Annotated in this window: 57 protein-coding genes, 1 tRNA gene and 1 pseudogene (1 of these 59 running past the window's edge); 16 read left to right on the top strand and 43 right to left on the bottom strand. The window is 71.8% G+C overall.

Going from position 1 to position 55,508, the window contains the following annotated elements; translation table 11 throughout:
- From ACIBSV_RS44380 to ACIBSV_RS44320, 13 genes are all read right to left on the bottom strand, one after another.
- Positions 1–221, bottom strand: the 5' portion of a protein-coding gene (locus ACIBSV_RS44380; RefSeq protein ID WP_395873188.1) for a HypC/HybG/HupF family hydrogenase formation chaperone. 127 nt of this gene lie to the left of the window's left edge; only the first 221 of its 348 coding nucleotides appear in the window; its start codon is at positions 219–221; its stop codon lies beyond the left edge, outside the window.
- A 70-nt stretch (positions 222–291) separates the two neighbouring features.
- Entirely contained in the window at positions 292–2,652 is a 2,361-nt protein-coding gene (gene hypF, locus ACIBSV_RS44375) for a carbamoyltransferase HypF (RefSeq protein ID WP_395873187.1), read from the bottom strand.
- Positions 2,649–3,539: a hydrogenase nickel incorporation protein HypB gene (hypB, locus tag ACIBSV_RS44370; RefSeq protein WP_395873186.1), complete on the bottom strand. Its 891-nt coding sequence runs from the start codon at positions 3,537–3,539 to the stop codon at positions 2,649–2,651. Before hypB ends, hypF begins: the two co-directional genes overlap by 4 nt.
- Before the next feature lie 6 nt (positions 3,540–3,545).
- Positions 3,546–3,935: a hydrogenase maturation nickel metallochaperone HypA gene (locus ACIBSV_RS44365; protein ID WP_395873185.1), complete on the bottom strand. Its 390-nt coding sequence runs from the start codon at positions 3,933–3,935 to the stop codon at positions 3,546–3,548.
- A gap of 175 nt (positions 3,936–4,110) precedes the next feature.
- On the bottom strand, positions 4,111–4,209 hold the full coding sequence (locus ACIBSV_RS44360; protein WP_395873184.1) for a DUF6893 family small protein: 99 nt from the start codon (positions 4,207–4,209) through the stop codon (positions 4,111–4,113).
- The gene (locus ACIBSV_RS44355; protein ID WP_395873183.1) at positions 4,194–4,823 is read right to left on the bottom strand and encodes a hydrogenase maturation protease; all 630 of its coding nucleotides are present in this window, start codon (positions 4,821–4,823) and stop codon (positions 4,194–4,196) included. The genes ACIBSV_RS44360 and ACIBSV_RS44355 overlap by 16 nt, the downstream gene beginning before the upstream one ends.
- The gene (locus tag ACIBSV_RS44350; RefSeq protein ID WP_395873182.1) at positions 4,820–6,250 is read right to left on the bottom strand and encodes a hypothetical protein; all 1,431 of its coding nucleotides are present in this window, start codon (positions 6,248–6,250) and stop codon (positions 4,820–4,822) included. The genes ACIBSV_RS44355 and ACIBSV_RS44350 overlap by 4 nt, the downstream gene beginning before the upstream one ends.
- Positions 6,247–6,963 (bottom strand): DUF6084 family protein, encoded by a 717-nt coding sequence (locus tag ACIBSV_RS44345; RefSeq protein WP_395873181.1) that lies wholly within the window; start codon positions 6,961–6,963, stop codon positions 6,247–6,249. Before ACIBSV_RS44345 ends, ACIBSV_RS44350 begins: the two co-directional genes overlap by 4 nt.
- Entirely contained in the window at positions 6,960–7,610 is a 651-nt protein-coding gene (locus tag ACIBSV_RS44340; RefSeq protein WP_395873180.1) for a DUF5947 family protein, read from the bottom strand. Before ACIBSV_RS44340 ends, ACIBSV_RS44345 begins: the two co-directional genes overlap by 4 nt.
- On the bottom strand, positions 7,607–8,140 hold the full coding sequence (locus tag ACIBSV_RS44335; protein ID WP_395873179.1) for a hypothetical protein: 534 nt from the start codon (positions 8,138–8,140) through the stop codon (positions 7,607–7,609). Before ACIBSV_RS44335 ends, ACIBSV_RS44340 begins: the two co-directional genes overlap by 4 nt.
- Positions 8,137–9,921, bottom strand: a complete 1,785-nt coding sequence (locus tag ACIBSV_RS44330; RefSeq protein ID WP_395873177.1) for a nickel-dependent hydrogenase large subunit — start codon at positions 9,919–9,921, stop codon at positions 8,137–8,139. Before ACIBSV_RS44330 ends, ACIBSV_RS44335 begins: the two co-directional genes overlap by 4 nt.
- An 83-nt stretch (positions 9,922–10,004) precedes the next feature.
- Positions 10,005–11,090: a hydrogenase expression protein HypE gene (locus tag ACIBSV_RS44325; RefSeq protein ID WP_395873176.1), complete on the bottom strand. Its 1,086-nt coding sequence runs from the start codon at positions 11,088–11,090 to the stop codon at positions 10,005–10,007.
- Between the two features lie 235 nt (positions 11,091–11,325).
- Positions 11,326–12,054 carry a TetR/AcrR family transcriptional regulator gene (locus ACIBSV_RS44320; protein WP_395873175.1) on the bottom strand — a complete coding sequence of 243 codons (729 nt, stop codon included), beginning with the start codon at positions 12,052–12,054 and terminating at the stop codon, positions 11,326–11,328.
- 182 nt (positions 12,055–12,236) lie between these two features.
- Here ACIBSV_RS44320 and ACIBSV_RS44315 point away from each other — a divergent pair, with 182 nt between their 5' ends.
- Complete coding sequence (locus tag ACIBSV_RS44315; protein WP_395873173.1) at positions 12,237–13,673, top strand: MFS transporter; 1,437 nt, start codon at positions 12,237–12,239, stop codon at positions 13,671–13,673.
- A 222-nt stretch (positions 13,674–13,895) separates the two neighbouring features.
- Here ACIBSV_RS44315 and ACIBSV_RS44310 read toward each other — a convergent pair whose 3' ends face one another.
- From ACIBSV_RS44310 to ACIBSV_RS44300, 3 genes are all read right to left on the bottom strand, one after another.
- Positions 13,896–14,729 carry a hypothetical protein gene (locus ACIBSV_RS44310; protein ID WP_395873172.1) on the bottom strand — a complete coding sequence of 278 codons (834 nt, stop codon included), beginning with the start codon at positions 14,727–14,729 and terminating at the stop codon, positions 13,896–13,898.
- Positions 14,730–14,854: 125 nt separating this feature from the next.
- Positions 14,855–15,832 carry a hypothetical protein gene (locus ACIBSV_RS44305; protein WP_331771601.1) on the bottom strand — a complete coding sequence of 326 codons (978 nt, stop codon included), beginning with the start codon at positions 15,830–15,832 and terminating at the stop codon, positions 14,855–14,857.
- A complete protein-coding gene (locus ACIBSV_RS44300) occupies positions 15,825–16,016 on the bottom strand; it encodes a hypothetical protein (RefSeq protein ID WP_355541728.1) in 192 nt (63 codons plus the stop codon). The genes ACIBSV_RS44305 and ACIBSV_RS44300 overlap by 8 nt, the downstream gene beginning before the upstream one ends.
- 166 nt (positions 16,017–16,182) lie before the next feature.
- Between ACIBSV_RS44300 and ACIBSV_RS44295 the strand changes: the two genes are divergently transcribed.
- Complete coding sequence (locus tag ACIBSV_RS44295) at positions 16,183–16,692, top strand: type II toxin-antitoxin system RatA family toxin (RefSeq protein WP_395873171.1); 510 nt, start codon at positions 16,183–16,185, stop codon at positions 16,690–16,692.
- A gap of 24 nt (positions 16,693–16,716) precedes the next feature.
- On the opposite strand, the gene ACIBSV_RS44290 is transcribed toward ACIBSV_RS44295, so the two are convergent.
- On the bottom strand, positions 16,717–18,915 hold the full coding sequence (locus tag ACIBSV_RS44290) for an MMPL family transporter (RefSeq protein WP_395873170.1): 2,199 nt from the start codon (positions 18,913–18,915) through the stop codon (positions 16,717–16,719).
- A 295-nt stretch (positions 18,916–19,210) separates the two neighbouring features.
- Between ACIBSV_RS44290 and glgX the strand changes: the two genes are divergently transcribed.
- On the top strand, positions 19,211–21,325 hold the full coding sequence (gene glgX / locus ACIBSV_RS44285) for a glycogen debranching protein GlgX (RefSeq protein WP_395873169.1): 2,115 nt from the start codon (positions 19,211–19,213) through the stop codon (positions 21,323–21,325).
- 88 nt (positions 21,326–21,413) lie between these two features.
- Here the strand turns inward: glgX and ACIBSV_RS44280 are convergent, their stop codons facing one another.
- Positions 21,414–21,920, bottom strand: a complete 507-nt coding sequence (locus tag ACIBSV_RS44280) for a phospholipase domain-containing protein (RefSeq protein ID WP_395873168.1) — start codon at positions 21,918–21,920, stop codon at positions 21,414–21,416.
- Positions 21,917–22,063 carry a hypothetical protein gene (locus ACIBSV_RS44275; protein WP_395873167.1) on the bottom strand — a complete coding sequence of 49 codons (147 nt, stop codon included), beginning with the start codon at positions 22,061–22,063 and terminating at the stop codon, positions 21,917–21,919. Before ACIBSV_RS44275 ends, ACIBSV_RS44280 begins: the two co-directional genes overlap by 4 nt.
- 738 nt (positions 22,064–22,801) lie before the next feature.
- Between ACIBSV_RS44275 and ACIBSV_RS44270 the strand changes: the two genes are divergently transcribed.
- Positions 22,802–23,194 (top strand): DUF2267 domain-containing protein, encoded by a 393-nt coding sequence (locus tag ACIBSV_RS44270; protein ID WP_395873166.1) that lies wholly within the window; start codon positions 22,802–22,804, stop codon positions 23,192–23,194.
- Positions 23,195–23,318: 124 nt separating this feature from the next.
- Here the strand turns inward: ACIBSV_RS44270 and ACIBSV_RS44265 are convergent, their stop codons facing one another.
- Together ACIBSV_RS44265 and ACIBSV_RS44260 are read right to left on the bottom strand one after the other, a co-directional pair.
- Complete coding sequence (locus tag ACIBSV_RS44265) at positions 23,319–23,921, bottom strand: TetR/AcrR family transcriptional regulator (RefSeq protein ID WP_395873165.1); 603 nt, start codon at positions 23,919–23,921, stop codon at positions 23,319–23,321.
- A gap of 429 nt (positions 23,922–24,350) precedes the next feature.
- Positions 24,351–25,031 (bottom strand): class I SAM-dependent methyltransferase, encoded by a 681-nt coding sequence (locus ACIBSV_RS44260; protein ID WP_395873244.1) that lies wholly within the window; start codon positions 25,029–25,031, stop codon positions 24,351–24,353.
- 469 nt (positions 25,032–25,500) lie between these two features.
- Here ACIBSV_RS44260 and ACIBSV_RS44255 point away from each other — a divergent pair, with 469 nt between their 5' ends.
- On the top strand, positions 25,501–26,367 hold the full coding sequence (locus ACIBSV_RS44255) for an SAM-dependent methyltransferase (RefSeq protein WP_395873164.1): 867 nt from the start codon (positions 25,501–25,503) through the stop codon (positions 26,365–26,367).
- 137 nt (positions 26,368–26,504) lie between these two features.
- Here the strand turns inward: ACIBSV_RS44255 and ACIBSV_RS44250 are convergent, their stop codons facing one another.
- On the bottom strand, positions 26,505–27,950 hold the full coding sequence (locus ACIBSV_RS44250) for an amidase (RefSeq protein WP_395873163.1): 1,446 nt from the start codon (positions 27,948–27,950) through the stop codon (positions 26,505–26,507).
- Positions 27,951–28,126: 176 nt separating this feature from the next.
- Between ACIBSV_RS44250 and ACIBSV_RS44245 the strand changes: the two genes are divergently transcribed.
- The 3 genes from ACIBSV_RS44245 (at position 28,127) to ACIBSV_RS44235 (ending at position 32,134) form a co-directional block, all read left to right on the top strand.
- Complete coding sequence (locus tag ACIBSV_RS44245) at positions 28,127–29,245, top strand: MBL fold metallo-hydrolase (protein ID WP_395873162.1); 1,119 nt, start codon at positions 28,127–28,129, stop codon at positions 29,243–29,245.
- A 258-nt stretch (positions 29,246–29,503) separates the two neighbouring features.
- Positions 29,504–30,091 carry a hypothetical protein gene (locus ACIBSV_RS44240; protein ID WP_395873161.1) on the top strand — a complete coding sequence of 196 codons (588 nt, stop codon included), beginning with the start codon at positions 29,504–29,506 and terminating at the stop codon, positions 30,089–30,091.
- A gap of 72 nt (positions 30,092–30,163) precedes the next feature.
- Positions 30,164–32,134: a hypothetical protein gene (locus ACIBSV_RS44235; protein WP_395873160.1), complete on the top strand. Its 1,971-nt coding sequence runs from the start codon at positions 30,164–30,166 to the stop codon at positions 32,132–32,134.
- 79 nt (positions 32,135–32,213) lie between these two features.
- On the opposite strand, the gene ACIBSV_RS44230 is transcribed toward ACIBSV_RS44235, so the two are convergent.
- Positions 32,214–33,659 carry an MFS transporter gene (locus ACIBSV_RS44230; protein ID WP_395873159.1) on the bottom strand — a complete coding sequence of 482 codons (1,446 nt, stop codon included), beginning with the start codon at positions 33,657–33,659 and terminating at the stop codon, positions 32,214–32,216.
- 128 nt (positions 33,660–33,787) lie between these two features.
- A complete protein-coding gene (locus ACIBSV_RS44225; RefSeq protein ID WP_395873158.1) occupies positions 33,788–34,708 on the bottom strand; it encodes a class I SAM-dependent methyltransferase in 921 nt (306 codons plus the stop codon).
- 77 nt (positions 34,709–34,785) lie between these two features.
- Here ACIBSV_RS44225 and ACIBSV_RS44220 point away from each other — a divergent pair, with 77 nt between their 5' ends.
- Positions 34,786–35,370, top strand: coding sequence for a helix-turn-helix domain-containing protein (locus tag ACIBSV_RS44220; protein ID WP_331771582.1), 585 nt, complete (start codon positions 34,786–34,788; stop codon positions 35,368–35,370).
- Between the two features lie 47 nt (positions 35,371–35,417).
- Here the strand turns inward: ACIBSV_RS44220 and ACIBSV_RS44215 are convergent.
- Positions 35,418–35,537 (bottom strand) — tRNA-OTHER (locus tag ACIBSV_RS44215).
- A 153-nt stretch (positions 35,538–35,690) separates the two neighbouring features.
- On the bottom strand, positions 35,691–36,359 hold the full coding sequence (locus ACIBSV_RS44210; RefSeq protein ID WP_395873157.1) for a TetR/AcrR family transcriptional regulator: 669 nt from the start codon (positions 36,357–36,359) through the stop codon (positions 35,691–35,693).
- A 56-nt stretch (positions 36,360–36,415) separates the two neighbouring features.
- On the opposite strand from ACIBSV_RS44210, the gene ACIBSV_RS44205 reads away from it, so the two are divergent.
- Complete coding sequence (locus ACIBSV_RS44205) at positions 36,416–37,096, top strand: SGNH/GDSL hydrolase family protein (RefSeq protein ID WP_395873156.1); 681 nt, start codon at positions 36,416–36,418, stop codon at positions 37,094–37,096.
- Positions 37,097–37,216: 120 nt separating this feature from the next.
- Here the strand turns inward: ACIBSV_RS44205 and ACIBSV_RS44200 are convergent, their stop codons facing one another.
- The 8 genes from ACIBSV_RS44200 to ACIBSV_RS44165 all read right to left on the bottom strand — a co-directional run bounded on the left by ACIBSV_RS44200 (position 37,217) and on the right by ACIBSV_RS44165 (position 44,432).
- The gene (locus ACIBSV_RS44200; protein WP_395873155.1) at positions 37,217–37,696 is read right to left on the bottom strand and encodes a carboxymuconolactone decarboxylase family protein; all 480 of its coding nucleotides are present in this window, start codon (positions 37,694–37,696) and stop codon (positions 37,217–37,219) included.
- A 2-nt stretch (positions 37,697–37,698) separates the two neighbouring features.
- Positions 37,699–38,772, bottom strand: a complete 1,074-nt coding sequence (locus tag ACIBSV_RS44195; RefSeq protein WP_395873154.1) for a dihydrodipicolinate reductase — start codon at positions 38,770–38,772, stop codon at positions 37,699–37,701.
- 262 nt (positions 38,773–39,034) lie between these two features.
- Complete coding sequence (locus ACIBSV_RS44190) at positions 39,035–41,440, bottom strand: ATP-binding cassette domain-containing protein (protein WP_395873153.1); 2,406 nt, start codon at positions 41,438–41,440, stop codon at positions 39,035–39,037.
- Between the two features lie 266 nt (positions 41,441–41,706).
- A complete protein-coding gene (locus tag ACIBSV_RS44185) occupies positions 41,707–42,141 on the bottom strand; it encodes a GNAT family N-acetyltransferase (RefSeq protein ID WP_395873152.1) in 435 nt (144 codons plus the stop codon).
- An 80-nt stretch (positions 42,142–42,221) separates the two neighbouring features.
- Positions 42,222–42,680 carry a hypothetical protein gene (locus tag ACIBSV_RS44180; RefSeq protein ID WP_395873151.1) on the bottom strand — a complete coding sequence of 153 codons (459 nt, stop codon included), beginning with the start codon at positions 42,678–42,680 and terminating at the stop codon, positions 42,222–42,224.
- A gap of 50 nt (positions 42,681–42,730) precedes the next feature.
- Entirely contained in the window at positions 42,731–43,387 is a 657-nt protein-coding gene (locus tag ACIBSV_RS44175) for a methylated-DNA--[protein]-cysteine S-methyltransferase (RefSeq protein ID WP_395873150.1), read from the bottom strand.
- On the bottom strand, positions 43,384–43,872 hold the full coding sequence (locus ACIBSV_RS44170; protein ID WP_395873149.1) for an RNA polymerase sigma factor: 489 nt from the start codon (positions 43,870–43,872) through the stop codon (positions 43,384–43,386). Before ACIBSV_RS44170 ends, ACIBSV_RS44175 begins: the two co-directional genes overlap by 4 nt.
- Positions 43,873–43,919: 47 nt before the next feature.
- Positions 43,920–44,432: a methylated-DNA--[protein]-cysteine S-methyltransferase gene (locus ACIBSV_RS44165; RefSeq protein WP_395873148.1), complete on the bottom strand. Its 513-nt coding sequence runs from the start codon at positions 44,430–44,432 to the stop codon at positions 43,920–43,922.
- Positions 44,433–44,634: 202 nt separating this feature from the next.
- Between ACIBSV_RS44165 and ACIBSV_RS44160 the strand changes: the two genes are divergently transcribed.
- Positions 44,635–45,501, top strand: a complete 867-nt coding sequence (locus ACIBSV_RS44160; RefSeq protein WP_395873147.1) for a universal stress protein — start codon at positions 44,635–44,637, stop codon at positions 45,499–45,501.
- Positions 45,502–45,654: 153 nt separating this feature from the next.
- On the opposite strand, the gene ACIBSV_RS44155 is transcribed toward ACIBSV_RS44160, so the two are convergent.
- The 7 genes from ACIBSV_RS44155 to ACIBSV_RS44125 all read right to left on the bottom strand — a co-directional run bounded on the left by ACIBSV_RS44155 (position 45,655) and on the right by ACIBSV_RS44125 (position 51,009).
- The gene (locus ACIBSV_RS44155) at positions 45,655–46,074 is read right to left on the bottom strand and encodes a CBS domain-containing protein (RefSeq protein WP_331771572.1); all 420 of its coding nucleotides are present in this window, start codon (positions 46,072–46,074) and stop codon (positions 45,655–45,657) included.
- 270 nt (positions 46,075–46,344) lie between these two features.
- Entirely contained in the window at positions 46,345–47,202 is an 858-nt protein-coding gene (locus ACIBSV_RS44150; RefSeq protein WP_395873146.1) for a metal ABC transporter permease, read from the bottom strand.
- A complete protein-coding gene (locus ACIBSV_RS44145) occupies positions 47,199–48,179 on the bottom strand; it encodes a metal ABC transporter permease (protein ID WP_395873145.1) in 981 nt (326 codons plus the stop codon). The genes ACIBSV_RS44150 and ACIBSV_RS44145 overlap by 4 nt, the downstream gene beginning before the upstream one ends.
- 8 nt (positions 48,180–48,187) lie before the next feature.
- Complete coding sequence (locus ACIBSV_RS44140; protein WP_395873144.1) at positions 48,188–48,961, bottom strand: metal ABC transporter ATP-binding protein; 774 nt, start codon at positions 48,959–48,961, stop codon at positions 48,188–48,190.
- Between the two features lie 3 nt (positions 48,962–48,964).
- On the bottom strand, positions 48,965–49,999 hold the full coding sequence (locus ACIBSV_RS44135) for a metal ABC transporter substrate-binding protein (protein ID WP_395873143.1): 1,035 nt from the start codon (positions 49,997–49,999) through the stop codon (positions 48,965–48,967).
- 208 nt (positions 50,000–50,207) lie between these two features.
- Positions 50,208–50,435, bottom strand: a complete 228-nt coding sequence (locus ACIBSV_RS44130; RefSeq protein WP_395873142.1) for a hypothetical protein — start codon at positions 50,433–50,435, stop codon at positions 50,208–50,210.
- A 97-nt stretch (positions 50,436–50,532) separates the two neighbouring features.
- On the bottom strand, positions 50,533–51,009 hold the full coding sequence (locus ACIBSV_RS44125; RefSeq protein ID WP_395873141.1) for a hypothetical protein: 477 nt from the start codon (positions 51,007–51,009) through the stop codon (positions 50,533–50,535).
- A 167-nt stretch (positions 51,010–51,176) separates the two neighbouring features.
- On the opposite strand from ACIBSV_RS44125, the gene ACIBSV_RS44120 reads away from it, so the two are divergent.
- The 3 genes from ACIBSV_RS44120 to ACIBSV_RS44110 all read left to right on the top strand — a co-directional run bounded on the left by ACIBSV_RS44120 (position 51,177) and on the right by ACIBSV_RS44110 (position 53,515).
- On the top strand, positions 51,177–51,830 hold the full coding sequence (locus ACIBSV_RS44120) for a TetR/AcrR family transcriptional regulator (RefSeq protein ID WP_395873140.1): 654 nt from the start codon (positions 51,177–51,179) through the stop codon (positions 51,828–51,830).
- Positions 51,831–51,891: 61 nt separating this feature from the next.
- Entirely contained in the window at positions 51,892–52,908 is a 1,017-nt protein-coding gene (locus ACIBSV_RS44115) for a hypothetical protein (protein WP_395873139.1), read from the top strand.
- A 373-nt stretch (positions 52,909–53,281) separates the two neighbouring features.
- Entirely contained in the window at positions 53,282–53,515 is a 234-nt protein-coding gene (locus ACIBSV_RS44110) for a DUF2795 domain-containing protein (RefSeq protein WP_331771563.1), read from the top strand.
- Between the two features lie 167 nt (positions 53,516–53,682).
- Here the strand turns inward: ACIBSV_RS44110 and ACIBSV_RS44105 are convergent, their stop codons facing one another.
- Both ACIBSV_RS44105 and ACIBSV_RS44100 read right to left on the bottom strand, forming a co-directional pair.
- Positions 53,683–54,198, bottom strand: a complete 516-nt coding sequence (locus tag ACIBSV_RS44105) for a hypothetical protein (protein WP_395873138.1) — start codon at positions 54,196–54,198, stop codon at positions 53,683–53,685.
- 30 nt (positions 54,199–54,228) lie between these two features.
- A complete protein-coding gene (locus tag ACIBSV_RS44100; RefSeq protein ID WP_395873137.1) occupies positions 54,229–54,363 on the bottom strand; it encodes a hypothetical protein in 135 nt (44 codons plus the stop codon).
- Between the two features lie 63 nt (positions 54,364–54,426).
- Between ACIBSV_RS44100 and ACIBSV_RS44095 the strand changes: the two genes are divergently transcribed.
- Positions 54,427–54,627, top strand: a complete 201-nt coding sequence (locus ACIBSV_RS44095) for a hypothetical protein (protein WP_395873136.1) — start codon at positions 54,427–54,429, stop codon at positions 54,625–54,627.
- 252 nt (positions 54,628–54,879) lie between these two features.
- Positions 54,880–55,508, top strand: a pseudogene (locus ACIBSV_RS44090) (peptidase M28); the annotation flags it as partial.

The following is a 55,508-nucleotide window of genomic DNA, read 5'->3' as shown; positions in this document are numbered from 1 at the left end:
AGCCCCATCTCGTCGAACAGGGCAAGCGTGCGCAGGGCCGACTCCTCGTCCAGCCGTTGCAGCGCGAAGCCCACGTGCACAATGGCGTACTCGCCCACCCTCAGGTCGGGCACGTACTCCAGGCACACCTCCTTGACCACACCGCCGAAATCGACGAGGCCCATCCGGGTTCCGTCCCGTTCCTCGATCTTCGTCACCCTGCCGGGCACCGCCAGGCACATCGGTCTCTCCTCGTCATCCGACAACGACCGCGGCCCGCGGGCCGTCCACTCGTGGGTCTGCGGGCGCCCGTCACGGGCCGCCCGTCCCGCTCGGCACCCGCCGACCCGCCCCGACCAGGACTTGGCCCAACGCCAGCCCGCCGTCGTTCGGCGGCACCAGGCGATGCCGCAGCACGGTGAAGTCCCGTGCGCGCAGCGCCCGTCCGCAGGCCGAGGACAGGATCGCGTTGGTGAACACGCCGCCGGTGAGCGCGACCGGCGTCGGCCCGTGCCGCTCACGCGTGTGCTCGGCCACCGCGACCACCAGGTCGACGACCGCGTGGTGAAAGCGCGCCGCGAGCAGTTCCGGGTCGCAACCGGCGCGGAGGTCGGCGATCGCCGCCGCGAACACCGGGCCCGGGTCGGCGATCAGCGGATCACCCTCACCGTCCCCAGGGAGCAGCGCGAACGTGTACCCGGGGACCGGGCCGGGCCGCCGAACGGCCGCGCCCTCCAACTCGATCGCCGCCTGCGCCTCGTAGCCGGCCAGGTGACAGACGCCGATCAGCGACGCGAACGCGTCGAAGAGCCGGCCCATGCTGGACGTGGGCACGCAGTTCAGGTCGCGTTCGAGTTGGCGCGCCAGCACCCGGCGTTCCTCGTCGGATCCGGCCCGCACACAGGGCAGATCGTCCGCCCACTCGATCCCGGCGCCGTGCAGGTGCGCCAGCGCCATCCGATACGGCCGGGCCACCGCGGCGTCGCCGCCGGCCAGCGGCGCGTAGCGCAGGTGCGCCACCCGGTGGAAGCCGGCGTAGTCCGCGAGCAGGAACTCGCCGCCCCACACCGCGCCGTCTTCCCCGTAGCCGGTCCCGTCGAAGGCGACGCCCAACACCGGCGCGGCGCCGTCCGCGCCGTGTTCGGCCATCGCGGCGGCGATGTGCGCGTGATGGTGCTGGACCAGCCGCACCGGCCGCCGGGCTGCGGTGCGCCGGGCCCAGCCGGTGGACCGATAGCCCGGATGGCGATCGGCGACCAGCACGTCGGGACGCACGCCGGTGATCGCGCCCAGGTGCCCGACCGCGTGCTCGAACGCACGTTGCGTGCCCAGGTCGTCCATGTCGCCGACATGCCCGGACAACCACGCCTCGCGGCCCTCGGCCAGCGCGAACGTGTTCTTCAGGTCCCCGCCGACCGCGAGCGTCGCGGGCACCGCCAGCGGCAGCCGAATCGGCAGCGGGGCCCAGCCCCGAGAGCGCCGGACGAACAGGGGTTCGCCGTCCACGACCCGCACCACCGAGTCGTCCAGCGGCACCCGGATCGGTCGGTCGTGGGTGAGCCAGCCGTCCGCCAGCGGCGCGAGCCGGGTCAGCGCCTCGGCGTCCTCGGTCACGATCGGCTCGCCGGCCGCGTTGCCGCTGGTGAGCACGAGCAGGCGCGGCCCGAGCCGGTCGTCGAGCAGTCCCAGGAGCAGGTGGTGCACAGGCGTGTACGGCAACATGAAGCCCAGGTCGGGGCAGCGCGGGGCGATCGCCTCCGGCAGCGCGGCCCGGGCCGCCCTACGGCGCCGGAGCAGCACGATCGGCCGGGCGGCGCCGGTGAGCAACTCCCGTTCCGCGTCCGTGATCTCGGCGTACGGCTCGATCTCGGCGAGGGTGCGGGCCAGCAACGCGAAGGGTTTGTCGCCGCGTCCCTTGCGCTCGCGCAGCCGCGACACCGCGTCCTGGTCGGCCGCGTCGCAGGCCAGGTGGTACCCGCCGATGCCCTTGACCGCCAGGATCGCCCCTTCGGCGAGCATCCGGCGGGCCTCGTCCAGGGTGCCGAAGCCGATCGGCGCCCCGTCGGCGTCGACCAGGGACAACCGGGGGCCGCAGGCGTGGCACGCGATGGGTTGCGCGTGGAAGCGCCGATCGCCGGGATCGCCGTACTCCCGGGCGCAGTCCGGGCACATCGGGAAGTCGGCCATCGTGGTGTGCGCCCGGTCGTAGGGCAGCGCGGTGACGATGGTGAAGCGTGGACCGCAGTCGGTGCACGTGATGAACGGGTGCAGGTGCCGGCGATCCGCGGGGTCCTCGAGTTCGGCCAGGCAGCGATCACACGTGGCGACATCCGGCGGGATCCGGGTACGGTGCGCGGCGCCCGGCTCGGGTGGCACGGACGCCACGATCGTGAACCCGGTGTCGCCGCCGATCGCGAGTTCCTCGTGGGTGATCGACTCGACCGAGGCCAGCGCCGGTGCGTCCGTGTCGATCCGCCGGCAGAACGCGGCCACCTCGGCGGACCCGCCCTCGACCTCGACGAGCACGCCCGCACCGGTGTTGGTGACATGTCCGGCCAGGCCCAACTCGGTGGCCAGCGTGTAGACGAACGGCCGAAAGCCCACGCCCTGTACGGTGCCGCGCACGATGATCCGGCGCCGCTGCGCGACCTCGGGCGGTCGGCCGGTGGTCAAGACGACTCCCGCACCGGAGCCGACCGCGGGTCGATCCCGTGCGTGTGGACATGGGCGCGTACGCCCTCGGGCGAGTGGGCATGGGAATGCCCGGGCTCGTGCGGGTGGGCGTGCCGGTGCCCGTGACCGGACTCGTTCTCCGACTCGCTCCCGGGCGATCCGTGCGCGTGGGTGTGCGCGTGGGTGTGCCCGTCGACCGCGTGCCGCGCCATCACCGGCGTGTGCACCGCCGCACCGTCGAGCACCGCGACCGCGCGCGTCAACAGATCCCCCACCCCGCGACCGGTCCTGGCCGAGGTGAACAACACCTCGACCCCGGGGTTCACCTGCCGGACGTTGGCCAGGAAGGCGCCCTCGTCGAACTCCACCGCCTCGGCGAGGTCGATCTTGGTCACCACCACCAGGTTCGCCAGACCGAACGCGGACGGATACTTGAGCGGCTTGTCCTCCCCCTCGGTGACCGACGCGAGCGCGACCCGCAGGCTCTCGCCCAGGTCGTAGGAGGCCGGGCAAACCAGATTGCCGACGTTCTCGACGAACAGCAGCCGCGTCCTCGCCGGCAACCAGCCGGCGAGTTGTCGACGCAACATCGCCGCCTCCAGGTGGCACAACCCGTCCGTGAGGATCTGCTTGACCGGCGCGCCGGCCCGGGCCAACCGGGTCGCGTCGTTGTCGGTGGCCAGGTCGGCGGTCAACGCCGCCACCGACACCCCGCGTTCGCCGGCCAGCCGCAGTTCGGCCTCCAGCAGGGCGGTCTTGCCGCTGCCGGGACTGGAAAGCAGGTTGACCGCGATCACCCCGCGCGCGGCCAGTTCGGCGCGCAGGTCGCTCGCGCCGCGATCGTTGTGAGCGAGTACGGCCTGCCGCAACTCGTCGACTCGGCACATGACGGTTCAACCCTTCTGAGTGGCCTCGGCGTATCCGACGTCCTCGACCGGATCGGCCCAGCACACGTCGACGATCTGCAACTCCCGTCCACACAACAGCTCGGCGGTCGCGCCCGCACACGTGGGGCAGCACAGGTCCGGCGGCATGCCCACCGCCCACTCCACGGCGCACCCCGCGCAGCGGGCCCGGCCCGGGACGCTCTCGACCACCAACTCCGCGTCGCGCAGCACCGTCTCGACCCGCGCGACCTCGAAGGCGAAGGCCAGCGCGTCGGGAACCACCCCGGCGAGTTCGCCGACCCGCAGCCGGACGGTCAGCGCGGCGCGCTCACCGCCGCGCGCCGTCGCCGCCTCGACCTGCTCGATGACGGCCAGCGCAATCGACATCTCGTGCATCGGCCCTCTCCCGGGTTCGACGTCCACCACTGGGAGCCCACCGACTCGACGAGCCCACGCTCCATTACAGGCACCACCGGCGACGCGTCCCGGCACCCACGCCGTGTACGACGCCGCGCGTACGCCATTCGCCCTAGCGCGCCGGGCTCCGCCCCGGGACCCGTCGCGGAACGGGCTACATGGAACGCATCCGCACGTAGCGCAGGATGTCCGCTCGATTCGCGAGCACGACAAGCCCGAACAGGGCCACTCCGCCGATCAGAATCCTTCGCATGCCGGCACCTCTCCAGGCTCGGGACCGCGCGCCGCGTCCACGGCGGCGGGTCGGACATCGACCGCATCCGGCGCGTTCGGCGCGCCGGTCGGTGGTTCCAGGGGCGTCTGCCCACGCAGCACCCGCAGGATCAGCGCGACCGCCTCGTCCACTGCGGCCGCGACCGGTGGACTCAGGCCCAGGCGCTCGTCCAGGTCGGCGGGTTCGCAGCCCACCACCAGCACCCGGCGCGGCGGCGTCCCGCCGGTACCCGCGCTCAGCGTGCCCAGCAGCGCGAGCACCGCGTCGGGCCCCATCCGGTGGCCGTCCAGCAGGGCCGCCCCGGGTTCGACCGATCCCGGTACGGCGGCCTCGATCAGGTACACCGTGCCCGGTGCGCCGCCGCGCGCGGTGGCGTCCACCAGAATCAACGTCTCGTAGCCTTCCAGGAGTTGGTAGGCCAGATGCACGCCGCGTACGCCGAAGTCGACCACCTCGGCGCCGGCCGGCAGCGGGTGCCCGGCCAGCCTGGCGACGGTCTCCACCCCGAAGCCGTCGTCGCCGAGGAAGATGTTGCCGACTCCGGCGACGAGCACCCGTTCGACGCGGTCGGCCGGCGGGCCCTGGCCGGTCACGCGTCCTCCAGGAGGGTGAGTTCGTCCGGTTGGAAGTACAGGAACCGGCCCTGGGCCCGCCGGATGTCCGCGCCGGGGTCGCCGTCCACGATCACCGCGAGATGCACCGCGCCGTCCACGTCGTGCAGCACCGCCTCGACCAGCGCGTCCCGACCGTGCAGGAACAGGTCCTGGGCGTCGGTACGGCGCGGCCCCGGTCGCAGCCGCACCCGACTGCCGGCACCGATCGAGCGCCCGTCCACCAGCACCCGATCCGCGGCGGGATCGAACCCGGCGTCGCTCGCCGGATCCCACCAGGGCCGGTCGGTACCCGGCTCGCCCGACTCGCCCTGTTCACCCGGCACCCCCGGTTCGATCAGGGTCGTCGGCCCGCTCGCCCCGCTCGGCCCGGTGTTCTCCCGCAGCGCCCGCACCGTGCCGTGCAGCCGATCCCACACCTCCGGGGGCAGCGAGTCGACCAGGTCCACGGCGGCGCCCGCGCGGGCGTCGGTGCCACGGGCCTCGCGCTTCTCCCGCTCGGTCAGTGCCGAGGTGCGCAGCGCGAGGATCTCGTCGATCTCGGTCGCGTCGTAGAGCGCGCCCGGGCTCTCCGGGGCCACCTGCGGGTGATCCTCCAGGATGATCGGCGAGGACAACACCACGTCGTCCCGCTCCCCCACCAGCACCGGCCAGGTCCGCAGGTTGGCACACGACGCGGCGGCGCCCGTGGCCCATTCCGGCGGGTCGGTCATGGACAGGAAGGAGCCGGTGTCCAGACCCAGCAGCACATGCGCCGACACCAGCGCGTACGGCAGCGCGGCGTCCCGGTCGACACCCGGATCCGGCTTCCACCCACTGGTGTTCGCCACCTCGACGGTCAGCTTGAGGGTGCGGTACGGGCCGGGAATCTCGGTGGTCCGCACCCGGATCTCCCCCTCGATCCGTGCCCGCCGGCGGACCAGCCGCCCACACACACGGTCGTCGAGTTCGACGTCCTCGGTCTCCTCGTGCTCGGCCCGATCGAACGGCAGGACCAGCCCGGCCCCGGCGGACGCCGCGACGGGGAGCACGAGTTCGACCCGTTCCTCGACGCCCTCGTCCCACGGGACGAGCACCCGATCCGGCAGCTCCAGCGCGTCCACCGCCGCGAACCCGCCGTCGGGCCCGACCTGTTGCACCGTGCGCCGCTGGGCGTGCAGGAAGCGCAGCTCGATCGAGAGGTTCGCGTCCGCACGCGGTTCGATCAGACACTCCGTGCGCTGGTCGTGGTGCTCGCCGCTGCTCTGCCCCCAGGCGGGCGGCACCAGCACGCCGAACTGCCAGCGCATGCGATTCTTGGCGGCCGAGGCCCGGTACGGATAGAGCACGTAGCCCTCGAACAGCACGGCGTCGGCGATCTGTCGCGCGGCGGCGAACCGCTCCTGGATCGCGAGTCCGAACAGCGTCATGGCACTCTCTCCTCGGTGGGGCCGGTCCGGTCCGACCCGCCGGTGCGGTTGCCCGGAACGCCGAGCACCCGATCGGCCGCGGTGGCCGGTTCCGCGGTCGCCAGCAGCGCCCGCATCGTGGCCTCCCAGGAGGGCAGCGCGTGCCGGGCCCGATAGGCGAGCAGCGCGTCCATCGCCTCGCGCGGCAGTCGCAGCCAGCCGCAGCCGGGGAAGTGCTGCTCGACCATCTCCCGCCACACCGTGACCGGCATCCGGTAGGCGGCCTCCTTGTGCCAGGGCACCGGCTCCACCCGGAAGCCGCCCGGGCCGGTGAACGCGGTTCCGGAGAAGAGCATCAGCAACGGCACCTCTCCCTCGCCCAGCGCGTGGAAGTAGCGGGACGAGGCGATGTCCATGTCGTAGGTGCACGGCACCACCAGGTCCACCTCGGTCTCCGCGGTGAAGCCCGGCACGGTCAACGCCACCTGGGCGAACTCGATCGGGTGGAGCGTGCCGCCCCAGCGGGAACGCTCCCCGAACAGCACGCCCAGCCGGTCGCCTTCGGCCGTCCCGTAGCGGCGCCGGGCCGGTTCGATCCGCAATTGCACGCGCAACGCGAGCGCGTGCACCCGGGCCTGCTCGGCGGCGGTGATCCGCAGCCGGAAGACCAGGGTGGGCCCCGCCGCGTAGCCGTCCGCGCGCACGCCGACGCAGGAGAAGTCCAGTTCGGTCACGGCGCGTCGTCCCTTCCCGGCACCCGCGCACGCGAGCGCACGTCGGCGAGGAACGCGGCCAGGTCCTCGCGGGCCTCGGCGCCGCCGTCGAAGCCCCGCCAGCGCAGTCGCATGCGACCGACCAGCTCGTAGCAGACGTCGATCGGGACCAGGAAGCACTCGCTCTCGTCGTCCGTGCGGCGCAGCAGCAGCGCCTCGACGTCGGGGCGCAGCAGTCCGGCGAGCCGGCTCTCGCCGAGCACCGCCTGCCACTGCTCGGGGTCCAGGTCGCTCTCGGTGGCGCCGGCCGGGCTCGGGTAGAGCGCGATCAGCCGGTCGAGCGCGGCGTTGCGCAGGAAGAAGGCCAGGCCGACCGGGATCTGCAGGGCGTCCCAGGCGCCGTCGTCCAGGCTGTGCTCGGGGTCGACGAGGTAGCGCTCGGGCACCGCCCGATAGCGACCGCCGGCCGCGCCGCGCCGCTCGAACAACATCGCGCAGCCCCGGCAGGCGCAGGCCAGGACCCGCGCGTCGGTGTCGACGAGATGGCGGTGTCCGGCGCCGACCTCCTGGGCGCACAGCTCGCAACGTTCCGGCTGTGGCCCGGTGGGGCGCCGGAATCGGCGCAGCCCACCCGCCGGCCGCACGGTCGTCGGGGGTGGCGCGCTCACCGTGCGGCCCGGGCCGGATCGGCCGGTCGGATGCCGATCTGGAGCAGCGCGGGTTCGGGCGGCGCGGCCGGGATCTCCTCGATCTCGATCCGCTCGATCTCGGGCGCGCAGCCGGCCAGGAGGCCTTCCACGCCCTCGCGCGAACCCTGGGCGCCCCCGCTCGCGCATCCACAGCCGCCGCTCGCGGCGGCGATCCGCAGCCGCACGGTCCGGCTGTGTTCGTCGTAGTCGAGGAGTTCGGCCCGGTGTTCGGGGTGCGCCGCGAGGCCGCGCGCGACGCGGGTGGGCGTGTCGTCGGGGTGCAGGTCGTGCAGGACGAGCAGGGTGGTGACCAGTTCGTCGTCGAGCACGCCGCGCCGATCCGCGTCGGCGTCGCGCAACAGCGCGGCCAGTCGGGCCAGACCGGCGCCGTAGAAGTCCATCAGGGCGCGGACCAGTTCCTCGGCCCCGGCGCGAACGCCCGGGTCGGCGCTGTCGTCCAGGCGGGTGAGGATCTCCTCGACCCGCAGTCCGGTCTGCTCGGCGTTCATCCGCTCAGCCCGCTCAGCCCGGTGGGTACGTGCAGCTTCTGCAGTGTCTTGCCGTCGCCGAGGTACATGTGCACGCCGCACGGCAGACAGGGGTCGAAGCTGCGCACGGCCCGCATGATGTCGATGCCCTTGAAGTTCTCCGGGGAGTTCTCCTCGAAGATCGGCGTGTTCTGCACCGCGTCCTCGTACGGCCCGGGGGTGCCCAGGGTGTCGCGGACACTGGCGTTCCACGGAGTGGGCGGATACGGGTGGTAGTTGGCGATCTTCCCGTCCCTGATCACCATGTGGTGCGAGAGCACCCCGCGCACGGCCTCGGTGAAGCCGACACCGACCGCCTGGTCGGGCACCTCGAACTTCTCCCACGTCTTGGTCCGGCCCGAGCGCACCTCCTCGAGCGCCTTCTCGGCGAAGTACACCGCCATGGCGGCCATGTACGCCTGGAAGTAGGTGCGCGCCCGGTTCCGCTCAAGGGCGTTGCTCCACTGTGGGATCTTCCACTCGAAGGTGGTCTCCGGCTTGGTCATCGACTTGGGCAGGTTGATCACCACGCTGTGCCCGGTGGCCTTGACGAAGCCGGTGTCGACCAGGCCGTTGAGCGCGGTGGACCACAGCCGGGCAAGCGGGCCGCCGCCGGTGTCCAGGGCCAGGTAGTCGGTACCGTCGAACCAGCGCGGCGACATCACCCAGCTGTAGTTGCCCTCGAAGTCCCGCTTCTGCGGTGCGGGGATGGTGTGTTGGTTCCACGGGTGGCGCGGGTCGACCGGGTTGCCCAGCGGGTCGTGCGTGACGAACTGCTCCTGGCCTTCCCAGTCCTGGTAGTAGGAGCTGCCGAGCAGGATTCGGATGCCCAGGTTGATCTCGGTCAGGTCGTTGGTGATCAGCTTGCCGTCGACCACGACGCCGGGGCTGACGTACATCCGCCGGCCCCAGTCGGTCATGTTGCGGTAGGTGAAGTCGCAGTGGTCGGGGTCGTTGAGCGCGCCCCAGCAACCGAGCAACACCCGCCGCCGGCCCACCTCTTCGTAGCCGGGCAGGGCGGTGTAGAAGAAGTCGAAGAGGTCGTCGTGCAGCGGGACCACGCGCTTCATGAACTCGACGTAGCGCATCAGTCGGGACAGGTAGTCCGTGAACAACTGGACCGAGGCGACGGTGCCCACCCCGCCCGGGTAGAGCGTGGAGGGGTGTACGTGCCGGCCCTCCATCAGGCAGAACATCTCCCGGGTGTAGCGGCTGACCGCCAGCGCCTCGCGGTAGAACTCGCCCTCGATCGGGTTGAGCGAGCGCATGATGTCGGCGATGGTGCGGTAGCCGTGTTCGGCGGCGTGCGGCGCCTCGGTGCGTTCGGCCAGATCCAGCACGCCGGGGTTGGTCTCGCGGACCATGCGCTCGCAGTAGTCCACCCCGACCAGGTTTTCCTGGAAGATGTTGTGGTCGAACATGTACTCGGCGGCCTCACCGAGGTTGATGATCCACTCGGCCAGGTGCGGCGGCTTCACGCCGTAGGCCATGTTCTGCGCGTACACCGAGCAGGTGGCGTGGTTGTCGCCGCAGATGCCGCAGATCCGGCTGGTGATGAAGTGCGCGTCGCGGGGGTCCTTGCCGCGCATGAACACGCTGTAGCCGCGGAAGACCGACGAGGTGCTGTAACACTCGGCGACCCGTTTCTGCTTGAAGTCGATCTTGGTGTGGATGCCCAGACTGCCGACGATCCGGGTGATCGGATCCCAGGACATCTCGGTCAGGCCGCTGCCATCGGCGGCCGTCTTGGTCGAGGGTGCCATCGTGTGTCGTGCCCTTCTGCGGTGGGGACGGCGGCACGCGTGAGGTCGGCCGCGGGGTCGGGAACTGCGCGAAGGCGATCCGCTCACCTGGGCGGGCGGTAGCCGGTGGTGAGCTCACGACCGGTGTGGCGCCACTTGGGTTCCTTGTCCACGGTCTTCGCGGTGATCGAGCGCAGCTTGCGGATCACCAGGCCGTACGCGCCGCTGGCGACCGAGGAGACCTTGCCGCCGGGCGGTTCGTCCATGAACGGCATGAACTTGTCCGGGAAGCCGGGCATCGTGCACGCGATGCAGATGCCACCGACGTTCGGGCAACCGCCGACACCGTTGATCCAGCCGCGCTTGGGCACGTTGCACTTGACCACCGGGCCCCAGCAGCCCAGCTTCACCAGGCACAGCGGCGAGCCGTACTCGTCGGCGAACTGGCCCTGTTCGTAGTAGCCGCCGCGGTCGCAGCCCTCGTGCACGGTGGCGCCGAACAGCCAGGTCGGACGCAGCTTGTCGTCCAGCGGGATCATCGGCGCGGACCCGGCGAGTTGGTAGAGCAGGTAGGTCAGCGTCTCGGCGAAGTTGTCCGGCTGGATCGGGCAGCCGGGCACGCACACGATCGGCAGGCCCGCCTTGGACTTCCAGTCCCAGCCCAGGTAGTCGGGTACGCCCATCGCACCGGTGGGGTTGCCGGCCATCGCGTGGATGCCGCCGTACGTCGCACAGGTACCGATCGCCACCACACCGGTGGCCTTGGGCGCGAGGCGGTCCAACCATTCGCTGGTGGTGATCGGCTGGCCGGTGGCCGGGTCGTCGCCGAATCCGCTCCAGTAGCCTTCGGCCTTGATCGACTCGTTCGGGATGGATCCCTCGACCACCAGCACGAACGGCTCGAGTTCGCCCCGTTCGGCCTTGAAGAACCATTCGATGAAGGTGTCCGCGCCCTGGACCGGTCCGCACTCGAAGTCGATCAGCGGCCAGTGCACGGCGATCGGCGGCAGTCCGGGCAGGGCACCGGTGACGATCTCCTCGATCGACGGCTGCATCGCGGCGGTCAGCGCGACGGAGTCGCCGTCGCAGCTGAGACCGGCGTTGATCCAGAGGATATGAATCGGGGTCGGTTCTTCGACCGGCTTGGCGGCGGTCGAGCTCTCGGCGGGGTTCCCGGACGTGGCGCGCATGAGGACGCCTCCTCGAAAGGTTATGAATCCGACATAACGGACTCCTGAACCTTCCTATCAGCCCGGCACGTGACGCGCCTCACATTCGGTCCGTTCGGGCGAGTCGCGTCGCGCCCACTCCGCGGTCGATGAGTCGGTCCGCGTGCGTCCGTTCGGCCTGTTCGGGCGAGTCGTGCCACGTCGTCCCGCGGTGGCGGGCGGGACCCCCGGCGGGCGACGTGCGGCCCGGCCCGGGTCAGGGCGCCTGCGACTCCGGCGCCGGGTGGTTGGAGAGGGCCGAGTCGGCGGAGAGGGCCGAGTCGGCGGAAGAGGCCGGGGCCGCCGTCGGGCGGTAGCGGGCCAGGAACATGTCCACGCCGCCGGTGATCAGCCGCTCGGTCAGATCCGCGTCGGGCACGGCGCCGGAGGAGCCGAAGGCGATGTGTGGCATCAGCACCAGGCCGGAGAGTTGGATCGCGGCCAACGGCACGTCGTCGATCGCGAGTTCGCCGCGCTCGACGAGTTCCTCCAGGGCCGTGCGGACCACCACGTGGAAACGATCCGGTCCCGACTCGCGCCAGGTGCGTCCCAGTTCGGGCAGGCGCGGCATCGAGCCCATCACCACATTGTGCAGGGTGAGCACCTCCGGCGTGGCGTGGCCCGCCACCCACGCCTCACAGATGGCCACCAGGTCGGCCCGGACGTCGGTGGAGGATCCGAGCCGCTCCTCGATCAGGCGGGTCGACTCCGCCAGGGCGCGGTCCAGGATCTCGCCGACGATCGCCGTGAACAGGGCTTCCTTGTTACCGAAGTGGTTGTACACGGTCACCTTCGCGACACCCGCCTCGGCGGCGATGGTGTCCATGCCCACCTGGTAGCCCTCGCGCAGGAAGGCCTCAGTGGCCGCCTCCAGGATCGCCGCGCGCTTGCGCGCGGCCCGATCACCCGAGGGAATGCGCTTGGGGGTCTGCTCGGCTGCCCACACGTGGCGTCTCCGTTCGTCGCGCGCAGTCTAACGAGTGCGAACCGAACCGCTCGGCTCATCGAAACCATACCGTTTGGTTCAACTGAACCGCACCGTTGAGTTCATCTGAACTGCACTGTATGGTTCAGCTCTACGAGCGGCCTGCCCTCTCGACGAGCGACTCTCCAGAAAGGGGATCAGCCATGGAACACGTCCGGACGACCGTGCGGCCGGCCCGAACGGGGGCGGCCTTCGCGCTGCTCGCCGCGGTGCAGGCCATCCTCAACACCTCGGTCACCATCACCTCGGCCGCCGGACCCGACATCGCCGCCGACCTCGATCTGGGCTCCTCCGGTCTGGTCTGGACCGGCGCCGCCTACACGCTGGCGTTCAGCGGCCTGCTGCTGCTCGGCGGCCGGGTCGCCGACCTGCGCGGGCGGCGCGAGACCTTCCGGGCCGGCGCCGCGCTGTTCGCCGCCGCGTCACTGGCCGGCGCCCTCGTACCCGGCGGCGCGTGGATGATCACCGCCCGCCTGCTCCAGGGCGCGGGCGCCGCGCTCGCCGCGCCCGCCGCCATGGCCCTGGTCGGGGACGTGTTCGCGACCGACGCCACCCGCCGCCGGGCGATGGCCGCGTGGGGCGGACTCTCCGGGGTGGGCGCGGCGCTGGGCATGCAACTCGGCGGCGCGACCGCCACCTGGGCGTCCTGGCGCTGGTCGTTCGTGGTGCTCGCGGCGATCGGCTTCGTTGTCGCCGCCCTCACCGGCCGGTACCTGCCCACCGGCCCGGAGCGGGTCACCGGCCGGGTGGACGTGCTCGGCGCCGCCCTGGTCACCGGCGGTGTCGCGGTGCTCAGCCTGGGCCTGGTCGCGGTGGGTACGCACGGCTGGCTCGACCCGGCGGTGCTGCTGCCGCTGGCCGGCGGAGTCGTCCTGCTGGTGGCGTTCGGCGTGGCCGAGAACAAGGTCGCGGCGCCCCTGATGCCGCTGCACTTCCTCGCCTCCCGCCGCCGCGTGGCAGCGCTCGCCACCGGCATGCTCGCGCCGATCGCCGGCTCCACCGCCGCGTTCTTGATGTCGCTGTACTTCCAACGGGTGCTGGGGTGGTCCGCGTTGCGCTCGGCGATGGGTTTCGTCCCGTACACGCTGATGCTGGTCGTGGTCAGCGCCGGCAGCGTGCTGATCGTGGCCCGGTGGGGCGTGCGGTGGACGGCCGCGCTGGGTCTGGCCACGATGGCCGGCGCCTTCCTGCTGTTCTCCCGGATCAGCCCGGACGCGGCCTACCTCGGACTCCCGTTCGCGGCCATGCTCGCCCTGCCGATCGGCATCGGCCTGACCGCCGCGGCCGCCGTGGTCGCCGCCACCCGTGGGGTGCCGCCCACTCAGGCCGCGCTGGCAGGCGGCGCGTTCAACACCACGATGCTGATGGGCCCCACCGTCGGTATCGCCCTGTTCAGCTCGCTCGCCGACGCGCACACCGGCGCCGGTCCCTCCCCCGAACAGGCGGCCACCGACGGCTACACCTTCGCCTTCAAGGCCGCGGCGGTGCTGTTCGCCCTCGCCGCGCTCGCCTCGGTGAGTGTGCGGGCCCGCGGCACAGGTGGCGGCCGTACTCGCGACCCCCGGCCCGTCCGGGCCTGACCGCCACCTTCACCCCGACCACCCCGCCCCGAAGGAGTCACCCGATCATGACGACGACCTGGGTCGCGCGTGGGACGGGCGCCCGGCCTTCACACCCGCGAGCCGGGATCGGGAACCCGGTCTCCACCCCACGGGCGCGGAACCGGCACCCGACGTCCACCCCGCAAGCGGGGACCCGGCACCCGGCCTCCGGCCCCGCGAACGCGACACGGGCGCCCCGTGTCAATCCGGGTACGGCACCGTCGGGAGTGCCTTGACTCGGGTGGTCGGGTCCAGTGCCATCGTCGCCTCGATCAGCGCCTCCAGGTCGGGGTCCGGCCACGGGCGTGCCAGTTCCAGCGGCGGGCGGTGTCTTCCGGTGGCGATGTCCTCCAGGATGTCGGCGGCGGTGATCCGCCCGCCGATCGCCCGATCGGTGGCCGGGGCGGTACCCGTCCAGGCCGCCCGGAACGAGGCGCCCAGGCTGTACACCTCGGCGGCGTCGGTCAGGCGCACGTGCTGCCCGGGCCCGGTCTCCAGGAGTTGTCGGGCTATCTCGGGAGCGGTGGTGAGGTCCATCCCGCCCCGGTAGGGATTCGGCAGCGGGAGCCGGTCCGGATGGTGGGCCAGGTCGTGGTCGATGAACTCGATCCCGCCTCCCGGGGTGACCAGTATGTTCATCGGCTGGATGTCGCCGTGATGCCAGCCCAGCGCGTGCAACCGGCCGAGCGCCGCGAACGCCCGCCGGGCCAGGTGGGGCAACGGATGCGCCGGAACCGGCCCGTTGCGGCGCGCCGACTCGCACCAGCGCCACAGGGTCACCCCCGGGCGCCACTCGACCGCCGTCCACAGCCCGCCGCCCACGTGCCCGTGCCTGCCGCCGACCGGGTAAAGGCCCTGCTCGCGCAGCATGGTCAGCACCCGCGCCTCGTGATGCAGCGCGGCGACGTCCGCTCCCTCGGCGGTCTTGATCCGCCACTGTCCGGCACGCCAGGCGTTGGTGTGGTGCGAGGTCAGCGGGCGCGGCCGTTCGGTGACGCCGAGGGTTTCCAAGGCGGCGACGAGCAGCGGATCCATCCGCACATTCTGGCCGACGCCCCCGACGCGCCGACGCTGTGGTGCTTCGGCCCCGCATGTGGGAGCCGGGCCGGTCGTACCGGGATCGCCGGCCCGGTCGCACTCTCGATTCAGCGGACCCATCCTCACGTTCGGGCGGACGCGCAGCACGCGACGATCCCGCGGCGGGCGGGCCCCTCGCGCAGGACCCGGGCCAGCCCCGCCGAGATCGGCAGCCCGGTCGCGCTCTCGATCCAGCCGAACTCGCCCACGCAGTTGCTCTCCAGGTACGTCCATCCGGCCGAGGTGACCACGAAGTCCAGCGCGGCGTAGCCCAGCCCGAGGTCGCGCACGTGCTCGACGCACGCCCTCGCGATCTCCGCCGGCGCCTCGATCGCCCGGTACTCGCACGCGTCCAGCGGCACCGCCCGCCAGTCGAGCGCGCCCTTCGTGATGATCGCGGCGGTGAACACCCGATCGTCCACGACGGTCACCCGCGCGTCGAACAGCCGGTCCTCGACCAGGGCCTGCAGATAGTGCAGGGTGCCGGCGATGCCGCTCAGGTCGTCCGAGAGGCGGATGCGCGTGGTGGGGATGAACGTGGTGTGCCGCTGGGTGAGCGCCTTGACCACGACCTTGTCCCGGTGCGCGGCGATGAACGCGCGGGCCGCGTGCGGATCGCTGGTGAACAGCGTGTCGGGCACGGCGAAGCCGGCGCGCGCGGCCGACGCCAGTTGGGTGGGCTTGTGCAGCGACGCCGCGACGATCGTGGGGTCGTCGATCCACACCTTCAGCGGCTGCGCGCGCAACAGGCCCAGCAGCGCGGTGGTGTTCTCGTCCGCGCGCCACCGCTCCTCCGCGGTGCCGAACGCGTCGGGCCGGGTGGGTTTGCGCCAATACACCGCGCAACGTTCGTCCAGCGTCACCGTCGCCCGCCCGGAGGTGAGCACGGTGTGCCAGCGCCCGGCCGCGAACCGGCCGGTCACCAAAGGACGTTCGCGCAGGCGGCCCGGGTCCAGGCGGAGCAGGGCCACCGGGCCGCCGAGGAGGTGCGCCGCCACCATGTCGGCGGTCAGATCCTCCTCGGTGGCCACGATCACGACGCTCGCGTCGTGATCAGTCATCCTTCTTGTATCCCCTGGGCTCCTGCGTCCCGGTGTAGGTACCGGAGTCCACCGCGTGGATCAGCAGCGTCCCGCCAGGGGTGACGTTGACACACAGATCGGGATCGTAGTGATGCCGGGGCAGCGCGGGCGCGCCTCGGGTGGGGACCGGGGCCCTGCGGCCGAGAATCAAAGGACCGGGCATGACCTCTCCTGACTGTGGGTGTCCGACCCACCGAAAAACACGGTGCGTCATGTTCATCAACGCCCGGATGGGGTCGGTCAGTTGCATCTCCGCGGAAAAAGACGCCGACGCCTCCGGCGAACGTCTCCCCCGGCGCCTCGCGAGTAACCCTGGCAGGATGACCGTCATGCCCACGGTGGAAGCGTCAGTGGAGGTACCCGTCGCGGCCGCGACGGCGTTCGCCGTGTCGCAGACGACCGGGGTGGTGCGCAGGCGTTGGGACCCGTTCATCCGCAGCCAGCGCTTCCTGGACGGGGCCACCGAGCCGGGCAAGGGGGTGCGCACGCTCACGGTGCACCGCGCGGGCTTTCGGATGATCAGCGAATACGTCTCGTACCACCCGCCGACGAACGTGGGCATGCGGATGGTCGAGGGATCGTGGTTCTTCGCGAAGATGGGCGGCGGCTGGCGGTTCACCGCCGTCGAGGGCGAACCGGACCGTACACGCGCGGTGTGGCGTTACAACTTCGGCTGCCGCCCGCGCTGGTTGGCGCCGCTCGCCGATCGCATCGGCACGGTGGTGCTCCGGCGTGAGATCGAACACCGCATCGCGCGCTTCGCCCGCGCGTGCTCGGATCCGGTGGTCCTGGCCGCGATCGGCGGCGACGACGTCGCCGAAGGTCCCGCGCCGGGCTGAGCGTCGGCCCGGGCCTCGCGGGTGTCAGTGCGCCGCGCCGCCGGTGGGCGCGGACCCGGCCAGGCGTTCCTCCAGGCGCTTGCCCTCGATGTCCGGGTCGGGGACGTACCTGGCGAACCACTGCGGGTGATACCAGAGCTTGGCCCGGACGATCGCCATCGTCGCCGGGACCAGCGTCAGCCGGACCACGAAGGCGTCCAGGAAGACACCGACCGCGAAGCTGAAGCCGATCGCCTTGATGGTCGGGTCGTCGGTGAACATGAACGCCACGAAGATCGAGAACATGATCAGCGCCGCCGCCGTCACCACCCGCGCCGACAACCCGGTGCCGCGCGCGACCGCGCCTCGGGCGTCGCCCGTGGTGGTGTAGTCCTCCTTGATCCGCGAGACGACGAACACCTCGTAGTCGCTGGACAACCCGAAGATGATCGCGAGCATCAGGATCGGCAGGAAGCTGATCGTCTCGGTGGGGGTGATGTCGAAGATGTCCTCACCCCAGCCCCACTGGAACATCGCGACCTGCGCGCCGAAGGCCGCCGCGACCGACAGCAGGAAGCCGAGGATCGACTTGATCGGCACCAGGATGGTCCGGAAGGCGAAGGTCAGCAGCACGAAGGCCAGGCCGACCACCACGAGCAGGAACACCGGGAGCGCGTCCAGGAGTTTCGTGGACACGTCGATGTTGGAGGCGGTACTGCCGCCGACCAGGATCGGCGCGCCGACGCCGGCCTCGATCGCCGCGCGGTTGTCCCGGATGTGGTGCACCAGGTCGGCGGTGGTCTGGGAGTTGGGTCCGGTGGCGGGGATCACCCGCACCACGGCGACCTCGTTGTTGACAGCGAGTGGACCCGCCGCCACGACGTCCGGTTGCTGCTTCAGCGCGTTCACCAACGCCGTCACGCCGCTTTGGTCGACGGGCCCGTCGGCGACCACCAACAGGGGCCCGTTGAAGCCGGGCCCGAAGCTCTCGGCGGTCAGGTCGTACGCCTTGCGCTCGGTGGAGGACTCGGGCTGCGAGGCGGCGCTGGGCAACCCCAGTTCCATGCTCATCGCGGGCACCGCCGACACGAGCAGCAGGCCGACCCCGACGACCAGGACCGGGATCCGGAAGCGCACCACGAAGCGCGCCCAGGCCGCGCCGAACGTGCGGGCGGGCTCGGTCGCGGTGATCCGCGCGACCTCCTCGTGGTGTCCGGGCCGCAGCCGCGTGTCGATGAACGACACGAGCTTGGGACCGGCGAAGCCCAGGACCGCCGGGAGCAGGGTGAGCGCGATCAACAACGCGATCAACACCGCCGCCGCCGCGCACAGTCCCATCAGGGTCAGGAACGGGATACCCACGACGGCCAGCCCGCACAGGGCGATGATCACGGTGAGTCCGGCGAAGACCACCGAACTGCCGGCGGTGCCCAGGGCCAGGGCCGCGGACTCCTCCGGCGCCATGCCGCCGATCAGGTTGTTGCGGTGCCGGAACAGGATGAACAGCCCGTAGTCGATCCCGCAGGACAGACCGAGCATGATGGCCACCGTCGTGGACGCCGACGCGATGTTCACCACCGACGCGAGCGCGGTCACCCCCATCAGGGCGATCACCACACCGATGATCGCGTTGATGATCGGCAGGCCGGCGGCGACCACCGCGCCGAACGTGATGAGCAGGATCACCAGCGCGATCGCCAGACCGATCAGCTCCGGCAGTTCGGAGGGGGTGATCCGCCAGCCCGGGTACACGGTGCCCGAGTACTCGACCTGGACCCCGGCCTGCTCGGCCGGCGCCACGGCGTCCTCGAGCTTGTCCAGAGTGGCATCCTCGACGTCCGCCGGCTGCGCCGTGTACTGCACCCAGCCCAGCGCGACCAGTTGGTCGGGCGCCACTCCCTGATCGGTGAACGGGTCCGACACGGAGGCCACTTGTGGCACCGTCCGCAGTTGCGCGATTGCGGCCTCGATGCCGGCGCTCGGGCCCGGGTCGGTGACCTTGGCCGGGCTCTTCACGGCGAACACCACCTGGGTCTGCGCGCCGCCGAGCGCGGGCAGCTTCTGCTCCAACAGGTCCGTCGTGTCCTGCGACTCGGTACCCGGAATGGTGAAGGTGTCGTTGGTCTTGCCGCCGCTGACCGTGGCGAGGACGACGGCGGCCACCGCGATGGCGAGCCAGACTGCCAGGACCCACCGGCGACGCCGGAACGCCCATTTCCCCAGCCGGAACAGATAGGTGGACAAGCCGCTTCCCTCCGCACCGACCGACAGGTCGCAACCACCGCACGAATCCCAACGCGGCGACCCACAACCACAGAGACAGACAGACCGACAATCTCGTCCTACTTTGTCCCATTGGTTCCGACGAAGTGCCCTCGACGCGCCGACAAACGCGTCGACCGCCCGGCGCGTGACGGCCGGCGGAACGCGCCCACCCCGATGACGGCCGGCCGCTCCGCCCGGGACCCGCGGCGGGACACGACATCCCGCCGTGTCGACGATCGAATTTCCGCCCTATATGAGCGGTTAATGTCACTTCATGCAGGCATGGAATGGCAGGGCCTATCCCCTCGGCGCCACGTTCGACGGCTCCGGCACCAACTTCGCGGTGTTCTCCGAGGTAGCCGAGCGCGTGGAGGTCGCGCTGATCGACGACGACGGCACCGAGCAGCGCGTGCCGTTGCCCGATGTCGACGGCTACGTGTGGCACGGCTATCTCCCCGGCGTCGGGCCCGGCCGGCGCTACGGGTACCGCGTACACGGGCCGCACGACCCCGACCGGGGTCACCGCTGCAATCCGGCCAAGATCCTGATCGACCCCTACGCCAAGGCGATCGACGGCAACACCGACGGCGACCTGTCGCTGCTGGACTACCGGCCCGAGGCGCCCGACGAGCAGAACACCGCGGACAATCTGCGGCACACCATGCTCTCGGTGGTGACCGATTCGACCTTCGATTGGGGCGACGACCGCAGTCCGAACCGGCCGTACCACGAGACGGTGATCTACGAGGCGCACGTCAAGGGCATGACCCGCACCCATCCCGCCGTTCCCGAGCACCAGCGCGGCACGTACGCCGGCCTCGCCCATCCCGCCGTGATCGAGCACCTGACCACGCTCGGCGTGACCGCGATCGAGCTGATGCCGGTGCACCAGTTCGTCCACGACGGATCGCTACTCGCCCGGGGCCTGTGCAACTACTGGGGCTACAACACCATCGGCTTCCTCGCGCCGCACAACGCCTACTCGTCCTCCGGCACGCGCGGCGAACAGGTGACCGAGTTCAAGGCGATGGTCAAGGCCCTGCACGCGGCCGGGATCGAGGTGATCCTCGACGTCGTCTACAACCACACCGCCGAAGGCAACGAACTGGGCCCGACGCTCTCCTTCCGAGGCATCGACAATGCCTCGTACTACCGCCTGGTGGACGACGACCCGGCGCACTACTACGACACCACCGGCACCGGGAACAGCCTGCTGATGCGGCACCCGAACGTGCTTCAACTGATCATGGACTCGCTGCGCCACTGGGTCACCGAGATGCACGTGGACGGCTTCCGCTTCGATCTCGCGGCCACCCTGGCCCGGCAGTTCCACGAGGTGGACCGGCTGTCCGCGTTCTTCGACCTGGTCCAGCAGGACCCCGTGGTCAGCCGGGTCAAGCTGATCGCCGAGCCGTGGGACGTGGGCGAGGGCGGCTACCAGGTGGGCAATTTTCCGCCATTGTGGAGCGAGTGGAACGGCAAGTACCGGGACAGCGTGCGCGACTTCTGGCGCGGCACCGACGGCGTCCTGCCCGAGTTCGCGCGCCGCCTCACCGGCTCGTCGGACCTGTACACCAGCGAGCACCGACGACCGCTGGCCGGCGTCAACTTCGTCACCGCACACGACGGCTTCACCCTGCGCGACCTGGTGTCGTACAACGACAAGCACAACGAGGCCAACGGCGAGGACGGCCGCGACGGGGCCGACGACAACCGATCGTGGAACTCCGGCGTCGAGGGAGACACCGAGGACCCCGGCGTGCTCGCGCTGCGCGAGCGCCGACAGCGCAACCTGCTCACCACCCTGTTCGTCTCGCAGGGTGTGCCCATGCTCTCGCACGGCGACGAACTGGGCCGCACCCAGCACGGCAACAACAACGGGTACTGCCAGGACAACGAGACCGCGTGGATGGACTGGGACTCGGCCGCCCACCCGGCCCGACGGGACCTGCTGGAGTTCACCCGCGGCCTCGTCCGGTTGCGCGCCGCACACCCCGTGCTGCGTCGGCGGCGCTTCTTCCGCGGCGACGGCGCGGATGGCCCGGCCGACCTGCTGTGGTTGCGTCCGGACGGCAAGGAGATGACCCGAAAGGACTGGGACCGCCCGAACGCCCGCTCCGTGGTGGTCTTCCTCAACGGGGACGCGATCTCCGAACGCGACTCCTGCGGCCGCCCGATCGTGGACGACTCGTTCCTGTTCGTGCTCAACGCCCACTACGAGAGCGTCGACGTACGGGTGCCGTCCTTCGGGGACGGCGACGTGTGGCACGTCGCCGTGGACACCACCGACCCCGACGGCGCGGACGAGGTGGAGGTCAAGGCGGGCTCCGTGCGCGCGGTCGAGGCGCACAGCGTCCTCGTGTTGATCCGCCGGCGCCGCCCGGAGTGAGGAACCCGAACCCGCGGGTGCCGCTCCAGCGAGCGGCACCCGCGGGCCGTTGTGCCGGTCGGTCCCGGTGCCGCGGACGGTGTGCCGATCAGTCCCGGTTCGACGGGTGGACGGTACCGGCGTAGCGGCGGGTGAGGCCGTCCGCCACCGCGACGGTGACGTCGTACCGGCCGTACGCGTCGGTCGGCCACGCCACGGTGTCCCGGTCCCGGGCGCTCACCCACTGCTCCCGGGCCGTCCCGCCGAAGTCGTTCGGCGTGATCGTGAAGCGCACGTCGGTGTCGCCGTCGTTGCTCAGTCGCAGGTCCAGCCGGGCGGCATCGGGCCGGCGTCCGTGCGGGGTGGCGCGGACCGACGGGACGGCGACGTCGCGCTGCGGGTCGCGGACCACGGTGCCGGCGAAGCGTCGGACGAAGCCGTCCGCGCCGTGCACGCTGAAGTCGTAGGCGCCGTCGGTACCGGCGGCGTCCCACACGTAGGTCGCGCTCTTGCCGGGGCCGACGGTGAGCAGGGTGCCCGCGAACGGGAGGGCGATGTTCGGGAAGACGGTGAAGTGGTAGGTCACCGTGCCCTCGTTGACCAGTGTGCAGGTCACCCGGAGCGGAACGTGACGCCCTGGCCGGACTGTTGCCCGGCCGAGGTGGTCCACAGTCCGCCCAGGCGCACGGTCGCGCTCTCGCCCGACGCCACGGCCGAGGTGGTGACGGTGCCCACGGCGAAGCCGGGCCTGGGCGGCACGGGCCGCACCGCGAAGCTCGACTCGGCTCGGTAGGCCGGCGATCGATGGCCAACGCGTGAACGCACCCACGGGCGAGCGAGCTTCGCGGGAAGAGCCGGCGGAACCGATCGGAGACGCGGACCGGTCGGCTGCGCGGCGGACTCGCCGTTGTGGTGCGAACGGCGCCGCATCACCGATACCCGGCAGGCGTACCCGTCGAGTGGTGCGAGGATCGCCGCCGGCCCGGCACCGTCGCCTTCACGACGCACCATTCGATCGCCGCATCCGCGCTGTCCCTCCGTCGCCACCCCGAGTGACCTCCTCGCGCGAAGCCTGTACGCGAAGCCTGTCGTGGATCCGGGAGGACGGTCGCCCCTCGGGGTCGACCACCCCGCACCGGACACCGGCACCGAACCCGCTCCGGACACAAGGGGTGATGGATCGAAATCGCACAGCCGCCACTTCCGGGCTCGCGTGCGGGTCGGTCCTCGTCGAAGGCCGTCAAGTGTGCGACGGAGCGTTAAGGTGGGGAGCACCCCATGCGCACCGACCCGATTCGCGGCCTCGAAGCGCACATCGTCGATCCGCCCCGAACCGGTCGGGCGTTGAGGTCGGCGCGGCCATGCCACCGCCGGCGCACCGGGGCGACCCCGTCCCGGTCACCGGACCGGCACGCCGCGTGCCCTCCGGATCGGGGCCGCCCCGCCCGAGCCCGCTCCGATCGCAGTCGACGGATGACGGAAGAAGGGCCGATACAGATGCCGATGCGATGGGAACCCTTCCTCGCGGCAGTTCAGGAGCGGGGCGAATACTCCTCACCCGCGGAGGCGGAGCGAGGCATTCGGGTCGTCCTCGCGCTCCTGGGCGCACACCTGGTCGGCGGCGAGCGCACCGAACTGGCTGCCAGGCTGCCGGACACCTGTGCCCTGGTACTGCTCAACCCGCTCCCCGCGCACGAGCCGCTCAGCGCCGACCGGTTCGTCCGGGCGACCGGCGCGTGGATCGAGGGCGCCACGGACGAGACCGCGAAATGGGACGTCGGAGCGGTACTCAGCGTCGTGGCCGACGCCATCGACGACGACCTGATGAACCGCGTGCTGCTGCAATTGCCGCCGGGCTACGACCTCCTCTTCGGCCGTCCTCGACGCTGAACCGTCCCCGCGGCACCCGCGCGCGGCCGGGCGACCCGGGCCGAAGGCCGCACGCGGGTGGCGGGTGCCCGGCCGCGCGGCCGTTCGACGCCCGCGTCCGCGTCGATTCGACGCGGACGCGGGGTCAGGCCGGATCGACGCGCAGGAAGCGGGTGAGCAGTAGCCGGAGCATCGGCGCCTGCTCGCGCGGCGCGAAGCTCGGATCGGTCGCCACCCGGGCGAAGATCCCGTCGATCTGGGCCGCGATCCACGTCGCCGCGTCCTCCGCGTCCAACTCCGGGTCGATCCGCTCGGCCGCGGCGGCACGGCGCAGCAGGTCGGCGATGCCGGCCCGGAGCCGGCGGTCGTTGCGGGCCAAGAGCGCGGCGATGCCTTCGTCCCGCTGGGCCTCGGCGGCGGTGTCCAGGGTGAGGCCGGCGTACTCCGGGTCGGCGGCGAGCGCGACAACCGTTTCCATCAGCTCGAACAGCGCCCCGAGCGCGTCCTCCTCGGCGGCCAGCCGCTCCAGGAAGGCGGCCGTCTGCACGCCCTCGCTGTCGATCAGCTCCACGATGATCGCGTGCTTGCTCGGGAAGTAGTGGAAGAGGTTGCCCGGACTCATCCCGGCGCGTTTGCAGATGTCCGCGGTCCGGGTGCCGTGGAAGCCCATCTCCGCGAAGCAGGAGGCGGCGGCCTCCAGGATCTGACGTCGCCTGGCGGCGTGCTTGACGGGATCGACGGTGCGCATGGGATGCCCACCCTACCGCGCACCCTCCACAACCGACCCCGCCGACCCGGCCCCGGACTCCACCCACGCTCAGCCGACGACACCTCGTCCACGCAGCCCCAGCGATCGAGTTCGGCATACTCGACACGAATCGCGCCCACGTCCCGCTCTTCATCGACCGCCGGCGGACGAAACACACCGCGCGCCGAACATGCCCACCCCGCGCGCCCCCGCGAAGCCGAGCCGCCCGCCCCCGCCGCCGCGTCTCGGCCGCACCGGGCATCGAATGCGAGCCGGGACGAGACTCCACCGATCCACCCGCCGCCGAGCCATTTCGATGCGCACGCCCCCGACGCATACCCGCGCCATCGCCCCAGCCCGTACGCCCGCCCAACTCGCCCGACAACGCCGTCCGCACCGACCGCCCGGCATTTGCGCCTCCGCCCGCCGTCACCTCGGGGATTCCGCCGCATTCGCCGGTTGCGGCCGGTGGGCCAGGAAGACGGCATCGCGGCGCTTGCTTCCGTCGCCGGGTTCCCGCAACATGCGCGCGGTGACGACGAGCCCGGCCCGGCCGAGCAGTTCGGCGATCCGGTCGGCCGGGAGGAAGTAGGACTCGTAGGAGACCGGATGGCCGCCGTACGCGCGGGTCGGTCGCACGTGCTCGTCCTCCCCGACGTAGCCGCCCAGCATGAGCCAACCACCGGGGGCGAGCGTGCGGGCGAACTCGGCGAACACCACCGGCAACCACTCCGGCGGCGTGTGGTGAGTGGCGAAGTAGGCCAGGATCCCGCCGAGTTCACCGTTCGCGAGATCCAACGCGGTCATCGACCCGACCACGAACCGCAGTTGCGGATAGGCCCGGCGCGCCGTCTCGACCATCCACGGCGACAGGTCGACGCCGAACGCGGACACCCCCAGCGCGGCCAGGTACGCGGTCACCTTCCCCGGCCCGCAACCCAGATCCGCGACCGGCCCGCGATCACCGTCGCGCACCGACTCGACGAACGCCCCCAACATCGCCCGCGACAACGGATCCAACTCCGCCGGCGCCTTGACGACAGCGGCGTAGGCCTCGGAAACGGTGTCGTACGAGCGCCGGACCGCCGCCAGATGGGAAGGCTCACTCATCAGCGCCGACGATCGTTCGTCGTCGGCGAGGAGATCCAACAACCACGATTCCCGGCGCGTCTCTGCCGCATAGGCCGGGAGATGCCATGGCTCCTCGACCCAGGGCACCACCTCGCGCATCACCTCGTCCCCCGGATGCCGCCATCCGCATGCGGCGAGCAGGTCGACCATCGGTCCCGGAAGTGCCCGCCCCCGCAAGGTCCATGCGGCCGGGCCGCGTGCGCACACGTCGTCTCCGGCCGCCGCTCCGGCCCATGCGCTCTCTCGGTGTTCCACACTCGCCAACCTGGCACATCGGCAGCCGGAACGGCCAGGGAGCCGCGAAGGCGGTCGACGTAGGGTCGGCGGCCGTGGTTGCCAAGGGACTTGGGCTCACCGGCGGCGCGCGGCGCGCGGCGGTGGACCGTTTCCCGGGCGGGCGCAGTAGTCTCGGTTGGTCCGTGGGAGTGGCCTCGCGAAGGGTGAGCGCGTGACGTCGATATCGAGCAGCGACGAGGACGCGTGGCGGTTGCCGCGTCTGGACGAGGTCGAGGAGGAATCCGTCGCGGCGCGGATCGACACGAGCATCCCGCACACCGCCCGGATCTACGACTATCTGCTGGGCGGCAAAAGCAACTTCGCGGTGGACCGCGCGGCAGCCGAGCACATCCTCGCCGCGATTCCGGATCTGCCCACCACGCTGCGGCTCAACCGGCTGTTCCTCCAGCGCAGCGTCCGCTATGCCGCACGACGCGGCATCCGCCAGTTCCTGGACATCGGAACCGGCATCCCCACCGGCGGGAACACGCACGAGGCGGCCCACCAGGTCGCGCCGGACGCGCGCGTGGCGTACGTCGACAACGACCCGATCGTGCTCGTGCACGGGCGGGCACTGATGACCGGCGGCGGCCCCGGGCGAACCACCTTCACCCAGGCGGACCTTCGCGACCCGAAGGCGATCCTGACCGCGCCCGAGGTGGTCGAGGTGATCGACTTCGCGGAGCCGGTCGCCGTGATGCTGGTGGCCATCCTGCACTTCATCAAGGACGAGGAGAACCCGCACGAGATCGTCGCGACGCTGCGCGACGCGCTCGTCCCGGGCAGCATGCTCATCCTGTCGCACGCCTCCTTCGACGCCGATCCCGCGCGCGGACAGGCGGGGGCCGCGGGCTGGAAGAACGCCTCGGCCGAGATGACGATGCGCGGCTACGACCGCGTGTTGTCCTTCTTCGACGGCTTCGAGGTGGTCGAACCCCCCGGTATCCGCCCCCACTGGAACCCGGACGGCGAACCCGACGATCCCCTGGACGCGGTCGAGAACGTCTGGGGCTACGGCGGGGTGGGCATCAAGCGCTGAGCGGCTCCCGCGGATTGCCCCACCCCGCGGTCTCGGGCCCGTCGTCGTCCGCGAACGCACGACGACGGGCCCGACGTACGGCCTCCGGGGCCGGGCACCCGGCGACCGGCCGCCGACCGGCCCCGACGAACCCGCCGTCAGCCGCCCATCGCCGCCGGCGGCCACGGTGCCCGCCCGGCCCACGGCGCCGCCTCCTCCAACTGCGCTGCCATCCGCAGCAGTTGCGCTTCGGCACCCATTCGGCCGGTGAGCTGGATCGCCACCGGCAGCCCCGCCTCGTCGAATCCCGCCGGCACACTCGCGGCCGGCAGTCCGGAGACGTTGAACACCGAGGTGAACCAGGTCATCTTGGCGGCGTTCGCGTACATGCTCGCCGGGTCGCTCGTGTCCAGGACGCCGAGTTCGGGGACCGGAACGCCCAACGTCGGGCTCAGCCACACGTCGTGGGCGTCGAAGAAGGGCGCGACCTCGCGGCCGGTCCGGACCACCGTCTGCAACGCCCGGACCAGGTCCTGCGCGCGCATCGCGGCCGTGCGCTCGTGCACGGCCCGGGTGAACGGTTCGATGTCGTCCTCGCGCAGCTCGCGGCCGAGTTCGACGAGCCGGTCCTCGATTTGTGTGTGGGTGGCCGCCGCCATCACCTGGCCCAGGGCCGCGCCGGTCGCCGGACCGTCCCAGACCGGTGCGCCCTCCTCGACCCGATGGCCGAGTTCGGCGAGCAACGCCGCCGTGCGCTCGATCGCGCGGACCGCCGCCGGGTGCGCGGCGACCCCGTCCACGTTGGTGGTCGAGAAGCCGACGCGCAGCCGGCCGGGCGCGGCGTCCAGCGCGCCGAGGAACGATCCGCCGGGCGGCGCCGGCAGCGCGGCGTACGGGTCGCCGGGAAGCGGACCGGCGACGACGTCGAGCAGCGCGGCCGAGTCGCGCACCGTACGGGTGACCGCGTGCGCGATGGACAGCGGGTAGGCCAGTCCGGACAGACCGTGGTCGTCGGGGACACGTCCGCGTGAGGGCTTGAGCCCGAAGAGTCCGCAGCAGGCGGCCGGGATGCGAATCGAGCCGCCCCCGTCGTTGGCGTGTGCGGCGGGCAGTATGCCGCCGGCCACGGCGGCGGCCGAACCGCCGGAGGAGCCACCGGTGGAGTGGGTGAGCCGCCAGGGGTTGTGCGAGGGGCCGTGCAGGAGCGGCTCGGTACTGGCGTTCTTGCCGAACTCGGGGGTGTTGGTCTTGCCGACGACCACCAGCCCGGCCCGACGATAGCGGGCGACCAGCGTACCGTCGTGCTCGGCGACCGCGTCGGCGAACAGGCGTGAGCCCTGTGTGCTCGGCATGCCGGCGACGTCGCAGCCGAGGTCCTTCACCGCGAACGGGACCCCGCGCAGCGGCCCGTCGGGCAACTCCCCCTCGGCCTCGGCCCGGGCCGCCTCGAACCGCGTGGACACGAACGCGCGCAGAATCGGGTCGCGCTCCGCGATCCGGGCGATCACGGCGTCCAGGATCTCGGCCGGCTTGACCTCGCCTTGGCGTACGAGACCGGCCAGCCCCACCGCGTCGTGGTCGTCCAACAGCTCATCGGGGTTCATCGCCGTGCCTCGTTTCGCTTGACTCGATCGATCAAATGCATGATGCAGTCAAGCAATAGAGATGGCAAGGACGTCGAATGGCCGCACCCCACGGTGTCCACAATCACGAATCGGGGAACGTGTCACGCCCGCCGGCGGTTGAAGCATCCGAGAACGACACGAGGAGAGTGTGACGGATGGCGGGAAACACTTCGGCTCGGCGACTGGTGGCGGGCGGTCTGGCGCTGGCCGCGGCCGGATGGGCACTGCGCGACGTACCGGCGGAGTTCGGCGGCAAGGCGGAGGGCGAACGACTCGCCCGCTTCCTGCGCTCGCCACAGTTCCGGGACGGCACGTTCCGCAACCCCGTCCCCGCCGACATGCTCGCGGCCGGCAGCGCACCGCAACTCATCGGGCAAATGCTCCGCAACCGCAGCGAGCGCCGACCCGCCGGACCCGTACCCCTGGTCACCGCCCCCACCACACTGCCGCCCACCGACGGCCTCAGCGCCATCTGGTACGGCCACGCCACCACCCTCGTCGAGATCGAGGGCCGCCGCGTGCTGTTCGACCCGGTGTGGAGCGAGCGGGTCTCTCCCTCCCAACTCGTGGGCCCACGACGGCTGCACCCGCTCCCGGTACCGCTGGCCGCGCTGCCGACGCTGGACGCCGTGGTCATCTCGCACGACCACTACGACCACCTCGACCGGGCGACGATCCTCGAACTCACCGCGACCCAGACCGCGCCGTTCCTGGTCCCCCTGGGCATCGGCGCGCACCTGGAGCGCTGGAACGTGCCCGCCTCCAGGATCATCGAGCTCGACTGGGAGGAGGACGCGGCCGTCGCCGACCTGCGCTTCACCGCCACCGCGGCCCGCCACTTCTCCGGCCGCACCCTGCGCCGCAACGACACCCTGTGGGGCTCCTGGGTCGTCGCGGGCGCCCGGCACCGGGTCTTCTACGCCGGCGACTCCGGGTACTTCGACGGCTACGCCCGCATCGGCGCGGCCCACGGCCCGTTCGACCTGACCCTGATGCCGATCGGCGCCTACAGCCCGAGCTGGCCCGACATCCACATGAACCCGGAGGAGGCGATCGCCGCCCACCTCGACCTCGGCGGCAAGGTACTGCTCCCGGTGCACTGGGCCACCTTCAACCTGGCCCTGCACCCCTGGGCCGAGCCCGTCGACCGCCTGTGGCACGAGGCCAAGGCGAAGGACGTACAACTGGCCATCCCCCGCCCCGGTGACCGCATCACCACCATCGACCCCACCCAACCGACCCCCTGGTGGACCCTCCTCACCGCCCAGACCTGACCCGCCCGGCACGAACACGGGGCAACCCTGGGCCTGTCCGACGGATCCTGGTGGGTCCGCCGGACAGGGTCCAGGCAGGGCCCGGACGGAGCGGAGGAGCAGGATCGGGTCCGAGCCGGGGGTGTCGGCCACGATCCGGGTCACCAACGTCGCGCTCGTGCGCCCCGCCCGCCCCCGGCGGAGCCGCCCGACCCCAGCGGGCCGACCGCCGACGGAAGTAGCATCGGCCGCCTGTGATCTCACCGACGGGAGAACCACATGCGGGCAATCGTGGGCGCGACCGTATCCGCCATCCTGTTGTTGGCGGCGTGCAACGACTCCGACTCCGACTCCGCCAAGGACCGAACCTCGCCCCCACCAGCGCCGTCCTCCCCGGCGGCCCCGCCGTCGACGACCGCGCAATCCTCGACTCCACCGACGGCACCGACATCCGCGACACCGACCACGTCCGCGTCGCAGACGCCATCGGCCGGCTCGGGAACACAGCCGGCCCAGGGCAAGACGACCGAGGCGGCGATCCAACGCTACGAGCAGTACCTGCACGCCCTCGGGCGTGAGGACATCACAACGGTCTGCGACGTCGCCGGTCCCGGGGCGAAGAAGGCCGAGGCCGAGGGGGCCGGCCCGTGCACCTCCAGCTTCGCGGTCGTCTTCCGAATGATCTCCGCGCCGCAGAAGAAGTCCCTGCAAAGCGCCACGGTGGACCCGAAGCGGGTCTCGGTACGCCCCTCCGACAAGGTGCTGATCCCGGCCGCGGCGATCCGGGCCTCCACCACCTTCACTTCGAGCGACATCGGCGACAGCACCCTCCAGTACCTCGGCAACGCTTGGTACATCGTCGACTGAACCAACTCCCGTAGGGTGCGTCCCGCGCCGCCGGTGTCCCCGGCGTCGGCGCGGTCCGATAGGGATATCCGCATGACGCATCCAGCGGATCGAGTGGACGACCACCGCACCGACAGCGAGCTGCGGCGCCTGATCGGCGGCGCCGACGGCTCACTCACACGAGTGTTCACCGGTATCGAGCACACCGCCGGCTATCTCGCCCACACGTGGGATCCACCGGCGGGCACGGGCGGTCCCTCGGTGGTCCTGGAAGGGCACTGGGTCCGCTGCATCGGGCGGATCGGCGTGCTCGCGCTCCGCGCGGCCACACCCGCCGTCCGGCCCGAACGCCGCGAACGGCTCCTCACGTTCCTGGCGTCGTGGGCGGACACGGTCTTCGCCGATCCCGAGGCCCGCCTGCGCATCGGCCGGGTCCGCGACGGCGTCGGCGCGCGCGACGAGCGTGGTGCGACGGTCGTGGTCGGGCCGCCCTACGGCCTCCGTCTCGCCCTCGAACTGCGAGCCGGCGACGCCGAGCCACCCGGCCTGGGCACCCTGGAGGACGCGGCCGAGCCCGCGCGCGGCTGGGGCACCGCACAGCAGTTGCGCCGTCTCGTGCACCTCGTGCGCACCCGGGGTCCGATGCCGTGGGACCCCGCCGCGGTGGACGAACTGAGCCTGGCCACCGGCCTGTCCCGCCCCGGAGCCGCGCTGATCCTGGCCGGCAGCCCGGGTGACACCGGGTTGACCATGCGGGCCGCCGACCACGAACGCCGGGTCATGGCCCTCAAGGTCACCGAATGCGAGGTCGGACTCGGGGAGTTGGCATCGCTGACCGCACAGGCACAGTTGCAGCTGTTCGCGAACGTGCTGCCCGACGACCCCGCGGCACTCTGGGAGCCCACCGGCCCCCGCGACCTCGCGGGCCGCATCGCCGCCGCGTGGCAGGTCGCGTACGGAAAGCACGACCCGGTCCCGCCCGAGACCCTCACCCACGTCGGCGGCCTGGGCGCCAAGACGGCGGCGGCCGACCTGTGCGCGGCGTTCGCGCGCCCCGCCGATGAACCGATCCTGAGCACCGACCAGGACACGCCGCTGCGCGACAGTCACAACGGCGCGCACATCGCGGATCGGACGCGATCGTTCCACATCCACAACCTGATCGAGGACGTCGCGAATCTCCTCCCGGTGCTGTACGCCGAGTTGCCGGCCGGCGACCCGGTCCGGTCCGGCATCCCCGCGGTGATCACGGCCCTGCGGAACCGGCTCGAACACCCCGGCGTACTTTTGTACGCGAGCTCGAAGTTCGACGAATCCGTGATCACCATGGAGGCGTTGGAGCAACTGTTCGGAAAAACGCCCTACCACGGCCCCGAACCCTTCCAGCGCCCGTCGATCGACGACGGACTCACCGTGGCCTTCCTCAACCCGCCCCATAAACACTCGAATTGGACCCCGATTCCGACCGCCTACTTCCGACCGGCCCACCTTGGCGACGACGCACGTTCGCGGATCCTGCGCCGCGTCGACCCGGCGTCCGGAGGCATCACGGCCGTCGACCGCATCCGCAGCACCTACTTCGACGACATCGCGAAGCGAGTCGCCTCCGACGATCTCTCCCCCGGCCAGTACGAGGCGAATCCCGGTGCCTGTGCCCCCGACCTGGTCGCGCGGGTCGCCGACGAACTGGGCCTGCACGCCGACGCGGCCACGCTGTACCTGCAACTCCTGGTCTTGGAGTCGCCCACCGACGCCCACACCCGGCGCTGGAACCAATGGAGTCCGGCCCGCCACCGCAAGGCCCGCGCCGCGCTGGCCGACACCGATCTCGTCGTCCAGGACAAGCGCACCCGCGCCGGACGCACGCTCTTCCTGCCCGGCGCCTGGGTGGGGGCCACGACGAGGAAGATCCCAGCGATGGAGACCTGGAAGGCACGTCTTCTCGGCGTGACGCTCATGCCCGGAGGCCGCGTGATCACCTCCCGACCCACCGTCGAACGCACCCTGCCCGACCTGTTCGCCCACGCCTGGTCCCTGACCCGCTCCGGAGAAGGGCCTGCCTGACCGCAACCGCCACCGGATCCGGGTCGATTCGGCGGCCGGATCGGTTCGGCGGCCGGGCGGCGGATCGGTGCCACCGCGATCACCCGCGCGACATACGCCGCGCGAGCACCCGCCCACCGATCGCGAGCGCGAGTGCGACGACGATCAGCGCCGCCGCGACCGCGAAGGTGACCCGCGTCCCGGTGGCGACGGCCCCGCCCCGGGCCGTCGCCACGTCGTTCGTCGCCGACGCGACCGCGAACACCGCGCCCATCACCGACGTTCCGGTGATCAGCCCGAGATTGCGCGAAAGGTTGAGCATGCCGGACACCACGCCGCGTTGATCCGGCCGGATGTCGGCCATGACGACGGTGTTGTTCGCGGTCTGGAACACCGCGTATCCGGCGGTGACGACCACGATCGGCGCGAGGTAGCCGACGACGCCGAACCGCGCCGGAGTCACCGACAACACGACGGCGCCGCCCGCGATCCCGGTCAACCCGACGACGGTCATCCGCCGCGCGCCGAAACGGTCCGCGATCCGGCCGGCCGGCACCCCGGTCAGCGCGGCGACGACCGGTCCGACCGACAACACCAACCCCACCCGGGCATCGTCCAGTTCGAGTGTGCGGGCGAGGTAGAACGGCCCGACCACCAACGTGGCCATCATCACCGTCGAGACGAGCGTGCTCATCGCCAGACTCGCGCTCAGCACCGGATCCCGGAACATCGCCAGGCGCAACAACGGCGCGGCGGCCCTCGCCTCGGCCCGGACGAACAGACCCACTCCGATCGCGGCGACCACCAGCAGGGCCGCGTTGAGCACGCCGAAGCTTCCGCGCCCGATCGTCATGGCGAGCGCGTAGGCGGCGAGCGACAGGGCGAGCAACAGCGTGCCCACATGGTCGAACCGTGCCCGAACCGGGCCGGATCCCGGTCGATCGGCGGGCAGGTACCGATGCGCGAGGACCAGCGTCACCACACCCAGGGGCACGGTGACGAGGAAGATCGCCCGCCACCCGGGCCCGGCGATCAACGCGCCGCCCAGGGACGGTCCGAGGGCGGTACCGATCGCGGACATCGTGCCGAGCAGCCCCATCGCGCCGCCGGTCCGCTCCCTGGGCACCGTCTCGCCCACGAACGCCATGGTCAGGGCCATCATCACGGCCGCACCGAGCCCCTGCGCGGCCCGCGCGGCGACCAGCAGCCACAGCGTGGGGGCGCTGCCGCACAACATCGAGGCCACCGTGAACAGCAGGATCCCGGACAGCAGCAGCCGGCGCCGACCGATGATGTCGCCGAGCCGTCCGACGCTGACGATCACGGTGGTGATCGCGAGGAGATAGGCCAGGACGACCCATTGCACCGCCTGGAAGGACGCGTCGAAGGAGTGCGTCAACGTCGGCAGGGCGACGTTGGCGACGCCGGCGCCCAGTGAGGACAGCAGCATGGACAGCGAGAGACCGGCCAGGGCCCATCGCACCGGGGGTGTCCGTATCGCGCCCGCGGTGGTCGTCTCGTACGGTTGCGCACTGGTTGCCTTCACCGTGAACTCCGTTTCCTGGTGGCTGCTGCGAATCCATGTGGTCGGATCACCGGCCGGGTTCGATGTGTGCGGGCCGCCACGCGGACCGGCCGGGTCCGGCCCGCGCGGGACCCGCGTGTCCGGCACGATCAGCGGGCCGGGCGCACACCCGTGAAGACCGTGCCGACGGACAGCAGGAAGGCGTCGGGCCGACGCAGAACGCCTTCCGGCGCCTCCGGGTCGAGCAGTACGTCGAGCGTCGTGCGGTCCACGTCGTCCAGGAACTCGCCGACCGTCTCCCGCACCCGGTCCAAGTGGCCGCTCAGGAAGGCCCGAGCCGGAGCACTCAGCGGAGCGGGTACGTCCAGGAGTGTGGTGAAACTGCCGACGTCGGTGAGTCCGGCACGGCCGAGCATCGCGGGCCAGTCCTCGATCACATCGGTGCTGCCCGGCAGTTCGGCGCGCATGAGCTCGAACCAGTGCTCGCCGGCGGCGTCCAGTCGGGCCTGGAGGCCGGGCTTGCCGATCCCGATGTCGCGCGGGAGGAAGCGCATCGGCAGGCCGGCCTCCGCCACGGCGAGCAGTCCGCCGGGCCGCACCACGCGGGCGAGCCCGTCCACCATCGCCTGCTGATCGCCCACATGGTGCAGGGCCATGCCGCTCCAGACCAGCTCCGCCGTGCCCGGACCGTCCGCCCCGACCCGGTCCCCGCCGACCACGTCCTCGGGCAACTGCGCGCATCGCACGGACACTCGACCGTCCAGGCCCAGTCGCTCGGCCCGCGCCCGCGCGCGATCCAGCAGCCCGGGTGCGGCGTCCACGGCGACCACCTCGGCACGCTCGAACTCCTCGGCGAACACGCAGGCCATCACGCCCGGCCCGCTGCCGATGTCCAGCACGCGCCGCACGTCCCGCGTCGGGCCGAGCAGGTCCCGCAGCCGGGCCGCCGTCCGGCGCAGGACCGCGAGTTGCACGTCGCCGACGGCCTCCAGGTGGGCGGCCATGCGCTCCCAGTCGATGTCGACGTCGTGGTGTCCGGATCCGGGGTCGGCACTGCCGTGTGGGTTCATGCCGAGGAGGGTGCACCCGGGGTATGGCTCCGGCAACTCTTGTTGCCAATCCCGGGACGGCGGGGTGGAATGCCCCCATGGAGAAAGCACCGCCGTACCGAACAGTCCTCGACGAGGTCGCGCCTCGGCTCAGACGCCTGCGCGCGCAACGCGGCCTCACCTTGGCCGCGCTCTCCGAGGCGACCGGCATCTCCAAGAGCACCCTGTCCCGGCTGGAGTCCGGACAGCGCCGCCCCAGCCTGGAGTTGCTGTTGCCGCTGGCCGGCGCGTACCACGTGCCCCTGGACGAGTTGGTCGGCGCTCCCGAGGTGGGCGACCCGAGGGTCCGCCTGACGCCGCGAGCGCTGCCCAGCGGTGGTACATCGGTGGCGCTGACCCGAAGTCCGGGCCCGCTCCAGGCATTCAAGATGATCATCGCCGACCGTGGCACCGAGCCGAATCTGCGCACCCACGAGGGCTACGAGTGGCTGTATGTGCTGGACGGCCGACTGCGACTGGTCCTGGCCGACCACGATCTGGTTCTCGGTCCCGGTGAGGCCGCCGAGTGGGACACCCGACTGCCGCACTGGTTCGGCAGCGCGGACGGGCGCCCGGTGGAGATCCTCAGCCTCTTCGGCCGACAGGGCGAACGCATGCACGTGCGCGCGAAACCGCGCACCTGAACACTCGCCGGCGCGCGTCCCCGACGCCCGGCAAAGGCGGGCGGTCGCGGTACCGACGGGATTCGAACCCGCGGACAGGGTCGGGCAGGCCCGCCGTACCCCCGTCAGTCGACGTGACGGGAGACCTCCGCCACGTCGATCGCAATGGGCCGCTCTGCCACGGCACCGCAACCTGCGGAACTGCGCAATCCCGCTGCGCCGACCCTAGGGCCGGGTCGGCGGCGGGGCCACCGGATTTCGCCGGACGGCGGGACGCGAGGCGGTCCCGCGTGCACCGAGCCGGGCAACGCCGGGTCCGGTGTACGGATGCGCCGTCGACCTCAGCGGCGCGGTGTCAGGAAACCGTCGAGCACGCGCCGGGTCCGGTCCCCGGCCCGGTCGTCGCCGCAGCGCAGGGCGATGTTCGCCGCCTTGAGCACCGCGTCCAGTTGGAACGCGACCAAGTCGGCGTCCGATCCGGCGAGTTCGCCCGAGTCCGCGGCGTACCGGAGTTCGCGGGCGAGCAGCGCGAGCCAGTCCCCGTGTTGCCGCAGCAGTGCGTCGCGGACCGGGCCCGGGCGGCTGTCGAACTCGGCGAGATTCGCCCCCCAGAAACAGCCGCCGGCGAACAACGGCGCCTCGGCGTAGGCGATCCAGTGCTCGATCAGGGCGCGCACCCGTGCCGCACCGTGCGGCGCGCTCGACGCGGGCCGCACGACCGCGTCCACGAACGCCTCGCCCGCCGACGCGACGGCGGCCAGTTGCAACTTCTCCTTCGACCCGAACAGGGTCGCGATGCCGCTCTTGCTCAGCCCGAGGTCTCCGGCCAGCCGACCGATGCTGAGCCCGTTGAGCCCCTCCGCCGACGCCACCTCGACGGCGTGCCGGGCGATCTCCCGTCTGGCCCGGGCGCCGCGCAGCAGCCGCTGATCGGAGGTCTCCGGGGTGACTCGATCGGAGGTGCTCGACGTCGGCTCGGCGACCACCGTCGGCTGCTCTGGCTCGCTCATGGGTCCATCCTGCCACGCTCTTGCAGAATCCACACGAACGATCGTACGTTTACTTTGTGACCGAGACCACGCACGTCCCCACCGAAGAATCCGACCCGTTCTGCCTGTCCCCGGAGCACGCCGCACGCCTGCTCGCCGACGCGCCGTGGCGCCGCTTCGCCGTCATCGGCGACAGCCTCTCCGCCGGAGTCGGCGACCCGAGCCCGGGGTACGGCGCCCTGGGCTGGGCCGACCGGGTCGCGGGTGTTCTCCGCGACGTCCGGCCCGACCTGGCCTACCTGAATCTCGCCGAGATCGGCGCCACCACCGCCAGGACGCTGGCGACGCAGACCGGTCGCATGCTCGCCTTCGACCCCGACCTGATCCACCTGCCCAGCGGCCCCAACGACCTGTTCCACGCGACGCCCGACTTCACCACCATCGAGCGGTCCTTGCGGCGACTGTTCGAGATCGCCGCCGACACCGGTGCGCGGACGACCGTCTTCACCCTCGGCCGGGCCTTCGTGGTCCCGGGATTCCCGGACTGGCCGGACCGGGTGTGCCGGGTCAACGACATCACCCGCGAACTGGCCCGCGAACACCACGCCGTGCTCGTCGACTCCTGGGACCACCCGATCAACGACCGGCCGAATCTGCTGAGCCGGGACGGCATCCACTTCTCCACGTCGGGGCAGGCCGTGCTGGCCGCCGAGGTGATCAAGGCACTCGCCGCCACACTCGGCGATGTCCCCGCGTGAGCGCCGGCGTCCACGCGCCGACCTCGGCATCGCGCTCGCGGGAATCGCCGCGGTCCATGTGCTCCCCCGCAGCGGCCCACCGATCCCCGGAACCCGGGACCGGGGGCCGCCCGGGGTCGGTCAGTGGCCGGGCAGGACGCACACCGAGTCGAGGCCCAGCACGTGGTTGAGCCGACCGAAGGCCAGCCAGGAGCCGATGGCCATGCTCAGCTCGACGATCTCGGCCTGGGTGTAGTGCGTGGTCATCCGGGCCCAGAACTCGTCGTCCAGGTTGTGGTGGTCCACCGCGTACCGCTCGGCGTACTCGGCGGCCAGCCGGGTGCGGTCGTCGAAGACGTCGGTGGTACGCCACTCGGTGACCGCGACGTCGAACCCGTCCTCGACCTTCTCCCCGTCCCGCTCGGTGCGCCAGTCCAGGCAGAAGACGCATCCGTTGATCTGCGCGATCCGAAGCCGCGCGGCCTCGAACTCGCGCAGCCCCAGCTTCGAGGCGTCGTAGACCTTCATCGAGAAGGTGGAGGCGGCGATCCCGATCTCGGGCACCATCTCCGCCCACACGTAGGCGAGCGGGTCCTTGTCCTCGGGAATGTCGATGCGCATGGTTACTTCCTTCCGAGCTTGCCGACTGCGGGACGGAGCGGAATGTCGAGCGCGTCGTAGAGCCCCGGTTCGGCGGCCACCAGCCAGTCGATGGCGCCGACGAGCCGACCGACCGCGGTGGCGTTGCCGCCCGCCGACCGGTTCGTGCCCTCGTCGGTGGCCTCGACTGTGACCTCGATCCGCGGCCGCCCCTCGATGACCACGCGGTGCGCCCCGTCCCCGTTGGGCGGGACCGGCCAGTCGGGCGCGCAGGAGGGGTGGATGCGGGTCACGTGCTCGATCACGATCCGCGGCTCGCCGCCGACGATGCCCTGCACCTCGAACCGCACCGCGCCCTGGGTCCCGGCCTCGAACTCGCCCATCGTGGTGGTCCGAACGGTCGTCTCCAGCGGTCGGCGGTCCATCGTCTCGCGGATCTCGTCCAACTCGACGCCCAACGCCCGGGCCATCAACCGGATCTGCCCACCCCACACCATGGTCGGCATCTCCGGCCACAACATCGGCGCGCCGTAGTCCATCGGCTGACCCATGCCGACCAAATTGCGGACCGAGTCCTCCTGGTCGTAGGTGGAGTAGTCGAAGATCTCCTGGCAGCGGATCGCGTCCACCGTGGTGCCCAATCCGCTGATCAGCAGCGGCAGTACGTCGTTGCCCCAGCCCGGGTCGACACCCGAGACGAACAACGACCCGCCGCCGGCGGCGATGGCCTCCAGCACCGGCTCGCGCAACTCCGCCGGGGCGTTGCGCTGGTCGTAGAGCGCGTACAGGGCGGGCGTGACCACGACGGCCCCGGCCCGGATCGCCCGGACGATGTCGGCGAGCGCCTCGTCGGGGCGGATGTCGCCGGACGCCGCGTACACCACGGCGCCCGGCCCGGCGGCCAACACCGCGTCGATGTCGTCGTCGGCCGCTACCCCCAATTCGTGGTCGAGACCCGCGAGTTCGCCCGCGTCGCGACCGACCTTGTCGGGATTGTGCACGAGAACCGCCGCGAGCTTCAGCGCCGGATGCGCCTCGACGGCGCGAATGGCCGCGCGGCCGACGTTCCCGGTACCCCAGACAACCGTGGAAATCATGCGCTGGAGGGTAGCGAGGGCCCCCTACAGTTCATAGACCCACGCAAGGAAAAGATGAACGGTTGGCCCGAACCTCCGCACGGGCACGCCGAATCGGCGGCCTCGACGGTCGCCACGGCGTCGACCGCGAGCCGGACTCGAGGCCCCCTCCGGCCCCGGCACGAACCGCGGAGGGCCGCTACGGGGGCCCCTTATATGGCGGCCACGGTAGGAGCCGCAGCACGAACCGCGGCCGGACGGGAGGGAGGCTCGAAACGCCCGGTCAGCCGCCGACGTAGGCCGCAAGGTGCTCGCCGGTGAGGGTGGAACGGGCGGCGACGAGGTCGGCGGGGGTGCCCTCGAAGACGATCCGACCGCCGTCGTGGCCGGCACCGGGGCCGAGGTCGACGATCCAGTCCGCGTGTGCCATCACCGCCTGGTGGTGCTCGATGACGATCACCGACTTGCCGGAGTCGACCAGCCGGTCGAGTAGGCCGAGCAATTGCTCGACGTCGGCGAGGTGCAGGCCCGTGGTCGGCTCGTCGAGGATGTAGACCCCGCCCTTCTCGGCCATGTGGGTGGCCAGCTTGAGCCGCTGCCGCTCGCCGCCGGAGAGCGTGGTGAGCGGCTGGCCGAGGCTGAGATAGCCGAGCCCGACGTCGGCGAGCCGGCCGAGGATGGTGTGCGCGGCCGGCGTACGCGCCTCGCCGGTACCGAAGAACTCCAGGGCCTCGGCCACCGACATCGCGAGCACCTCGCTGATGTCGCGTCCGCCGAGGTGGTATTCCAGCACCGACGCGTCGAACCGCTTGCCCTCGCACTCCTCGCAGAGGGTGGCCACACCGGCCATCATCGCCAGGTCGGTGTAGGTCACGCCGATGCCGTTGCAGGTCGGGCACGCGCCCTCGGAGTTGGCGCTGAACAGCGCCGGCTTCACGTCGTTGGCCTTCGCGAACGCCTTGCGGATCGGGTCGAGCAGCCCGGTGTACGTCGCCGGGTTGCTCCGTCGCGAGCCGCGGATCGCACTCTGGTCGACCGACACCACGCCCGCGCCCTCGCCCGCCGAACCGTTGACCAGCGATCCCTGCACGAGCGAACTCTTGCCGGAGCCGGCGACGCCGGTGACGACGGCGAGCACCCCCAGCGGGATGTCGACGTCGACATCGCGCAGGTTGTGCCGCGTCGCGCCGCGAATCTCCAGCGCGCCGGTGGGCGTGCGCACCGTCTTCTTCAAGGACGCCCGGTCGTCGAAATGGCGGCCGGTGACCGTACCGCCGGTCCGCAGGCCGTCGACGGTGCCCTCGAAGCAGACGGTCCCGCCCGCCGTACCGGCACCCGGGCCGAGGTCGACGATGTGGTCGGCGATCACGATCGTCTCCGGCTTGTGCTCCACGACCAGCACCGTGTTGCCCTTGTCGCGCAGCCGCAGCAGCAGGTTGTTCATCCGCTCGATGTCATGCGGGTGCATACCGATGGTGGGCTCGTCGAAGACGTAGGTGACGTCGGTGAGCGAGGAGCCGAGGTGGCGGATCATCTTGACGCGCTGCGCCTCACCGCCCGACAGCGTGCCCGAGGGCCGATCGAGTGAGAGATAGCCCAACCCGATCTCCACGAACGAGTCGAGCGTCTGGCCCAGCGTCTCCAGCAGCGGCGCCACCGACGGCTCGTCGAGACCGCGCACCCATTCGGCCAGGTCGCTGATCTGCATCGCGCACGCGTCGGCGATGTTGACCCGCTTGATCTTCGAGGACCGCGCCCCCTCGCTGAGCCGGGTGCCCTCGCACTCGGGACACGTGGTGAAGGTCACCGCACGCTCCACGAACGCCCGGATGTGCGGCTGCAGCGACTCCTTGTCCTTGGCCAGGAAGGACTTCTGGATCTTGGGGATCAGCCCCTCGTAGGTGAGGTTCACGCCCTCGACCTTCACCTTGACCGGCTCGTGGTAGAGGAAGTCCCGCATCTCCTTCTTGGTGAACTTGCGAATCGGCTTATTCGGATCCAGGAAGCCGGATTCGGCGTAGGTCCGCACGGTCCACCAACTGTCGGACTTCCAGCCGGGGATGGTGAACGCGCCGTCGGCGATCGACTTGGAGTCGTCGTAGAGCTGGGTGAGATCGATGTCGGAGACCGTGCCCCGACCCTCGCACCGCGGGCACATGCCTCCGGTGCGGTTGAAGGTCGCCTTGACCGCCTTCTTGGCACCGCGCTCGACGGTGATGGCACCACTCGCCCGGACCGAGGGGACGTTGAAGGCGTACGCGCTGGGCGGGCCGATGTGCGGCTTCCCGAGCCGGCTGAACAGGATGCGCAGCAGCGCGTTCGCGTCGGTGGCGGTGCCGACGGTGGAGCGGGCGTCGGCACCCAGTCGCTGCTGGTCGACGATGATCGCGGTCGTCAGCCCTTCGAGGACGTCGACCTCGGGCCGCGCCAACGTGGGCATGAAGCCCTGGACGAAGGCGCTGTAGGTCTCGTTGATCATCCGCTGCGACTCCGCGGCGATCGTGCCGAACACGAGCGAACTCTTGCCCGAGCCGGAGACACCCGTGAACACCGTCAGCCGGCGCTTGGGGATCTCGATGCTGACGTCCTTGAGGTTGTTCACCCGCGCACCGTGCACTCGGATCAGGTCGTGGCTGTCGGCGACGGCCGGCGCAGGCGACTGCGTGTCCGTCCTGGTGACCGGGCTCATCGTGTCTCCATCCGTTGGGCGGGGCCGCCTGCGCGGTCGGGCGTCTCGTCCACCTCGCGCCGAGCCCGGCCCGAGGGAGACGGGCGAGGTGCCGGCCTCGCCGGCAGCGTAGCGCGACCGGTGGACGGGACCGCGTGGTCATCGCGTTCGATGACCACGCGCCTCACGCTACGGTGCCGGGAACGGGCCGCGCTTCTTCGTTCCTGATCCTTCGCGGACGGATCGCACGGAGCAGCGCGGCCCGTTCCCGATACTTCGCGGACGGCTCACTGTTCGCCGAGGACCATCCACTTGTCGGTGTCGGCCATCGGTTCGAAGCCGACCTGGGCGTACACCGCGTGCGCGTCCGCGGTGGCCAGCATCAGACGCCGCAGCCCGGCCGGTTCGAGGTGGTCCCGGATGACCGCGACCAGCGCCGTGCCCAGGCCCTTGCCGCGCACGGCCGGGTCGATGTAGACGTCGCACAGCCAGCCGAAGGTGGCCCCGTCGGTGACCACGCGGGCATAGCCGACCTGGGCCCCGGACGCCGTGTCGTAGACCCCGAAGTTGAGCGACCGTGCGATCGCCGTGTCCTGCTTCTCCCTCGGGCGGCCCATTGCCCAGTACGCGTCGAGGGACAACCAGCGGTGGATCAGCGCGGCATCGAGCCGGGTCGGATCGGTGGAGATCTCGTACCCGTCCGGAAGAAGATGTATGACCATGCCCGGATCCAACCAGCCCACCACGTCGGCCGACCACCGGATATCGGTGCGCGGCCGGCGGACGGGACCGGTGCGCCGGATCAGTGGGCCGGCACCAGGGCCGCCGCGTGGGCGCGGAGCACGGAGCCGCGATCGCGCTCGGGGCCGACCAGGCGCAGCCGCAGCAGGTGCCCCCGGCCGGGTCCCGGGGTGTCGCGCTGGAGGGTGCCGGTGACGCAGTCGAAGGTGGCCGCGTCGGTGTGCCGTACGAAGAAGGCGGGGCCTGCGACGCCGGCGAGCAGTTCGATGGCGTCGGCCAACAGGCGTGGGCTGCGGGGGCGGGCGTGCTCGACGTCGACGGCGTAGACGCCATCCGGCAGCACCTCGGTGCCGCGCAGTCGCCAGGGCGAGCCCGGGAGGTTGCAGGCGACCCGGAGCCTGGGCAGCAGGTCCGCCGCGGGGTCCGCCGCGGTCCACCCCGGTTGGGTCGTCTGATCGGCCAGTTCGCGCAACGCGTCCCCAGGCGCCTCGTCGCCCGACACGCCGAAGAATTCGTCCATAAATGTCACTGTAAGTCGAAGTCTCGTAACCGGCTTCTCCGGGGCTTCGGCTACGGGCCGGCCTCGAGGCTCAGCAGCGCGGACTTGATGGCGATCCCGCCCGCGTACCCGCCGAGCGTCCCGTCGCTGCGCAGCACGCGGTGGCAGGGCAGCACGATCGGCAGCGGGTTGCTCGCGCAGGCCGAACCGACCGCGCGAACCGCCTGGGGGTTGCCGACCATCCGGGCGACATCGGCATAGCTGAAGGTGTGGCCGTAGCCGATCTCGGGGAGTCGGCGCTGCACCAGTTGCCGAAAGCCGGTGGACAGCACCAGGTCCAGATCCAGGTCGAAGGACGTCCGGGAGTGGTCGAAGTACTCGTCGAGTTGGCGGGCGGCCCGGGCCAGGCGTCCGGGAGCGCGCAGGATGCGCGGGCCGAGCCGGGCGGTCAGCGTGTCCAGGACCTTGTCGTGGTCCTCGCCGGCGAAGGCCACCCGGACCAGGCCCTTGTCGGTCGCGGCCAACAGCAGCGACCCGATGGGGGTGTCCACCGTGGTGTAGGCGACGTCCAGGAGCCCGTCCCGGGCGGCTGCCGCCACCAGCCGGTCGTGCAGTCGATCGAGCGCCTCCCGGTCGCTGCGGGCGCGGGCGAGCAGCACGGACGTGCTCGGCGCGCCGGCCGCGGGGACCGGGATGGCGGGGGTGGAGGTGGGGTTGTCGTCCGTCATCGGACCGCTCCCTTCGAAGTGGCGCTCAGCGATGTGCGCAGGGCCTTGATGCCGTCGGCCGCGGCGCGACGGGCCGCGGCCGCGCTGCCGCCGATCAATTCGGCGACGTCCCGGTAGGGCAGGCCCGCGAAGTGGTGGTAGGCGACCGCCTGCCGCTGCTTGGTCGGGAGCGCCGCGACCGCGCGCCACAGGTCGTGGTCGACCGCGTCCGGCAGACCCAGGACCGAGGCTTGTTCGGGCAGTTCGCCCATCGGGACCGCGTGCCGTGCCCGGGCTCGGACGATGTCGATCGCCTTGCGGTGCGCGATGGTCACCAGCCAGGCCCGCACGTTGGCGTCCTCGGGCAGGTCGGGGTAGGCGCGCAGCGCGGCGAGGAACGTCTCGGACCACGCGTCGTCGGCGTCGTGCGGACTCAGCAACGCCCGGCACACGCGCAGCACGGTGTCCGCGTGCTCTCGGACCACCCGTTCGTAGGGCTGCTTCATGTCCTCGTTTCCCGTGCCCGTTCGGACGCGCTGCGGGCGCCGACCGCTCAGAACAGCCGGGCCGCCTTGGTGCTCTCGGACTCCTCCAGGTCCAACAACCGCCGCTTGCGTTCGAGTCCGCCCGCGAAGCCGGTCAACTTCCCGTCGCTGCCCACCACTCGGTGGCAGGCCACGATGATCGAGATCGGGTTGTGCCCGACCGCCTGGCCCACCGACTGGGCCAGCGCCCTGTTGCCCAACCGCTCGGCGAGCGCACCGTAGGTGGTGGTCGCACCGAAGGGGATCTCCCTGAGCATGGCCCACACCCGCTCCTGGAACGGATCGCCGTGTGTGGACAGCGGCAGGTCGAACGAGGTCCGCTCGCCGGCGAGGTACTCGGTCAACTGGGTCGCCGCCGCCGCGAGCAGGGGGTCGTCGCGGTGCTCGACCCGCGCGCCCAGGCTCTCCTCGGGCGGCATGTACCAGTGGTGCGGGAAGTACAGCCCCACGATGGCGTCCTGCGCCGCCACCACGATCAGCCCGCCGAGGGTGGTGTCGACGATCGCATGACGTGTGTTCATCGTGCTGCTCTCCTCAGTCGCGGTGTTCGTCCCGACTCTCGACCGAACAGGTCGTCCCGACAAGTAGACGCGCGTGGGCCGCCGAATGTGAGGTCGGCCCCGACAACCCGCGGTCCGGCGCGCGAGCTTTGCCGGGCGGTCGCTGTCGGCGTCCGTCGCAGCGGGTATGAGCCTGTTGGATGTCCCCATCGAGGTGAGTCGTATGTCGCCCGTACACAGCGAAGTCGAGCTCGGGGTTCTGGCCGGTCACGACGGCTCCCCCGCCGCCGAGCACGCGTTGGACTGGGCCGCGCGCGACGCCGCCGCCCGGCACGTTCCGCTGTATATCGTCACGGTTGTGCCCATCAGCGGGCTCGGTCACCGGCATCGGGTCGAGGTGCGCGAGCGGGCACACGCGCTGGTCGACACCGCCTCGGCACGCGTCCGCGAGCGGTTCGCCGGCCTGGTGGTGGAGGGTTCGGTACGCGAGGGCGACGCCGCCGAGTCGCTGCTGGCCGCCGGCGCGCGGTGCGACACCATGGTGGTGGGCAGTCGCGGTCACGGCGGGTTCGCCGGCCTGCTCCTGGGGTCGGTCTCGTTGCGCGTGTGCGCGCACACCACGTGCCCGGTGGTGGTTCTGCGCTCCGAGACGGCCCAGGACGCGAGCGGCGTCGTGGTCGGCATCGGCGGCCCCGAGGACGAGCCCGCCGCGGAGTTCGCGGCCGAGCGGGCAGGACTGCTGGGCGGCGGCCTGCGTGCCGTGCACTCGTGGGCACTCCCGGTGACCGGCCTGGCGCCGAGTCTGATGTTGCCGTCGATGTTCGACGTCGACACGGTCACCGCCGAACGCACCAGGATGGTCGAGCAGGTCGTCGGCCCGATCCGGCGCCGCGACCCCGAACTGCCGGTGGACACCGTGGTGATGAACGGGTCGGCCGGGCGCGACCTGGTGTGCGCGTCGATCGACGGCGCGTTGCTGGTCGTCGCCGCGCACCCCAGGCACGGGCCGCTGCCGATGCGATTGGGCCCGACCACGCACGCCGTCCTGCATCACGCGCATTGCCCGGTGGCCGTGGTCCCGGTGAACTGATCGTCCCGGTGCCAGATCCTCCGAACGCGTGGGCGGACACGGCGGCGACCCGCCGCACGCCGCGCTTTCGGTCCTGTGCAGGTTCGCGGCAAACGGCGGGTCGGCGGCTCGGGGTACGTATGTGCAGGTGATGCGGGTGTACCGGGCGCGCGGTTATCGCGACGCGTAGACGTTCTCGGCGAACGCGGCGATCTGTTCGTCGGAGAGGTGTCGCGCCAGGTCCGCCTCGCTGATCATGCCGACCAGGCGCTTGCGCGCGATCACCGGCAGTCGGCGGATCTGGTGGACCTGCATCTCGCGCAATACCTCGGCGATGTCGGCGTCGGCGTCGATCCAGCGGGGTGTGCCCTCACACAGTTCGCCGGCGGTAACCGTGGCGGGATCCCGGCCGTCCGCGACGCACTTGGTGACGATGTCGCGGTCGGTGATGATGCCGCACAACCTCTCGTTGGCGTCGCTGACCGGCAGCGAGCCCACATCGAGTTCGCGCATCAACTGCGCGGCCCGGTGCAGCGTCTCCGTCTGCGGAATCCACTGAGCGCCCTCGTGCATGATGTCTTTGGCCATGGTCATGGTGGTACCTCTCGCAGTGCCCGCCGTCGGCAGCCCGCCGACCGCAGGGCTCGGGACCGCGCCGCGGACGCCGCACGCGGTCCTTTCCATCGTCTCCGCCCCACTGCCCATCGGCCACCCGGGTGAACGGCTGCCGGCACGGCCTCGCCGCACGGGGCACTCGGACGCCTCCTTGCGTCACCGGGTGTGTGCGTGGGGTCTGGGACAGGTGGGCCGGTGGCGGACGAAAGTGCTCGGGAGATAGCCGGGTTCCCAGTCGGGGGCAGGGATTCAGGCGGTCGTCGCGGTCGATGTCCCGGCCGCGGGTCGGCGTTCGAGGAGGCGAGCGAGCGCGCCGTGGCGTGCGGAGACCAGCAGGGACAGGACGAACCCGGTGGCGGCGACCAGCGCGATGGTCGCCCCGGCGGCCACGTCGTAGTGCCGGGAGATCTCCAGACCGATCACCGCGCTGCAGACGCCCAGCACGCCCGCCAGCGCGGTGGTGCGGCGCAGCGAGTCGGTCCACAGCCGGGCCGTGGCGGCGGGCGCGACCAGCAGCGCCAGCGTGAGCATGATGCCGACCGCCGGAGTGAGCACCACGATCACCGCCTGGACGATCAGCAGGAGCAGCAGGTCCAGGGCCGTCACCGGGTGCCCGGCGGCGCGCATGCCCTCGTGGTCGAAGGCGGCGAAGGTGAGTTCCTTGGCACACAGGCCGAGCACGACCAGCACCACCAGGCCGACGCCGGCCGTGACCACGAGGTCGTGGTGGTCGGTGGTGACGATCGAACCGACCAGGAACGCGGACAGTTTGCGGTCCGAGGCCGGCCCGGCGGCCACCAGCGTGGCACCCAGGGCGAAGCCGGCGGCCAGGATCACCCCGGTCGCGCCGGACGCGGTCCGGCCCGGTCGCCGGGTCAGTCCGACGATGGCCAGGGACAGCAGCACACCCACCGCCGCGCCGCCCAGATAGATGTCGAGGCCCAGGATCGAGGCGAGCACGACGCCGGGGAAGGTGGCGTGGGTCATCGCCATGGCGTAGAAGGCGAGCCTGCGCAACACGACCTGGACGCCGACGATGCCGGCGAGCAGCCCGACCATGACCGCTTCGGCGTAGGCGCGATGGGTGTAGGTGTCGAACCAGGTCATCGGGCGCTCCCGGTCGGGCGGGGAATCGGGGACGGGGTGCGAGAGGGGGTGGGGGACGCGGTCACGGCCGGTGTGGGTACCGGTGCGGCCGGGCGTTTCGCGCGGGCCGGCAGGCGCGGGTTTCGCCGACCGGCCACGCCGACCGCCATCGCCGCGCCGAGCGCGAGCAGGTAGCCGGCCACCAGGGTCAATACGACGGTGGGTCCGGCGGGCAGCGCCAGGTCGTGGTCGATCGAGGCGGTGTAGCTGACGGTCAGGCCGACGTACCCGGACAGTACGGCCGAACCGACGGCGATCGCCACGATCGGGCCCAGCCGACCGCCCAGCGTGCGGCCGATGGTGGCCGGGACCACCAGCAGGGCCAGGACCAGGGTGGTGCCGATGGTGCGTACGGCGGCGACCACGGTCAGCGCGATCACCAGGTTCAGCGCCAGGTCCAGCGCGCCGACGCGGTATCCCGCCGCGCGAGCGGCCTCCGGGTCGAAGCTGCGCAGGAACAGTTGCCGACCCAGCGCGGCGAGCGTGATCAGGCACAGCAGCGCGACCGCCGCGGTCTCGATGATCCGCGTGCGGGAGGTGTACAGGATCTGGCCGAACAGGAAGGTCTGGAAGTCGGCGGTGTAGGAGCGGCTGCGCGAGACGACCACCACGCCGACCGAGAACATCGCGGTCAGCACGATGGCCAGCGCGGCGTCGTCGCTGGTGCGCCGGTTGTGGGTGAGCAGCGTCAACCCGACGGCGGTGACGCCGGCCGCGACCGACGCGCCCGGGAGGACCCCGTCGACGCCCTGGAGGGCGAAGCCGATCGCGACGCCGGGAAATACCGTGTGGGTGAGCGCGTCGGCGACGAACTCCAGTCGGCGCAGCGCGACGAACGCGCCGACGACGCCGCACAGGACGCCCAGGATGGTCAGTTCGATCAGGGCGCGGGTCAGATAGGGGACTCGAAAGGGTTCCAGGAGCAGGGTGGTGTCCACGCTCGGCCTCAGCCCGGGGTGACGACGAGTCGGCCGGCGTCGAGTTCGAGGACCCGGCCGCCGTAGCAGGCGCACAACAGTTCCGGGGTGAGTGCGGACTCGGTGCTGCCGAAGGCGAATTGGCGGCGGTTGACCAGGCACGTCTGCTCGCACAGGCGTTGCGCGACGGCGAGGTCGTGGGTGCTGACCAGGACGGCGGTACCGGCTTCCTTGGCGTCGACGAGAGCGCTGATCAGTGCCTCCTGACTGACCGCGTCGACCCCGTTGAACGGCTCGTCCAGCACCAGGATCGGCGGTTGCGCGGACAACGCGCGGGCCAGCAGCACACGTTGGCGCTGGCCGCCGGACAGGGTGCCGAACCGGGCGTTCGCCCGGTCGGCGAGCCCGACCCGGGCCAGTGCCCGGTCGGCTGCGTCCCGGTCCCGGCGGCCGGGGCGGCGCAGTCGGCCGATCAGGCGATAGCGGCCCATCAGGACCACCTGCCGTACGGTGACCGGGAATTCCGGGTCCAGGCTCGCCGCCTGCGGTACGTAGCCGACGTACGCGCGGGCCGCGGCCGGGCGCCGGCCGGCCACGGTGACCGTGCCGGCGACCACCGGGACCAGGCCCAGGACGGCCTTGATCAGCGTGGACTTGCCGCCGCCGTTGGGGCCGACCAGGGCCACCGCCTGGCCGGCCGGAACCCGGCCGTCGACCTTCGCGAGGGCGGGGGTGCGGTCGTAGGCCATGGTGGCGTCCAAGAAGCGGACCGGATCCGGTGCGGCCTCGGTGCCGTCGGTCATCGCTCAGCCCCGCAGCGCGGCGACGATGGTGTCGGTGTTGTGCGCCTCGGAGTCGAGGTAGGTCGCGCCGGCGGAGCCGGGGGCGCCGAGCGAGTCGGCGTAGAGCGAGTCGTCGCCGGCGATCACCTTGACGCCCGCCTCCCGGGCGATGGTCTCGGCGGTCTTGGCCGGCAGCGCGCTCTCGGCGAAGACGGCCTTGGTGCCGGTGGCCTTGATCCTGGCGACGACGTCGTCGATGCGGCTGCCGGAGAGTTCGGCCTGGTCGTCGAAGCCGGGGATGATCGAGCCGACGAACTCCAGCCGGTAGCGGTCGACGTAGTAGCCCAGCGCGTCATGGTTGGTGACCAGCTTGCGAGCGGCCGCCGGGATCGTGTCGAGCTTGGCCCGGGTGTCCGCGTCGAGCGCGTCGAGCTTGGCGCCGTAGCCGGCGAGGTTGTTCTCGTACACCTTCGCGTTGACGCCGTCGGCGGTGGTCAGCGCCTTGGCGATGTTGGTCACCATCACCTTGGCGTTGAGCGGGTTGTGCCAGATGTGCGGGTCGTACTCGCCGTGCTCGTGCTCGTGCTCGTGGTCGTGGTCCTCGTCCGACTCGCCCTTGCGCAGGGGTACGCCGACCGAGGTGTCCACGACCGGGCCCTTGAAGCCGGCGGCCTGGATCGCCTTGGGCAGCCACGCCTTCTCCATGTCGACGCCGTTCTCCACGACCAGCTTGGCGCCGCGGATCGCGTTCAGGTCCGCGGGGGTCGCCTCGTACTCGTGGGCACTCGCGTTGGCCTTGATCAACTGGGTCACCTCGACCCGGTCGCCGCCGATGTTGCGCACGAAGTCGGCGACCTGCGTCGTGGTCGCCACCACCTTGATCCGGGGTCCGGAACCGGCGGCCGGCGGGCCGGCGGCCGCGGCCGGACCGGCGGCCCCGACCTGGTTCCCGTTCTTCCCGTCCTTGTCGTCCTTGTCGTCGGAACCGCACGCGGCGAGGGTTCCGGCGGTCAGGGCCGTTGCGGCGAAGGCGAAGACCGCGCGGGTGGATATACGCATGAGAGCTCTTTCCGGGCAGGGGTGTGTCGACGCGTCGATCGGCGGGCCGACTCGACCATTCGATAATGAAAACCATAATCAGTTACGGATGGGGTGTCCACACCGGGTCCGCGCCCGGGCCGATGGTCTGCCGCCCGTGCCGAGAACGCCGGTGTCCCCCGGCATGGCCATGCCGGGGGACACCGATGCGGGGCGCGGACGCGTACGGCTATTGCCTGGACGCCGGGGATTCCGCGTCCGGGCTGTGCTCCGGCACGGCCTCCCGATCGGCGGCGGCGCGATCGGTGCCGGGGGGATCGCAGGCGGCGGGTCCGGCGGCACCCCGGCTCGAAGCGGCGGCGGGCGGTGGGGTGTCCGTGCCGGCCGCACCGGCGGCGGAGCGGGCGGCTTCGGCGCGCACGAGGGCGCTCAGGAGCAGGTAGGCATCAATGGGCATGGTGGGATCTCCCGGGTTCGCGAGGCTGAGGAATCGAACGCGGCACGCCGGACACGCCACTCGCCCGATTCGGCGGCGGCGCGGCGGCGGTGACCTCTCAGCAGCGCAGGACGACGGTCCGCGAAGGGGTTCGCCCGAGGGTGTTCGTGGCCGTGCGGGCGCAGCCCTCGCCGATCTCGGCCGGGTCGGCGATTCGGGATCCGAGGACGTCGGTGAGGGCGGGAGCCGAGGCGGCCGGAACGTGGTGGCGCGGCCGGGCCGTGGCCGGCGTACACGCGCCGCCGACCGCCGGACCGTGCCGACCGCCGGTGTCGCCCGCCGGCGCGGCATCGCGCGCCGAGTGCCCGTCGTGCTCGTCGGGCGCGCCACCGGACGCGGCGGCGGGCACGTCGCCGACAAGGGAGAAGGCGATGCGATCGGCGGTCTCGACCGAGCATCGATCCGGGATCGGCGCGGCGCGGGGTCCGACGCCGGGGACATGGGTGGCGTGCAGCAGGGCCATCAGGGCGATCAACACGATCACGCGGAACACGCCGTGCCGGGCGGGGGCACCCCCGGCCGCGACCTGCGCCATCCTGACCTCCCTCGGAACCGCTCTCCGAGAGAACCTCCGAATCCGGCCGGCGGCACGGCGACGAGGCCGAGAACTCCGCGATTTCACCCGATCCGGCGAATCCGCGTCGGCCGCGGGGCGGATGGTCCGCATGGACCATTCATCCGCTTGGCCGATAACGTCCGCACATGGACGACACCGCCGCACCCCACAGACCCGCGCTGCGCAAGGATGCCGCGCGCAATCGGCGCCGGATCATGGACGCCGCACGGGAGCTGGTGCGCGGCGGCAGGCCGCCGCAACTGAACGCGGTCGCGCTGGCCGCCGACGTCGGGGTCGGCACCGTGTACCGACACTTCCCCACGCCCGAGACCCTGCTCGAGGCGCTGGCCGCCGACCGGTTCGCCGAGTTGATCCAACAGGCCCATCGAGCCGCCGACCTGCCGGACGCGCGGCAGGCCCTGCGCGTCTTCCTCAAGGCCGTACTCACCGCGTGTGTCCAGGACGAGGCGTTCGCCGCGGCGGCCTTCGGCCCCGACGCGGCCACGCCGGAGACCGGGCAGCTCCGCGAGCACCTGCAGCGCGCGACCGCGGACCTGCTGGCACGCGCCGCCGCCGTCGAGACCCTGCGCCCGTCGCTGGGTCCGGGCGACCTCCTGCTGCTGTTGTGCGGACTCGGGTTCGCGGTACACCGCTCCCCCGACCGAACCGACCCCACCCTGCCCGACCGCTACCTCGACGCCCTGCTCGCGGGCACCCTCATCGCGACCGCGGAGACCACGTGTGATCCGCCGAGCTACGCGCGTCCGGCTGCCGAGACGGGGCCGGATCTCGCCGGGTGACACGCCTGTCGGCGCTGCCGGTTGCCGGGGTTGGGCGGGGGTGCGGGCTTACCGTGGCGGAGTGGACGAACGATATGCCCGGTATGCACCGGGTCGACGCGCGGTGTTGCTCGGAATCGCGGGAACGGCGATCGGCTGCTCTTCGTCCGGCGGACGGCGCGCGTCGCCGTCACCATCGCCCACCGGCGGACCGGCCTCCGCGAACGGGTCCGCCTCGTCGAGTGCCGCCGCGACCGCGACGGGTGCCGCGCCCGGACTTCCGGTGGTCACCGCGTGGGCGCCCAACCCGGGTGACGTGCAGCCGGAGGTGAAGCGACGCGCGGTCGACGCGGTGTCCGCGCTCGGCGCGTGGCCGCCGGGCGAACCGGGACTCGCCGCGGCCCGTGCGCGGCTCGCCGCGCTGGGGTTCGCCCCCGAACTCGCCGACCAGGCCGGATCACTGCTCGTGGACGCGCCCGAGGCAGTGCTCGAGGTGGTCGACGCGCAGTACGGCGGCATCCTGGACACCACCGCGAGCGTGCTCGTCGCCTGTCGTCGGTGGACACGCGCCGCCGACGGAGCGGTGACGGCGGACGGGTCGACCGTGGACGTGCGACTGAGCCGGGCCACACCCCGGTGGACGGTCACCGCGCTGCATCCCTCGGATCCCGGACCGGCCGCCGCGACCGTTTCCGCACAGGCGACCCGCGTGCTCGCCGACTCGCGCATCGTCCTGCCGCCCGCCGCCGCCGACGACGTACGGGCCGGCACCGTGCACGCGTCGGTGCTCACCGCGTTGGAGACGTTGGCCGTCGACCACACCATCGACGTCACCGTACTGCGCTCGGGCCACCCGATCGACGTGTTCGGCACCACGCGCCCCAGCGACCACCCGAAGGGTCGCGCCGTCGACGTATGGGACATCGACGGCCGCCCCGTCGTGGACCCGGCCACGCCCCGCGCGCTCGTCGAGAGCTTCATGCGGGCCGGCGCGGCGGCCGGCTCCTACAACGTAGGCGGCCCGTACGCACTCCCCGGCGCCACGTTCTTCACCGACCCGACCCACCACGACCACGTGCACCTGGGGTTCACCACCTGAACCTGCGCCGGTCGCCCGGAGCCGGCGCACGCCGGGGGCGAACGTCACGCGAGACGGCCGCCGCCCGGGTGGATCGGCTCGCGGCGGTCCGACTTCCTCGACACGGTCCGACGTGGTCCGACCGGCTCGAAAGGGTCCGCCCGGCTGATTCGATCCGCCGACCGGCCGGGCGCGGCGTATTATAGCCCTTGAACGGAATGCTGCCGGCGCCCCCGGGATCCCGAGCCGCGGCCGACACCTCGCGCTCGTGCGACAGGCGGCCCTCCGTGTCCTGGCGCGGCCCAGGGTGGCACGGAGGCCGGTCCCCGGTGCGTTCGGCGAAGCCGATCGTCGGGTGCGCGCACCCGCGGTCGGGTGGTGCGACGGAGGAGCCATGCTGAGCAGTGGCGAATCGACGATGGTGGAGCCGGAGGCGCTGCAGTGCGCCCTTTTCGGTGTGCGATTTCCGGCCCGGCCGGAAGCCCTGACGGCGGCGGCGACCGTCAACGGGGCGGAGGTCCGGGTCACCCGGGCCTTGGCGGCGTTGCCGGAACGCCCGTACGAGGGGCCGAATCAGGTCTGCATGGCCCTGTGCGGGCGGCAGGCGGGAATGGACCGCGGCCTGTGACCGACCAGCGCCGTACGACGAAGACGGCGACCACGACCGCACTCGCCCGCCACGGCGTTCTGCCGAGCGCTTGATCGAGCGACCGGGTGATCGAGCGCGCGATCGAGTGAGCGCACACCCGACGCCGTGGCGCGAGGGGTCGCTTCGGGCCCGGCGGACCGCCGACTTCAACGCCGTACGGTAGCGGGTGCCTCCACCTCCAGGTAGCGCCGACCGCCCTTGCCCCGATACTCCAGCACCACCCAGCCCAGTCCGCCCAACACGCGCGCACAGCCGCGCAGCGCCGATTCCGCCTCGTGGCCCGCGCCGCTTCCGCGCGGACCCGGCCACTCCACCCGGACCACCCTCGGATGCTCCGTCGCGGTGACGAGGTATCCGGTCGCCGCCCGCTCGCCGTGTTCGTCCACCGCCGACGGCGGCACCCCGGCGGCCTGCAACGCCAGTGCGATCGCGCGCACCATCCGGACCCGCTCCCACTCGGCGGGCACCGCGCGCGGATCCACGACCGACGTGTTCACCACCTCACGAATCCGCAACAGCGCCTCGAACGCGTCCCGAACCGCGCCGGCCCGCTCCTCGTGCGACGCGGCGGCTCCGCCGGGCCCGTCGGCCCCGGCCGGCCGTACCTCCGCCCCGGTCGCCGGCTCGAAGCCCCCGGTCGCACCCGCCTCGGATCCCGTCACCGCTCCCCCATCCGCTTCACCCGCCACGTCCTACAGCCAACCCCGCTCGAACGCGTAGCCGGCCGCCGCGTGCCGGCTCGGCTCGCCGACCTTGATCATCGCCGAGGACGGGTGGTTGCGGACAGTACCGGCCGCCAGGTACACCCGGGCGGCGATCTCGCGCACGCTCAGCCCCTCGCGGGTGGCAAGCCCAACATCACGACGTGCAACAGCAGTTCCCTCACCGGAGTGGGCATCCAGACGGCCGGCAAGGTCTTCTACGGCGGCCTGCTGCTCCGGACGAGTGGCACCGACTACCCGAAGGTACGGCGGCAGACCCTGCTCGCCGCCAAGGCCCTCGACCCCACATGCGCGCTGTTCAAGAAGACCGGGAACGCCTGGAACGCGGTCGCCGTGCCGTCGACGGCCGGCGACTCGAACTGCCCCTGACCCCATGCGCGGGCACCCCCGTGCCGCCTCGGCGGCCGGGTGGACGCCCGCGCGCTCGGCATGTCGGGTCGGGCGAATTTAGCCAGTATTTGCTGGCCTTCCCGGATCCCTTCGCTCGGGACCCCTGTCCGTGTGAGTGTTTCGCTCGCTCGGGCACGAACCCCGGCGTGCACGGTCGACCGCGGCGCTCACAAGGCGCGCGGACAAGCCGGATTCGTGGTCGAGGTCTGCCTTTCCACTCAAGGAGCCTCGATGAATCGAAGAATAACCACGGCCGGGACCGTCCTGGCCATGCTCACCGGTCTCACGGTGAGCGCGACGTCCCAGTCGGCCTCGGCCGACCCGGCGCCTCCCCCCGGCGCACAGTCCCTGGCGATCTCCGCCGCCGACCGAGCCGCGGCCAGCGGCCTCGACACCCTCGCCAAGGGTCCCGACGAGCAGTACGAACGGCAGTCGGTCACCCCGTGGGTCAACGACCTGTACTCGGTCGCCTACCAGCGCACCTACCGGGGCATTCCGGTGGTCGGCGGCGACGCGGTGGTGCTCGCCGACGGCCAGGGCCGGGTCCGCGCGACCCAGTCCGCCACCGACGCCCGCATCGCCGTGCAGATCCACCCCACGGTGGCGGCAGGCGCGGCCGAGGCCACGTCCAAGACCAAGCTCGCGTCCGTGGACAAGGTCGAATCGCACCGCCTGGTCGTCCGGGTCAAGGACGGCAAGAGCGCGTTGGCCTGGGAGACCGTGCTGATCGGTCGTACCGCGACCGCGCCCAGCAGGCTCCATGTGTTCGTCGATGCGAGCACGGGCACGGTGCTCGACACCGTCGACGACGTGAAGGCCGGCACCGGCAACAGTCAGTGGAACGGGCCGAACCCGCTCAC

The sequence above is a fragment of the Embleya sp. NPDC050154 genome, from assembly GCF_044460165.1.
Taxonomy (GTDB): domain Bacteria; phylum Actinomycetota; class Actinomycetes; order Streptomycetales; family Streptomycetaceae; genus Embleya.
Note: the sequence above shows the minus strand (reverse complement) of the source record. Positions and strands in the feature narration are given on the sequence as shown.

Bases quoted from the DNA above. Each gene is read 5' to 3' on its own strand.
- hypB (WP_395873186.1), bottom strand. From the start codon at position 3,539: ATGTGCCGAGTCGACGAGTTGCGGCAGGCCGTACTCGCTCACAACGAT.
- ACIBSV_RS44365 (WP_395873185.1), bottom strand. From the start codon at position 3,935: ATGCACGAGATGTCGATTGCGCTGGCCGTCATCGAGCAGGTCGAGGCG.
- ACIBSV_RS44360 (WP_395873184.1), bottom strand. From the start codon at position 4,209: ATGCGAAGGATTCTGATCGGCGGAGTGGCCCTGTTCGGGCTTGTCGTG.
- ACIBSV_RS44350 (WP_395873182.1), bottom strand. From the start codon at position 6,250: ATGACGCTGTTCGGACTCGCGATCCAGGAGCGGTTCGCCGCCGCGCGA.
- ACIBSV_RS44335 (WP_395873179.1), bottom strand. From the start codon at position 8,140: ATGAACGCCGAGCAGACCGGACTGCGGGTCGAGGAGATCCTCACCCGC.
- ACIBSV_RS44330 (WP_395873177.1), bottom strand. From the start codon at position 9,921: ATGGCACCCTCGACCAAGACGGCCGCCGATGGCAGCGGCCTGACCGAG.
- ACIBSV_RS44325 (WP_395873176.1), bottom strand. From the start codon at position 11,090: ATGCGCGCCACGTCCGGGAACCCCGCCGAGAGCTCGACCGCCGCCAAG.
- ACIBSV_RS44315 (WP_395873173.1), top strand. From the start codon at position 12,237: ATGGAACACGTCCGGACGACCGTGCGGCCGGCCCGAACGGGGGCGGCC.
- ACIBSV_RS44310 (WP_395873172.1), bottom strand. From the start codon at position 14,729: ATGGATCCGCTGCTCGTCGCCGCCTTGGAAACCCTCGGCGTCACCGAA.
- ACIBSV_RS44305 (WP_331771601.1), bottom strand. From the start codon at position 15,832: ATGACTGATCACGACGCGAGCGTCGTGATCGTGGCCACCGAGGAGGAT.
- ACIBSV_RS44300 (WP_355541728.1), bottom strand. From the start codon at position 16,016: ATGCCCGGTCCTTTGATTCTCGGCCGCAGGGCCCCGGTCCCCACCCGA.
- ACIBSV_RS44295 (WP_395873171.1), top strand. From the start codon at position 16,183: ATGCCCACGGTGGAAGCGTCAGTGGAGGTACCCGTCGCGGCCGCGACG.
- glgX (WP_395873169.1), top strand. From the start codon at position 19,211: ATGCAGGCATGGAATGGCAGGGCCTATCCCCTCGGCGCCACGTTCGAC.
- ACIBSV_RS44270 (WP_395873166.1), top strand. From the start codon at position 22,802: ATGCCGATGCGATGGGAACCCTTCCTCGCGGCAGTTCAGGAGCGGGGC.
- ACIBSV_RS44265 (WP_395873165.1), bottom strand. From the start codon at position 23,921: ATGCGCACCGTCGATCCCGTCAAGCACGCCGCCAGGCGACGTCAGATC.
- ACIBSV_RS44260 (WP_395873244.1), bottom strand. From the start codon at position 25,031: ATGAGTGAGCCTTCCCATCTGGCGGCGGTCCGGCGCTCGTACGACACC.
- ACIBSV_RS44250 (WP_395873163.1), bottom strand. From the start codon at position 27,950: ATGAACCCCGATGAGCTGTTGGACGACCACGACGCGGTGGGGCTGGCC.
- ACIBSV_RS44245 (WP_395873162.1), top strand. From the start codon at position 28,127: ATGGCGGGAAACACTTCGGCTCGGCGACTGGTGGCGGGCGGTCTGGCG.
- ACIBSV_RS44240 (WP_395873161.1), top strand. From the start codon at position 29,504: ATGCGGGCAATCGTGGGCGCGACCGTATCCGCCATCCTGTTGTTGGCG.
- ACIBSV_RS44235 (WP_395873160.1), top strand. From the start codon at position 30,164: ATGACGCATCCAGCGGATCGAGTGGACGACCACCGCACCGACAGCGAG.
- ACIBSV_RS44225 (WP_395873158.1), bottom strand. From the start codon at position 34,708: ATGAACCCACACGGCAGTGCCGACCCCGGATCCGGACACCACGACGTC.
- ACIBSV_RS44220 (WP_331771582.1), top strand. From the start codon at position 34,786: ATGGAGAAAGCACCGCCGTACCGAACAGTCCTCGACGAGGTCGCGCCT.
- ACIBSV_RS44210 (WP_395873157.1), bottom strand. From the start codon at position 36,359: ATGAGCGAGCCAGAGCAGCCGACGGTGGTCGCCGAGCCGACGTCGAGC.
- ACIBSV_RS44200 (WP_395873155.1), bottom strand. From the start codon at position 37,696: ATGCGCATCGACATTCCCGAGGACAAGGACCCGCTCGCCTACGTGTGG.
- ACIBSV_RS44195 (WP_395873154.1), bottom strand. From the start codon at position 38,772: ATGATTTCCACGGTTGTCTGGGGTACCGGGAACGTCGGCCGCGCGGCC.
- ACIBSV_RS44190 (WP_395873153.1), bottom strand. From the start codon at position 41,440: ATGAGCCCGGTCACCAGGACGGACACGCAGTCGCCTGCGCCGGCCGTC.
- ACIBSV_RS44185 (WP_395873152.1), bottom strand. From the start codon at position 42,141: ATGGTCATACATCTTCTTCCGGACGGGTACGAGATCTCCACCGATCCG.
- ACIBSV_RS44180 (WP_395873151.1), bottom strand. From the start codon at position 42,680: ATGGACGAATTCTTCGGCGTGTCGGGCGACGAGGCGCCTGGGGACGCG.
- ACIBSV_RS44175 (WP_395873150.1), bottom strand. From the start codon at position 43,387: ATGACGGACGACAACCCCACCTCCACCCCCGCCATCCCGGTCCCCGCG.
- ACIBSV_RS44170 (WP_395873149.1), bottom strand. From the start codon at position 43,872: ATGAAGCAGCCCTACGAACGGGTGGTCCGAGAGCACGCGGACACCGTG.
- ACIBSV_RS44165 (WP_395873148.1), bottom strand. From the start codon at position 44,432: ATGAACACACGTCATGCGATCGTCGACACCACCCTCGGCGGGCTGATC.
- ACIBSV_RS44160 (WP_395873147.1), top strand. From the start codon at position 44,635: ATGTCGCCCGTACACAGCGAAGTCGAGCTCGGGGTTCTGGCCGGTCAC.
- ACIBSV_RS44155 (WP_331771572.1), bottom strand. From the start codon at position 46,074: ATGACCATGGCCAAAGACATCATGCACGAGGGCGCTCAGTGGATTCCG.
- ACIBSV_RS44150 (WP_395873146.1), bottom strand. From the start codon at position 47,202: ATGACCTGGTTCGACACCTACACCCATCGCGCCTACGCCGAAGCGGTC.
- ACIBSV_RS44140 (WP_395873144.1), bottom strand. From the start codon at position 48,961: ATGACCGACGGCACCGAGGCCGCACCGGATCCGGTCCGCTTCTTGGAC.
- ACIBSV_RS44135 (WP_395873143.1), bottom strand. From the start codon at position 49,999: ATGCGTATATCCACCCGCGCGGTCTTCGCCTTCGCCGCAACGGCCCTG.
- ACIBSV_RS44130 (WP_395873142.1), bottom strand. From the start codon at position 50,435: ATGCCCATTGATGCCTACCTGCTCCTGAGCGCCCTCGTGCGCGCCGAA.
- ACIBSV_RS44125 (WP_395873141.1), bottom strand. From the start codon at position 51,009: ATGGCGCAGGTCGCGGCCGGGGGTGCCCCCGCCCGGCACGGCGTGTTC.
- ACIBSV_RS44120 (WP_395873140.1), top strand. From the start codon at position 51,177: ATGGACGACACCGCCGCACCCCACAGACCCGCGCTGCGCAAGGATGCC.
- ACIBSV_RS44110 (WP_331771563.1), top strand. From the start codon at position 53,282: ATGCTGAGCAGTGGCGAATCGACGATGGTGGAGCCGGAGGCGCTGCAG.